This window comes from Streptomyces toyocaensis, assembly GCF_000725125.1.
GTDB classification, from domain to species: Bacteria; Actinomycetota; Actinomycetes; order Streptomycetales; family Streptomycetaceae; genus Streptomyces; species Streptomyces toyocaensis.
This window is the reverse complement of sequence record NZ_JFCB01000007.1, coordinates 1-57,053: the sequence shown is the minus strand read 5'-3', so window position 1 is coordinate 57,053 and position 57,053 is coordinate 1. Positions and strand designations below refer to the sequence as shown.

The following is a 57,053-nucleotide window of genomic DNA, read 5'->3' as shown; positions in this document are numbered from 1 at the left end:
CGCATCCGTCTTCCGGTGAACCGCCGGTGACAGCGGCTCAGTAGGTACCGATCTCCACCCGCGGCGGCCCGTCGTGCCAGGTGCAGAACACCGACACACGGTCGGCGCCCGCGGCGAACTCCACCCGGATCCACGTCTCCGTCTTCCACACCCGCATCGACCAGCCGGCGCCCGGCGACGCCGACACCAGCGACGCGGACGTCTCGCCGAGGTCGAAGACCGCCCGGCCGCCCTTGGTGTCGTAGCTCTTGACGTCGCCGGAAGCGGCCGGCGGGGGCGGGGCGGAGGACGTCGCGGGCGCACCGGTCAGTGAGGGTTCCGGTTCCGGTTCCCGGGAGGCCGTGCCGTGCCCGTCCGTCGGTTTCCGCGACTCGGCGGCGTCCTTCGAGGGTCCCGCGGACGGCCGCCGGGTCGACGACGACACCGCCCGCGACTCCTCCTCGGCCACCGCGATGGGCAGGGCGCGGGGCGGGTCGTAGGCGGTGCCCTCCATCACGGTGCTGACGCCCCACCACGACAGCGTGACCGCCGCGCCCGTGGCGAGCAGCCAGGCCAGTACGTGTACGAGTCCACTGCGCATCGTCGGCCCATACTGCCCCACGAGCCCCACGGGTGTCGCGCCCGAGGAGGTGTCAGGAGTTGTCCACAGGCCCCGGCCGACCCCGTCCGGCATGGCGTACGGTGCCGCCCATGGCAAGTGTTCTCGTGGTCGAGGACGACCAGTTCGTACGCTCGGCGCTGATCCGGCAGCTGACCGACGCCTCGCACACCGTGCGCAGCGTGGGCACGGCGCTGGAGGCGCTGCGCGAGGTCGCCCATGTCCGCTTCGACGTGGTCGTCCTGGACCTCGGGCTCCCCGATCTCGACGGCTCAGAGGCCCTGAAGATGCTGCGCGGCATCACCGACGTCCCCGTGATCGTCGCCACCGCCCGGGACGACGAGACGGAGATCGTGCGGCTGCTCAACGCCGGCGCGGACGACTATCTGACCAAGCCCTTCTCGGTGGAGCACCTCTTGGCCCGGATGGCGGCCGTGCTGCGCCGGGCGCGCTCCGGCGGCGGGGCGGCACCCTCTCCCGTGATCCGGGTCGGCGGTCTCACCGTCGAACCGCTGCGCCGCCAGGCCGAACTGGACGGGCAGCGCCTGGATCTGACGCGACGTGAGTTCGACCTGCTCGCCTTCCTCGCCGGGCGGCCCGGCGTGGTCGTGCCCCGCAAGGAACTGCTCGCCGAGGTGTGGCAGCAGTCCTACGGCGACGACCAGACCATCGACGTCCACCTGTCCTGGCTGCGCCGGAAGCTGGGGGAGACCGCAGCCCGGCCGCGCTACCTGCACACCCTGCGGGGTGTCGGCGTGAAGCTGGAGCCGCCCGCGCACCCGCCCGGAGCGGAGCCGCCGCGATGAGATGGGCCCTGGTGAAGGTGTCGCTGGCGGTGACCGCGATGGTCGTGGTCGCCTTCGCGGTGCCGCTCGGCCTGGTGATCCGGGAGATGGCCCGCGACCGCGCCTTCGCGGGCGCCGAACGGGAGGCGGCGGCCGTCGCCCCCGCGCTGTCCATCACCACCGACCGCGACCAGCTCGAACGCGTCGTCGCGTCCGCCGGTTCCGGCTCCGCGATGGCCGTGCACATCCCTGCGGGCGCCGGCAGCGAGGCACTCGAGCTGGGTCGGCGGCGGGCCTCCGGCGAGGACATCGCGGCGGTGCGGGAGCTGGGCCGCGCCTCCACCTCCACCGTGTCCGGCGGTTCGGCGCTGCTCCAGCCGGTGGCGCTGAGCACCGGCGAGATCGCGGTGGTCGAGGTGTTCGTCCCCGAGTCCGCCGTCACCAACGGCGTCGGTACGGCCTGGGCGGTGCTCGCCGGGGTCGGGGTCGCGCTGATCCTCGGCTCGGTCGCGGTCGCCGACCGGCTGGGCGTACGGATGGTGCGGCCCGCCCAGCGGCTGGTCGAGGGGGCGCGCGAGCTGGGGGAGGGCAAGCTGGGCGCCCGGGTCCGGGAGGAGGGGCCGACCGAACTGCGGCTGGCGGCCGTGGCCTTCAACTCCATGGCCGACCAGGTCGTCCACCTGCTCGCCAACGAGAGGGAACTGGCCGCCGACCTGTCGCACCGGCTGCGCACGCCGCTGACCGTGCTGCGGCTCAACGCCGCGTCCCTCGGCGACGGACCGGCCGCCGAGCAGACCCGGGCGGCGGTCGAGCAGTTGGAGCGCGAGGTGGACACCATCATCCGCACCGCCCGGGACGCCAAGCCGCAGACGGCCGCGGCGGGTCCCGGAGCCGGCTGCGACGCGGCCGAAGTCGTGCGGGAGCGGATGGCGTTCTGGTCGGCGCTCGCCGAGGACGAGGGCCGCAGGTGGCGGGTGGCCGGGGCGGACCGGCCGGTGCGCATACCCGTGGCCCGCGCCGACCTGGCCGCCGCCCTCGACGCGCTGCTCGGCAACGTCTTCCGGCACACCCCCGAGGGCACCGCGTTCGCGGTCGACGTGCACAACGGCGAGGACGCGGTGATCGTCCTCGTCTCCGACGCGGGTCCCGGCATACCCGACCCCGAGTCCGCGATGGCCCGCGGCAAGGGCTCCGGCAGCGACGGCTCGACCGGGCTCGGCCTGGACATCGTGCGCCGGCTCGCGGAGGCCACCGGCGGGGACGTACGGATCGGCTCGTCGGTGCTCGGCGGGACCGAGGTGCGGGTCTGGATCCAGCTCGACGGACGCGAGCGCGCACCCAGGGGACGGGGGCACCGGGGGAGCGTGCGCCGGCGCCGCGTGCCGGGCCGTCCGGCCGGGGTCTTCAAGCGGTCCCGATCCCTCCCTTGAGCGCACGCCGAAGGCCTCCGCCACCAGCGGCCCGCTTCCCCTCGGCCTTCCGGCACACGAACGGGGCGCGGCGCTCCCTCAGGGCGCCGCGCCCCGCCCCCCGTACCCCGCGTCCCCCGTTCCCCGGGGCCTTCGAGCAGGTCAGATGCCCTCGGGCTCCGGGAGCACTCCCGACTTGGCCGCGCGCGCGTACCACAGGGCGCTGGACTTCGGGGTGCGCTGCTGGGTGACGTAGTCGACGTACACCGCGCCGAAGCGCTTGTCGTAGCCGTACGCCCACTCGAAGTTGTCCAGCAGCGACCACAGGAAGTAGCCGCGCACGTCCGCGCCGTCGGTGATGGCCCGGCGCACCGCCGAGAGGTGGCCGTGCAGGTAGGCGACGCGCTCCGGGTCGTGCACCTTGCCGTCGGCGTCCGGCTTGTCGTCGTAGGCGGCGCCGTTCTCGGTGATGTAGAGCGGCAGCCCGGGCGCCTCACGGGTGTAGCGCATGATCAGCTCGTGCAGGCCGGTCGGGTCGACGGACCAGCCCATCTCGGTCAGGTCGCCCGGCGACTGGTGGAAGGCGACGTCGTCCGCGGCGGGCCACGGCGAGTGCGCGCTGGCCCCGTGCCCGTCGGCCCGCGGGCCCTTGGCGTCCGGGTCGGCCGCCGACACCAGGGTCGGGGTGTAGTAGTTGAGGCCGAGGGCGTCCAGCGGCTGGTGGATCAGGTCCAGGTCGCCGTCCTCGATGCACGACCAGTCGGTGAGCGACGAGGTCGCCTCCAGCAGCGTCTCCGGATAGGCGCCGTGCAGGATCGGGCCGTGGAAGATGCCGCTGGACAGGTCGTCGATCTTGCGGGCCGCCGCCCGGTCCGCCGGGTCGCCGGGCGAGAGCGGGCGCACGACCGAGGAGTTGAGGCTGAGCGCGACCTGGTTGCGGGCCGGCATCACCGAACGCAGCGCCTTGGTGCCCAGGCCGTGCGCCAGGTTCAGGTGGTGGGCCGCCCGCAGCGCGGCCGCCGGGTCGGTGCGGCCGGGCGCGTGCACGCCGGACGCGTAGCCCAGGAAGGCGCTGCACCACGGCTCGTTGAGCGTGATCCACTGCTCCACGCGGTCGCCGAGCGCCTCGCCGACGAGCTGCGCGTACTCCGCGAAGCGGTAGGCGGTCTCCCGCTCGGGCCAGCCGCCCGCGTCCTCCAGCTCCTGCGGCAGGTCCCAGTGGTAGAGGGTGACGGCCGGCTTGATGCCCTTCGCCAGCAGCTCGTCGACCAGCCGGCGGTAGAAGTCCAGGCCGCGCTGCACGGCCGGGCCGCGGCCGGTGGGCTGCACCCGTGACCAGGAGACGGAGAAGCGGTAGGCGCTCAGCCCCAGGTCCGCCATCAGCGCCACGTCGTCGCGGTAGCGGTGGTAGTGGTCGACAGCGATGTCACCGGTCTCGCCGCCGGCGGTCTTGCCCGGCGTGTGGCTGAAGGTGTCCCAGATGGAAGGGGTACGCCCGTCCTCCCGCACCGCCCCCTCGATCTGGTACGCGGAGGTCGCGGCGCCCCAGAGGAAGGCGGCAGGAAAGGTCGCCGGGGTCGCCGGCGTTGCGGAGTCAGACATGGAAGCGCTCCCATAGGAGGTCGTGGAAGACCGACGAGTACGGAAAGGGGGGAGGGGCCGAGGCGGCGGTGACCCGGCCCCCAGGGATACGGAGGCGAGGTGTGTCAGCCCTTGACGGCGCCCTGCATGATGCCGCCCACGATCTGCTTGCCGAAGACGGCGAAGACCAGCAGCAGGGGCACCGTACCCAGCAGCGCACCCGCCATGATCAAGGACTGGTCGGGGGTGTATCCGCGGCCGAGGCCCGCGACCGCCACCTGCACGGTCGGGTTGCCGGTCTGGGTCAGCACCAGGAACGGCCACAGGAAGTCGTTCCACGCCTGCACGAACATCAGCATGCCGAGCACGGCCATCGCCGGCCGCGCGGCCGGGAACACCACGTGCCACACCACACGCCAGCTGCTCGCGCCGTCGACCCGGGCGGCCTCGATGACCTCGTCGGGCAGCGCCTGCAGCAGGTACTGCCGCATGAAGAACACACCGAACGCGCTCACCAGCGACGGGAAGATGACCGCCTGCAGCTGGTCGGTCCAGTCGAGCTTGGCCACCATCATGTACAGCGGGATGATGCTGAGCTGCGGCGGAACCATCATCGTGCCGATGACCAGCAGCATCAGCGTGTTGCGGCCCTTGAAGCGCAGCTTGGCGAAGGCGAACCCGGCGACCGTCGACAGCACGACGATGGTCACCGCGGAGATACCCGCCACGATCGTGGTGTTGAGGAACGCCTCGCCGAGATTGGCGTCCTTCCAGGCGATCTCCAGGTTCTTGAACAGGTTCGAGCCGAACCAGAGCGGCGGCGGGGTCTGCGCCAGGCGCTGGTTGTCCCGGGAGGCGGCGATCGCGGTCCACACCAGCGGGAACAGCGACACGAGCGTGAACACGATCAGGATCACGTACGCGATCGGACCGCCGTGCAGCGTGCCGCCCGCCCGCGCGGACTTGGGCAGACGCGAGCGCTTGTGCTGCTTGGCGGGTGAGGTCTCGGGGGGCGTCACAGTCGTCGTCACGGCCACACTCCTTAACTGCTGGCGCGCAGCCGGCGCGAGATGAGCTGGTTGATGATGCCGATGACGATCAGGATCGCGAACATCGTCCAGGCGATCGCCGAGGCACGGCCCAGGTGCTGGTTGACCCAGCCCTGCTCGTACAGGTACAGGCCGAGCGTCTGGAACTGGTGCTCCGCGCCGCCCGAGGCGCCCTTGTTGGGGTCGAACAGCAGCGGTTCGCCGAAGACCTGGCTGGCGCCGATCGTCGAGACGACCACGGTGAACAGGATCGTCGGGCGCAGCGAGGGCAGCGTCACATGGAGGAACTGTTTCCAGCGGCTGGCGCCGTCCAGCGCCGCCGACTCGTACAGGTCCTGCGGGATCGCCTGCATCGCGGCCAGGTAGATCAGCGCGTTGTAGCCGGTCCATCGCCAGATGATGATGGTCGACACGGCTATCTGACCGGGCCACTTGTCGTCCTGCCAGGCGATCGGGTCGATCCCGACCGCGCCCAGCGCCCAGTTGATCATGCCGTAGTCCCGTCCGAAGAGCAGGACGAACACCAGGGTGGCGGCGGCGATCGAGGTGGCGTACGGCGCGAGCATCGCGACCCGCCAGAAGGTCGAGGCGCGGAGCTTGTAGTTGAGGATGTGGGCGATGCCCATGGCGATCATCAGCTGCGGGACGGTCGAGATGATGCCGATGGTCAGGGTGTTCCGCGCCGCGTTCCAGAAGAAGTCGTCGTCGAAGATCCGGGTGTAGTTCTTCAGTCCGACCCAGTTCATGTCGGTCGGCGCGGTCAGCTCGACCTGGTGCAGCGAGGCCCAGCCGGTGTAGATCAGCGGGAACAGCCCGAAGGCCGCGAACAGCAGGAAGAACGGCGAGACGAACGCGTACGGGCTCCATCGCGCGTCGCGCTGCCAGCGGCGGGACAGCTTGGTCCGGCGCCGGTCTTCCTTGTCCATGGAGAGGCCGCCGGGCGCACGGCCCGGGGCCGCGCCCCCCTTGACGGGAGACGCGGCGGTGTCGGAACGGGTGGCCATGCGGGTCACTTGTCCAGGTTGTTGTCGATGGTCTTGGTGGCCGTCTCCCAGGCTTCCGCGGCGGACTTGCCCTTCGTCACCAGGATCACGCCGTTGTCCGTCAGACCCTGCTGGATGATCTGGTCCTTCGGGCCGATGACCTGGACCGGGATCTGCTTGGCGGCCTCGGAGAAGATCGTGCCGATGGGGGCGTCACCGGTCATGTCGTTCTTCGCGCCGGTCACCTCCGGGCTGTCGAACGCGGCCTGGGCGCTCGGGAAGCTGCCCTGCACCTTGAACAGCTTCGCCTGCTGCTCGGGCGCGGTCAGCCAGGCCACCAGCTTCTTGGCCTCTTCGACGTTCTTGCCGTTCTTCGGCACGCTCAGGAAGGAGCCACCCCAGTTGCCGGACTTCGGGGGCACGGCCACGTCCCACTTGCCGGCCGCGTCGGGCTGCGACTTGCCCTTGATGTAGCCGAGCATCCACGGCGGGCAGGCCATCGCGGCGAACTTGTTGTTGGCGATCGTCTGGTCCCAGGCCGGCTGGAACTGCGTCTGGGCGCCGACCAGGCCCTTCTCGGCGGCCTCGGCGGTCAGGTCGAAGGCGTTCTTGACGGCCGGGTTGGACTTGTAGACGACCTCGCCGGAGGCGTCGTAGAACTTCTTCTCCTCACTGCTGAGGATCGCGTTGATCAGACCGCCGGGGGAGTCCAGGAAGGTGGTGCCCTTGGGGCCCTTCTTCTTGTAGTCCTCGCCGACCTGGACGAAGTTCTTCCAGTCGCCGGCCCACAGCTTCGCGACCTCTTCGCGGTCGCTGGGCAGCCCGGCCTTCTCGAACAGGTCCTTGCGGTAACAGATCGCCATCGGGCCGACGTCGGTGCCCAGACCGACGGTCTGGCCGTCCTTGGTGGTGGCCTGCTCCCACTTCCAGTCCAGCCAGTTCTCCTTCTTCACCCCCGGGGCCTTGGAGAGGTCCTCGAGCTTGGCCGCCTGGGTGCTCACGATCTCGGCGATGTTGCCCACTTCGACGGCCTGGACGTCCTGCAGGCCGCTGTTGGTGGTCAGGTGGTTGAGGAGCGCCGGGTAGTAGTTCTCGTTCCGCTCGACGACGTTCTCTTCGATGTTGATGTCGGGGTTGAGCTTCTCGTACTCGTCGTAGAGTCCGGCTTCCTTGAAGCCCATGGTGCCGAAGAGACCCAGGGTGATCGTCGTCTTGCCCTCGCCACCGCCGGACGAGGAGTCGGAGTCGTCTCCGCCGTCGTCGGCACAGCCGGCCAGCAGCCCGGTGCCCAGCGACACCACGGCGGCGATGGCCAGCGCCTTGCGGGCGATGGGCTTCCCCCCGCCCGACCGCTGCCGGGAGAGGGGGAGGGTACGTGCTCGCATTGCGTCCTCCTGTTGCCCTGACGTACCGACCCCCCGGCCGACGGCTCTGTCGGACCCGTATCGTGCGTTGCGGCTCGGGTGGGGAACGTGCGGGTTGTGTATGTGTCAGGTACCGTGGGAGCGCTCCCACAAGTGATGTGTTGAAGAGTCGCGGGTCCGGGCGGGGGTGTCAAGGGAGCAGACGCGGCAAAGTGCGTTCAGTTATCTGCCCGTTAACTTGACGCCGGGGGACCCGCCTTCGGAATCCCGGAGTCCGCACGCTGTCCTCCCGGCGGTGGCCGACGCCGCCCCAGGGGCTGTTACATTCCAGGCCAGCGTGACATACGAAGGAAGGCGGAGCCGATGGCAAGCCACGGAGCGCGGGGCCGGAGCGGCGGCCGGCCCACCCTCGAAGAGGTGGCCGCGCGCGCCGGCGTCGGCCGCGGCACGGTCTCCCGGGTGATCAACGGCTCGCCCCGGGTGAGCGATGCCACACGCGCCGCCGTGGAGGCGGCGGTCGCGGAGCTCGGTTACGTTCCGAACACGGCCGCCCGCGCCCTGGCCGCCAACCGCACGGACGCCATCGCCCTGGTCGTGCCCGAGCCGGAGACCCGGTTCTTCGCCGAGCCGTACTTCTCCGACATCCTCCGGGGCGTCGGCGCGGCGCTGTCCGACACCGAGATGCAGCTCCTGCTGATCTTCGCGGGCAGCGACCGGGAGCGGCAGCGGCTCGCCCAGTACCTGGCCGCCCACCGGGTGGACGGCGTCCTGCTGGTCTCGGTGCACGCCGACGACCCGCTGCCGGACATGCTGTCCCAGCTGGAGATCCCCGCGGTGATCAGCGGCCCCCGCTCGGCCGCGGAGACGCTCACCTCGGTCGACTCCGACAACTACGGCGGCGCCCGGCAGGCCGTCGAGCACCTGATCGGGCGGGGTCGGCGGACCATCGCCCACATCACCGGCCGCCTCGACGTGTACGGCGCCCAGCGGCGTGTCGACGGCTACCGCGACGCCCTGCGCGACGCGGGACACGCGGTGGACGACCTGCTGATCGAGTCCGGCGACTTCTCCGAGGAGGGGGGCCGGCGCGCGATGGCGGCCCTGCTGGAGCGCCGTCCCGACCTGGACGCCGTCTTCGCCGCCTCCGACGTCACCGCGGCCGGTGCCCGCCAGGCCCTGCGCGAGGCGGGCCGACGCATCCCCGACGACGTGGCGCTGGTCGGCTACGACGACTCCGCGATCGCCCGCCACATGGACCCGCCGCTGACCAGCGTGCGCCAGCCGATCCAGGAGATGGGCCGCGCGATGATCGACCTCCTCCTCGCCGAGGTCGCCGACCGCCGCCCGCCCGCCTCGCGGGGCCTGGAACGCCGCCAGATGGTGCTGGCCACGGAACTGGTCGGCCGCGCCTCCTCCTGAGCCCCGGGCGTCGGCGCGCCGGCGTGCCCCGGGTCACCGCCGCGGCGCGCGCGAGCCCGGTGCCCGGGGACGTGCCGTCACCCGGCGCGGCTCCGCAGCGCGGCGAGGGTCTCCCCGACCAGCGCCCGCGCCCCGGCCACCGTCGCCGTCAGCGACTCCGCGGTCCCGCCGGGTGCCCCCAGCACGCCGCGCACCCGCGGGCCGAAGCCGGCCGGCGCGGCCGGCAGTGTCTCGGCGACGGCCAGCGCGCCCTTCTCGTTGAGGCACCAGCGCCGGTCGTCGGCGAACAGCGCCTGCACCAGCACCCCGACGGCCCGGGACAGACACAGCGCGACGTGGAGGGTGTCCGCCCGCGCCGCGCCCTTGGCCGCCGCGCCCGCCAGGAACTCCGCCTCCCAGGCCGCCGCGGTGAGCGCCTCACGCAGCGGCTCGGGGTAGACCGCCGTCCGGCACCGGAGGTCCGTCAGCTCGCCGGACGGGTCGGCCAGCACCTGACCGAGCGCCACCTCGCCCGCGTAGCACGGCGACCAGAACCCGAGCGGATGCCCCGCCTGCACGCCGACCTCGTACCGGCCCTCGCGGCAGTCCGCCCACACCCGCTCGACCCGGTCCAGGTCCCGCAGGATCCAGTCCACCGCGACGCCGTCGGCCCGCAGCCACGCACCGCCGTTCACCCACGGTCCCCAGCCGCCCGGACCGGCCACCTCCGCACCGGGGCCGGCCAGCGCGCGCAGAGCCGCGAGATCGAGCGCGCCGCGGTAGTAGACGCCGAGGTCCCAGTCCGATTCGGGTCCGTGCTCCCCGCGGGCCCGGCTGCCGCCGAGCATGACTCCGACCACGCCCGGAACCGCCGCCAGGCGGTGGGCCATGTCCTCGATGATCATCCGCACGGAGGGAGTCTGGCATCCGCCCACCGGGCGGGCCGGTCGTTTCCGCCCGTGGCCGCCGGTGCGGCCCGGACGACGAAAGAGGCCGACGACCCGCGTACGGGTCGTCGGCCTCTTCTACGAGGGTGAGTGACGGGACTCGAACCCGCGGCATCCTGGACCACAACCAGGTGCTCTACCAGCTGAGCTACACCCACCATGGCCTTGTCGGTTGAGGTCAGTGACTTTCCCCGACCGGCCGAGAAAAAGTGTACAGGGTCCGCAGGGGTGCTCGCGCACGGCTTTTCCCGAGGGGTCCCGAGGATCCCTCGGCGCCTCTACTGAGCGGGCAGGACGTGCTTGGCCGCGATCTTCCTCGCGGTGTCCGAGTCGGGTCCCGGCTGCGGTACGAAGACGGCCTCGCGGTAGTAGCGCAGTTCCGCGATGGACTCGCGGATGTCGGCGAGGGCGCGGTGGTTGCCGTTCTTCTCGGGGCTGTTGAAGTACGCCCTCGGGTACCAGCGGCGGGCCAGCTCCTTGATGCTGGACACGTCCACGATGCGGTAGTGGAGGTAGTCCTCCAGGGTCGGCATGTCCCGCAGCAGGAAGCCGCGGTCGGTGCCGACGGAGTTGCCGCACAGGGGTGCCTTGCCCGGCTCCTTGACGTGTTCCCTCACGTAGTCGAGGACCTGCCGCTCGGCGTCCTCGAGTGTCGTGCCGCCGGGCAGCTCGGCGAGCAGCCCGGACGCGGTGTGCATCTCCCGCACCACCTCCGGCATCGTCTCCAGGGCCCGGTCCGGCGGGCGGATGACGATGTCCACGCCCTCGCCGAGCACGTTCAGCTCGGAGTCGGTGACGAGGGCGGCCACTTCGATGAGCGCGTCGTCCGACAGCGAGAGGCCGGTCATCTCGCAGTCGATCCACACCATGCGATCGTTCATGTGTCTAACCTTACGGCTCGGTGCGCCGTGTGGACCCCGGTGGTCGTCCCCTTGGTGCCGGTGTGAACGTCACAGGAGTGCCGGTGCGGACGGGCCGGAGGCGTCATGCCTCCGGCCCGCCCGTCCGGTCACGTCACGGTGCGCTGCGCTGGCCCGGTACGCCCGAGGCCGTCAGGGACGGACCCAGGGCGCCGGCCGCCGCGGTACGGCGGGACTGGTGCGGCAGCGGACTGTCCGGGTGCAGCGTGGGCGGCACCGGGTGCCCGGCGTGGCCCTGGTGGTGGGAGGGGGCGGACCCCTGGGTGTTCGGGGTGCCCTCGCCCTCCTGGTTCCGGTCGGGCTGCGGGCGCCGCGCGCGGTACGCGGCCCGGTAGGCGGCCGGGGACGAGCCGAGCTGGCGCCGGAAGTGGCCGCGCAGCGCGACCGGTGAGCGGAAGCCGCACCGGCCGGCGACCTCGTCCACCGAGTAGTCCGACGTCTCCAGCAGGCGCTGCGCCTGGAGCACCCGCTGCGTGATCAGCCACTGCAGCGGCGCGCTGCCGGTCAGCGAGCGGAAGCGGCGGTCGAACGTACGGCGGCTCATGTACGCGCGTGCCGCCAGCGTCTCCACGTCGAACTGTTCGTGGAGGTGCTCCAGCGCCCAGGCGACGACCTCCGCGAGCGGGTCGGCGCCGATCTCCTCGGGTAAAGACCTGTCGAGGTAGCGCTCCTGGCCGCCGCTGCGGCGCGGCGGGACCACCAGGCGCCGGGCGAGTGCCCCGGCCGCCTCGTTGCCGTGGTCCGTGCGCACGATGTGCAGACACAGGTCGATCCCGGCCGCGGTGCCCGCCGAGGTCAGCACGTCGCCGTCGTCCACGAAGAGTTCCCGCGGATCGACGTGCACCGACGGATAGCGCTTCGCCAGTGTCGGCGCGTACATCCAGTGCGTGGTCGCGGGCCGGCCGTCCAGCAGTCCCGCCGCCGCGAGGACGAAGGCGCCGGTGCACAGTCCGACGATGCGGGCGCCCTCCTCATGGGCCCGGCGCAGTGCGTCGAGCGCCTCCTCCGGGGGCGGCGAGGTGATGGAACGCCAGGCCGGCACCACGACGGTGCCCGCCCGGGATATCGCCTCCAGCCCATGTGGCGCGGTGAGTTCAAGGCCCCCCGTGGTCCGCAGCGGGCCTTCCTCGCCGCCGCACACCAGCAGGCGGTAGCGCGGCACGCCGGCGTCCTGGCGGTCAACCCCGAACACCGACAGCGGTATGGAACTCTCGAAAATGGGGCCGCCGCTGAACAGCAGCACCGCGACGATCTCCTTGCGGCGGCGCCCGGAGAGTTTCCGGGCCGCGGCTTCCGGCGCGGCAGTGGAGTCGTGGCTCATACTGCTAAGCCCCCCTCGGTGGTCGCGGCTCCTCGGTTGTGTCGCTCCTGCACGTTTCCCCTCGGTCCTGCACGAGTCCCCCGCCGTACGACAGTCAAGATCGAATCTACTGCGTCCTGTTGCGGCCAGGTGGCCAGTTGGTCACCCGGCGCATTGTCGACTTGGCAACTTGGCGTGAAGCATTCGATCACGAAGGGTTGCACTCGCGGGGCGTGCAGGGAAGTGCGCCTTGTCGCAGTGGCCAATCCCCGTAGGGTGCGCAGGGTCCGCAGGACCCTTTCCGTGCAGGTCGAACGGGGGTTGGGGGGTGGTCGGGGCCGGGCATGCACACCAGCCGGAAGTTGGCTGAAAAGATACGGGCGCGGGCGCGGAAACCGGTCAGTCGACCGGTGTATCCCCGCCGCCGCGCGGCCGGCGGCCGAACGCCGCCCGGCGGACCGCGTCGCTCGCCGGATGCCGGGCGGGCGTCACACGGTCCCGCTCGGGGTGGGACCGGCTCCGGACGCCGTGTACCCCCTGTGGCATGGCTCACGCGGCTCAACGCGCGGCCGGCCCGTCGGTCACCGCGCCCTCCGGTGCGGACGACCCGGAGGGCCCCACTCTTGCCGCCAAGTGAATCCCGCGCAAACCACCTGTACAGGGCAGCAACCATTGCGTGACGGGCGGCCCCTCGTGCATGCTCCGGGGAACCCGCCTGCCGGTATGCGCGGGGTCCGGGCTCAGGAGGCGTGCCGCCGTACCCTTGGGGGTATGGGGTTGGGAAGACCTTTCCCGGACACAGCTCCGCCGCACACTGTCGTCCCCCACAGAAGGATCACACCCCCGAGACAGCCATGGCCGGTCACGAATTCTTCGAACCCGCGGACCGCAAGCGGCCGGTCGCCGATCCCACGGCGGCCGAACCCCTGTCGGCGGAGGAATCACGTCACCCCTGCGACCCCGCCTTCCGGCACGGGGTGGTCGTCGGCTTCGACGGCTCCACCTCCAGTGAGCGGGCCCTCGCGTACGCCATCGGCATGGCGCGGCGCTTCGGCTCGGGCCTGATCATCGTCCATGTGGCCAACCGGCTGCCCACCACGGTGTGGGCGGGGTGCGAGCCCCCTGTCTTCGTGGACGTCCCGGACCACCGCACGGAGGTGCTCGGACTCGAGCTCGCCTGTGCGGACCATCTCGCCGAGGTGCCCTGGATCCTGGTCGAGCGCGGCGGTGACATCTGCCACGAACTCGAAGAGGTGGGGCGGGAGTACGAGGCGGATGCGATCGTCGTGGGTTCCACCCACGGTCTCGTGGGGCGGATCTTCGGTTCGGTTGCCGGGAGGCTGGCGAAGCGGGCGCAGCGGCCGGTTGTCGTCATTCCGTGAGCCGGGGACGGGCCCCCGCGTGTGGGGTGGCCACACGTGAGGGCCCGTTCTGATGCGGCCTGTGCAGGCGCGTGGGGGTTGATCGCGCAGCTCCCCGCGCCCCCGGGTGCGTTGGTCGCGTCGTGCGCGGCGATCCGGCCCCCGGGGGCTACTCGACCGTGACCGACTTGGCCAGGTTGCGGGGCTTGTCGATGTCCCGGCCGAGGGCCAGGGCCGTGTGGTAGGCGAGGAGCTGGAGGGGGATGCCCATCAGGATCGGGTCCAGCTCGTCCTCGTTCTTAGGGACGAGGAGCGTGTGGTCGGCCTTCTCCTGCTCCTGGTGGGCCACGGCGACGATCCGGCCGCTGCGGGCCTTGATCTCCTCCATGGCCGCGCGGTTCTTCTCCAGCAGGTCGTCGTCCGGGACGATCGCGACCGTGGGGAGCGCCGGCTCGATCAGGGCCAGCGGGCCGTGCTTCAGCTCGGAGGCCGGGTAGGCCTCGGCGTGGATGTAGGAGACCTCCTTGAGCTTCAGGGAGGCCTCGCGGGCCACCGGGTAGCCCCGGACGCGGCCGATGAAGAGCATCGAGCGGGCGTCGGCGTACTCCAGGGCCAGCTTCTTGATCTCCTCCTCCTGCTCCATGATCTCGGCGATCTGGCCCGGGAGCCGGCGCAGGCCCTCGATGATCCGCTTGCCGTCGCGCACCGACAGGTCACGGGTGCGGCCCAGGTGCAGGGCGAGCAGGGCGAAGGCGACCGTGGTGTTGGTGAAGCACTTGGTGGACACCACGCACACCTCGGGGCCGGCGTGCACGTAGACGCCGCCGTCCGCCTCGCGGGCGATCGCGGAGCCGACGACGTTGACCACGCCCAGCACCCGGGCGCCCTTGCGCTTCAGCTCCTGCACGGCGGCCAGCACGTCGTACGTCTCACCGGACTGGGAGACCGCGATGTACAGGGTGTCGGGATCCACGACCGCGTTGCGGTAGCGGAACTCCGAGGCCGGCTCGGCGTCGGCGGGGATGCGGGCCAGCTCCTCGATCATCTGCGCGCCGATCATGCCGGCGTGGTACGAGGTGCCGCAGCCGAGGATCTTCACACGGCGGATCCGGCGCGCCTCGCGGGCGTCGAGGTTGAGGCCGCCGAGGTGCACGGTGGAGAAGCGGTCGTCGATCCGTCCGCGCAGCACCCGGTCCACGGCCTCGGCCTGCTCGTGGATCTCCTTGTGCATGTAGGTGTCGTGGCCGCCCATGTCGTACGAGGCCGCCTCCCACTCCACGGTGGTCGGCTCGGCGGTCGTCCGGGTGCCCTCGGTGGTGTAGGTGCGGAAGTCGTCGGCCTTGAGGGTGGCCATCTCGCCGTCGTCCAGCGTGACGATCTGCCGGGTGTGGGCGACCAGCGCGGCGATGTCGGAGGCGACGAACATCTCCTTCTCGCCGATGCCGAGGACGACCGGGGAGCCGTTGCGGGCCACGACGATGCGGTCCGGGAAGTCGGCGTGCAGCACGGCGATGCCGTAGGTGCCCTCGACGAGGCGCACGGTCTCGCGGACCTTGTCCTCCAGCTTCTCGGCCGTCGAGCGGGCGATGAGGTGGACGAGGACCTCGGTGTCCGTCTCGGAGAGGAACTCGACGCCGTCCGCCTCCAGCTTGCGGCGCAGGTCGGCGGCGTTGTCGATGATGCCGTTGTGGACGACGGCGACCTTGCCCTCGGCGTCCAGGTGCGGGTGGGCGTTGACGTCGGACGGGGCGCCGTGGGTGGCCCAGCGGGTGTGGGCTATGCCCGTGGTGCCCTTGAAGCGCGCCGGGACCTTCGCCTCCAGGTCGCGCACCCGGCCCTTGGCCTTGACCATCTTCAGGCCGGCCGCCTTCGGGGACGTGACGACGATGCCCGCCGAGTCGTAGCCGCGGTACTCCAGGCGCTGCAGGCCCTCGAGCAGCAGGGGAGCGACCTCACGCCTGCCGATGTATCCGACGATTCCGCACATATGCGTAGTTCCTAGCCGTAGACGATGCGGCGCAGCTGCCGGAGCGAGAGCTCGGGCGGCGCCACCGCTCGGTATCTGAGGTCCGCCTCGATCCGTTCGAAGATCGCCGCGTTCACCAGGCCCTGGGCCTGGAGTTCGCGGTGGCGGCGACGGACGTACTCCTCGGTCGTCTCGTCGAAGTAGGCGAGCACGTCCTGGATCACACGCAGCGCCTCGCCCCGGCTGAGGGGCGTGGACCGCGTCAGGTGATCAACAAGTTCGTCGTGCACCCGATGATCCTGGGGTACCGGAGGCTGTTTCGCAAGAATCGTGCCCGATTTCGGGCAGGCGGTGCTGGGCGGGGGCTACATGCGCTTGAGGATCGCCTGTTTGGCGAGGGTGAACTCCTCGTCCGTGAGCACCCCGGACCGGTGCAGCTCGCCCAGTTCCCGCAGCCGGCGCAGCAGGGCGTCGTGGTCGTCCTCGCCGGGGGAGGGCGCCGGCTGCCGGCCGGCCTCCGGTTCCGGGGCGTGCTCGCCCGCGGGGGCGGCGGGGTGCGGCAGACGGGCCTGGACGGCGGCGGCGACGAGCGCCATCAGGGGGTCCTTCTTGAAACCCCACAGCTCCACCGAGTGGGGGTCGTACTTGGCCGGGGCCTTGGTGGGGGAGTTCCGCACGAAGAAGCGCAGGTGCCCGTTCTCCAGGCCGGCCGCCGGCTGCCACTCCACGCCGGCCAGGTCCGTCACGGCGAGGGTGCGGGGGCCGGCGGCGGCCTTGGCGTCCTCCGTCTTCCAGTTCCACTCGAGCCGGACGCGCTCGCCGTCGAAGCTCGCCGTGCCGTCCCCGGCGGACACCGACAGCGGCACGGACGGGCCGGGCAGGAGGTACTCGGTCACCGGGTCGGAGGGGACCTGGTCCAGCAGCAGCGCGGTGCGGACCTCCTCCGTGAAGTACTCGGCGACGCCGTAGCGGTCGGATTCGACGACGAGCCGGTAGGGGTCGTGCGGCTCGGTGAGCCGGCCCCCGGCCGCGTGCAGCAGTGGATCGGCGCCGTCCCGCAGCCGCAGCCTGAGCTGCCCCGCCCTCTTGCCCTGTTCGAACGAGATCCCCGCCAACGCGCCCAGGGGCAGCGTCAGTTCACCCAGGGTCCTGCGGAGCAGGCCGACGTTCTTGTCCCGTCCGGGAGTCAGTCGCAGGGCCTCCCCGTCGAACGTCCACGTACCGTCCTTCTGGATGATTTCCACCATGGGGTGATTGTTTCACCGGAACTGCGGGAGAGTGGTCCATACCCTGTCCGGTTTCCCTTGCGGAGCCACGGAGTTGAGAAGGGAGCGCGTGTGAGACGGCAACGACGGCACCACGGAACGACTCCCCGTACCACCCGCCTGCTCGGATCCCTGCTGCTGGTCATGGCGGCCGGGAGCGTCATGGTGGGAGCGGCCCCCGCGCAGCGCGAGAGCGCGCGGGACACGACCCCCGTTCCCCTGGACCGGGTGATCCCGGCCCCCGCCTCGGTGGACCCGGGCGGATCCCCGTACCGCATCACCGAGGACACCCGGATCCGGGTCGACGGCTCCCGCGAGGCCCGCCGGGTCGGCGAGTACCTCGCGGACGTCCTGCGGCCCTCCACCGGCTACCGGCTGCCTGTCACCGACCACGGCAGGGGCGGCATCCGGCTCCGGATCGCCGAGGGCCCCTACGGCAGCGAGGGTTACCGCCTGCACAGCGGCCGCTCGGGCGTCACCCTCACCGCCGCCGGGCCCGCCGGGCTCTTCCACGGGGTGCAGACCCTGCGCCAGCTGCTCCCCGCGGCCGTCGAGGAGGACTCCGAGCAGCCCGGTCCCTGGCTGGTGGCGGGCGGCACCGTCACGGACACCCCGCGCTTCGGCTGGCGCGGCGCCATGCTCGACGTCTCCCGGCACTTCTTCTCCGTCGACGAGGTCAAGCGCTACATCGACCAGATCGCCCTGTACAAGATCAACAAACTGCACCTGCACCTCAGCGACGACCAGGGCTGGCGCATCGCCGTCGACTCCTGGCCGCGCCTGGCCACCTACGGGGGCTCCACCGAGGTCGGCGGCGGACCCGGCGGGTACTACACCAAGGCCGACTACAAGGAGATCGTCCGCTACGCCTCCTCCCGTCATCTCGAGGTCGTCCCCGAGATCGACATGCCGGGCCACACCAACGCCGCCCTCGCCTCCTACGCCGACCTGAACTGCGACGGCGTGGCACCCCCGCTCTACACGGGCACCAAGGTCGGCTTCAGCTCGCTGTGCGTCGGCAAGGAGATCACGTACGACTTCGTGGACGACGTGGTGCGGGAGACCGCCGCGCTCACGCCCGGCCGCTACCTCCACATCGGCGGTGACGAGGCGCACTCCACGCCGCACGAGGACTTCGTGACGTTCATGGACCGGGTGCAGCCGATCGTCGCGAAGTATGGCAAGACCGTGGTCGGCTGGCACCAGTTGACCGGCGCGGAACCGGCGGAGGGGGCGCTCGTCCAGTACTGGGGCCTGGACCGCACCAGTGACGCGGAGAAGGAGCGGGTGGCGGAGGCCGCCCGCAACGGCACCGGACTGATCCTCTCCCCGGCCGACCGGGCCTACCTCGACATGAAGTACGACAAGAACACGCCGCTCGGGCTGTCCTGGGCGGGGTACGTCGAGGTGCGGCGGTCCTACGACTGGGACCCGGGGACGTATCTGCCGGGCGTGCCGGCGTCCGCGGTGCGGGGCGTCGAGGCGCCGTTGTGGACGGAGACGCTGTCGGAGTCCGGGGAGCTGGAGTACATGGCCTTCCCCCGGCTGCCCGGGATCGCCGAGCTCGGGTGGTCGCCGGCGGCCGCGCGGGACTGGGAGGACTATCGCGTGCGGCTGGCTGCGCAGGCTCCGCGCTGGGATGCGCTGGGGATGGGTTATTACCGGTCGCCGCAGGTGCCGTGGTCTTGACGGCAGTGAGCCGGCTGCCGGCCGGTGGGGGCTGGTCGCGCCCACGCGGCGGAGCCGCATGTCGGCACAGCCCCGCGCCCCTGGGATGTTGAGGCTGGGGCGCTCATGGCCTCGGGGCGTTGCCCCTGAGGCATACGTGCTGACGGGTACCCCGGAGGACCGCACTCCGGGGTACCGGCCTGTTCGAAGGGTCAGAAGTCCGCGAGGGGGTTCCTCAGCGTGCCCACCAGCTGGAGGGCGCCGGACGGGTCTGTCAGGTCGACCATCTGCTTGTTGTCGCGCAGCTGGAGGCGATTCAGGCAGGACAGGGCGAACTCGGGGGCGAACATGTCGTACCGGGCGAACCGGTCGGCCAGTTCCGGCACCGACGCCTGGTACTCCCGGGTGACCTCCGCGACCGTGCGCCAGAAGCCGTCCTCGTCCAGGACGCCCTCCTCGGCGAGGTTCGCGGCGAGGAAGCGGAAGAAGCAGTCGAAGACGTCCGTGAAGACCGACAGGAGCTTGGTGTCGTCCGGGACCTCGACCCGGATGCGGGAGACCTCCGGCGGCAGCACCGCGTCCGGGTCCATCACCGCGATCTCCTCGGCGATGTCCTTGTAGACCGCCCGCCGCACCACCCCGTCCTCCAGCACCAGGATCACGTTCTCGCCGTGCGGCATGTACACCAGGTCGTAGGCGTAGAAGCTGTGCAGCAGCGGGACGTAGTACGCCCGCAGGTAGTGCCGCAGCCACTCGGCCGGGGCGAGCCCCGAGCGCTCGATCAGCGCGCCCGCGAAGGACCTCCCCTCGTGGTCGACGTGGACCAGGGAGGCCATGGTGGCGAGCGACTCGCCGTCGCGCAGGGACGGCACCGGGCTCTCCCGCCACAGTGCGGCCAGCATCTTGCGGTACGGCGAGGAGCGGTCCGTGGCCCGCTCGTACTCCAGGTGCCGGTAGCCCACGGCGGCCCGCTCCCGGATGATCGACAGTCCGGTGCCGCGCAGCACCGGGTCGTTCTCGATGAGCCGCGCCAGCCAGTCGTTGATGGCCGGGGTGGCCTCCATGTAGGCGGCGGACAGTCCCCGCATGAAGCCCATGTTGAGGACGGACAGCGCGGTCTTCACGTAGTGCTTCTCCGGGTGCGACCGGTTGAAGAACGTGCGGATGGACTGCTGGGCCAGGTACTCGTCGTCGCCCTCGCCCAGGCAGACCAGGTGCCGGCGGGCGACCTCGGCGGCGAAGGTGACGGACAGCTTGTTCCACCACTGCCAGGGGTGGACGGGGATCAGGAGGTACTCGGCGGGGTCGAGGCCCTGGTCGCGCAGCATGCCGTGGAAGCCCTCGACGGTCTCCCCGCCCAGCTCCTCCCGGATGAACGAGGCGTACTCGACCCCCGCGCCCGCCGTGAACGCGGCCCGCGAGCGGTGCGCCGCCAGCCACACCAGCCTCACCGGGTTGGCGGCCTCCGGCGCGTACGCCAGGTACTCGTGGATGCCGAAGCCGAGCCGCCCGTTGTTGGCGACGAAGCAGGGGTGGCCCTCGGTCATGCCGGTCTCGATGGCCTGGAAGCCGGCGTCGACCAGCTCGGCGGCTGTGACCTGCGGCTTGGTGAGCTTGTAGCAGGTGCCGGAGAGAGTGGAGGAGATCTCCTCCAGGTACACCGGCAGGACCTCGTCGCTCAGGCCCAGGGACTTCTGCAGCTCGATGAAGAAGTCGAGCGCGGCGAGCGGGAGTTCGGCGCCGTCGCGGTGACGGGCGATCGAGTCGGCGTCGATCTGCCAGTGGTCCAGGGCGCGCAGCCTCGCCGTGAAGGTGTACCGGGTCAGGCCGTCGTCGCTGCGGACGGCGTACCCGCCGTCGCCCGTGGGCTCCGGCGTGACGATCCGCTCGTGGGCGAACTCGGCCAGCGCCTTGCGGATCAGGAGGCGGTTGGCCCGCGCCCAGCGGTGGGGGGACAGGTGCGCCACGGCGTCGGACGGGGTCATGCGGTCACTCCTCGGGCGGTGGCGGCCTCGAACTGCTCGCGCGTGCAGAAGCTCAGCAGCGCGCGCTTCTCCGGCTTGTCGATCTCACGCTCGGGCACGAAGCCCACGGCCGCGTTCAGCGCGTGCACGGCCTTGTTGCCCACGTCCGGCTCGACCACCACGCGCCGGGTGGCCGGGTCGGCGAACAGCTCGCGCATCACGGCGGTGATGACGGCCCTGGTGAAGCCGTGGACCGGCCGGTCGGTCGGCGCGACCAGGAAGTGCATGCCGACGTCACCGGGCTCGGGGTCGTACAGGCCGGCGAGTTCGACGTACCGGGGGTCGTACTTCTCCATCAGGAATGCCGGTTCGCCGTCGTGCAGGCCCAGGTAGGCGTGGTGGTGCTCGTGGGCGGCGATCCGCAGGTACTCGCGCTCGACGTCCTGCAGATCCGCGTCCTGCATCATCCAGAACGCCGCCTTGGGATCGGTGACCCAGCGGTGCAGCAGCTCGGCGTCCTTCAGCGGGTCGAGGGGGCGGACGGTGAACGTGCCGATGCCGCTCATACGGCGAACTCCTGGAACGCGACGGCCTTCTCGACCGGGTAGTACTCGGTGCCCAGCAGCTCGCGGATGATGGACGCGTTCCGGTACGGGCCCATGCCCAGGTCGGGGCTGGTGATGCTGTGCGTGTGGACGCCGGCGTTCTGCAGGAAGACGCCGCGGCCGGTGACGTCGATGGCGTAGTTGCGGGCGACGTCGAAACGCCCGTGGCCGTCGAAGCGGAGCCGGTCGCGCACCGGGTCGAGGAAGGCCGGCGGCTCGTAGTGGTAGCCGGTGGCCAGCACCAGGCCCTCGGTGCGGATCCGGAAGTCCTTGCCCTGCTCGTCCTGGTGGAAGCCGAGCGTGTACCCGCCGTCCTCGTACCGGGCCGTGGTGAGCGTGGAGTTGGTGAGAAGCCGGGTGGGCAGCGGCCGGTCGCCGCGCTCGACGGTCTTCTGGTACAGCAGGTCGAAGATCGCGTCGATCAGCTCCGAGTTGATGCCCTTGAACAGGCCCTTCTGCTGCTTCTCCAGCCGGTAGCGGGTCTCCTCGGGCAGCGCGCGGAAGTAGTCGATGTAGTCCGGGGACGTCATCTCCAGGGTCAGCTTGGTGTACTCCAGCGGGAAGAACCGCGGGGAGCGGGTGACCCAGTTGAGCTCGTAGCCGTGGACGTCGATCTCGGAGAGCAGCTCGTAGTAGATCTCGGCGGCGCTCTGTCCGCTGCCGACGACCGTGACCGACTCCTTCGTCAGGAGCTCCGCCTTGCGGTGCACGTACCGCGCGGTGTGGAAGAGGCCGCCCTCCAGTCCGCGGCACGGCTCCGGGACGAACGGCACGGTCCCGGTGCCGAGCACCAGGTGCCGGGCACGGTACGTCCGCCCGGCCGCCGTCGCCACCGTGTACAGCCCGTCCCCCTCGTCGTACGTCACCTCGGTGACCGTCGTGCCGAAGCGGATGCTGCCGAGCTTGCCGGCGGCCCAGCGGCAGTAGTCGTCGTACTCGACCCGCAGCGGGTAGAAGTTCTCCCGTATGTAGAACGAGTACAGCCGGCCCTTCTCCTTCAGGTAGTTGAGGAAGGAGTACGGGGACGTCGGGTCGGCCAGGGTGACCAGGTCCGACATGAACGGCGTCTGGAGGTGGGCGCCGTCGAGGAACATCCCGGCGTGCCACTCGAAGTCCGGCTTGGACTCCAGGAAGACGCCGTTCAGCTCGTCGATGGGCTCGGTGAGGCAGGCGAGGCCGAGGTTGAAGGGGCCCAGGCCGATCCCCACGAAGTCGTAGGTGGCGTCCGGGGCTTCAGCAAGCGCGGTCAAGGGACTCTCCCAGGTACTGCTCGGCGTGGCCGGCGATCAGATCGAGGACGGCGGTGATGTCGGCCGTCGTGGTCTCGGGGTTCAGCAGGGTGAACTTCAGGTAGTGGCGGCCCGCCACCTTGGTGCCCGCGACCACCGCGTCACCGGAGGCGAACAGGGCCTTGCGAGCGTGGAGGTTGGCGTGGTCGATCTCGGCGGGGTCGGTGACGGCCGCCGGGACGTAGCGGAAGACCAGGGTGGAGAGGGCCGGCTCCACCACGACGTCGAAGCGGGGGTCGGCGGCCAGCAGTCTCCAGCCCTCCGCCGCCAGGTCGCACACCTCGTCGAAGAGCCGGCCGATGCCGTCGGCGCCCATGACGCGCAGCGTCATCCACAGCTTGAGCGCGTCGAAGCGGCGGGTCGTCTGCAGGGACTTGTCCACCTGGTTGGGGATGCGCTCGGTCACCATGCGGCGCGGGTTGAGGTACTCGGCGTGGTAGGTGGCGTGTCGCAGCGTGGCCGCGTCGCGGACCAGCACGGCCGACGAACTAACCGGCTGGAAGAAGGACTTGTGGTAGTCGACGGTGACGGAGTCGGCGTGCTCGATGCCGTCGATGCGGCCGCGGTGCTTCAGCGAGGCGAGCAGTCCGCAGCCGTAGGCGGCGTCGACGTGCATCCAGGCGCCGTACCGCTCGCACAGCCCGGCGATCCCGGGCAGCGGGTCGATGGAGCCGAAGTCGGTGGTGCCGGCGGTGGCGACGACGGCCATGGGGACCAGGCCCGCTTCGGCGCAGCGCTCCAGTTCGCGGGCGAGGGCGACGGTCCGCATGCGCTTGTCGTGGTCGACGGGTACCGCCACCACGGCGTCCGGTCCGAGGCCCAGCAGTTTCGCGGACTTCTGCACGCTGAAGTGGCTGGCCTCGGAGGCGAAGACGCGCAGTCTCGCCAGGTCGTCGGTCTTCGCCTCCTCGCGGGCCAGCAGCAGTGCCTGGAGGTTGGACTGGGTGCCGCCGGAGGTGAACACACCGTCGGCGGCCGGGCCGAGGCCGATGCGTCCGGTCGTCCAGTCGATGATCTTCCGCTCGATCAGGGTGCCGCCGGCCGACTGGTCCCAGGTGTCGAGGGAGGAGTTGACGGCGGAGAGCACCGCCTCGCCGAGCACGGCCGGGATGACCACCGGGCAGTTGAGGTGGGCGAGGTAACGGGGGTGGTGGAAGTAGACCGCGTCCCGGAGGTAGACGTCCTCCAGCTCGTCCAGCACCGCGGCGGTGTCGTGCAGTGGCTGGTCGAGGTCGATCGCGTCGATGCGCGGGGCGAGGGCGTCGACGGTGATACCGGTGAACGGCCGTTCGGTGGTGGCGAGTTTGGCGGCCACCCGCTCGACTCCTTGGGTCACTGAGCGTCGGTAGTGCTCCGCGGTGGTGTCGTTGAGCAGGTGCGAGCGCATGGGGGGTCCTCCGGTGGGGACGGTCCGGTGCGAGGAGCGGATGCCGCTGGGCGATACTTAGGTTAGCCTAACCTAAATTTCAAGGGGAGGGCCGGTTTCAGCCGTGACCGTGATCACTCCGGTGGCGGAGTGATGGAGCCTCAACCGTCGTCTCTTTCAGCCCTGTTCGCGCAGCTGCTCCTCCGTCAGCCCCCGTCGCCAGTAGCCCACGAACGTCACCCGCCGGCGGTCGACGCCGCGTTCGCCGACGAAGTGGCGACGCACCTGCTTCACGCAGCCCGCCTCCCCGGCGATCCAGACGTACGGCTGTGCGGCGGGCGGGAGTTCGGCGGTGCGGAGGCTGTCCAGCGCCATGGGGGAGCCCTCGGACCGGCCAACCGGCCCCTCCCGGACGAACCAGGTGATCTCCGCCTCGGCGTCGGTCGCCAGGTCCTGGACGTCCCCGGGGTGCGGCACCTCCAGCCACACCTGGGCGCGGGTACCGGCCGGAAGGCTCTCCAGGGCGGCGGCGGTGGCCGGCAGGGCGGTCTCGTCGGCCCAGAGCAGCACCAGGTCGGTGTCCTCGGGCGGCCGGAAGCGGATCGCGCGGTTGTCGGCGACCGCGGGGCCGAGCAGCAGCACCCGGTCCCCGGCGGCGGCACGGGCGGCCCAGCGGGAGGCCGGGCCCGCGGCGGACGCGCCGGCCTCCCCGGTGACGCCGTGCAGCACGAAGTCGACGTCGATCTCGGTGGTGCGCCCCCAGGCGTCCGCGCGCAGCGCCCGGAGCGTGTACGAGCGCATCACCGCCCGTACGTCGTCGGGCAGTTCGCGCCAGCCCTGCCACCATCCGTCACCGAGTTCCAGCGGCACGGCGGGCTCGTTCTGCCCGGGGTGCGGCAGGAACAGCGACAGGGACTGGTCGCGTCCCGCGGAGCGGAAGTCGCGCAGTTCCGGGCCGGTGAAGGTGACCCGGACCAGGGACGGGCCGAGCCGCCTCGTCGCTGCGACCTGGAGGGCGAAGAAGCGGAACGGGGCGGCTACGGCGGTGGTCACGTGTGGCTCCCGGGGAGGAGGGCTCTGTCAGGGACGGTCAGGCGACCTTCTTGGCCTTCTCGATGGCCTCGGCGAGGCTGTCCACCAGCGGGGCGCACTTGTCGTAGGACAGGATGGGCTCGGCGGAACGCGCGATGACCTGGCCGGCCTTGACGGCGGGGAGCTTCTTCCAGGTCGCCTCGGTGATGTCGGCGGGCTGGATGGCCGAGGTGCGGTCGTCCATCATGATGAGGTCGGCGGGGTACTTGTCGACGTTCTCCCAGCTCAGGCTCTCGAACCAGCCGCCGCCCTCGGCCTTGGCCTTCTCCGGCGGCTCGACGAAGTTCACGCCGAGGGCCTTGAAGTACTCCAGGTCGACGGAGAGGTTGGTGCCGGAGACGTAGAAGAGCTCCGGGCTCGCGGAACCGGCCATCACCCTGATGCCGGGGTTGGCCTTGACGGCCTTGCGCAGCCGCTCCGAGGCCTCCTCGAACCGCTTCTTGGCCTCGGTGGCCTTCGCCGCCTTCATGTCGCCGCCCAGGGACTCGGCGAGCTCCCACATCCGCTGGAGCGGGCCGGTCAGCTGACGGTCGTACACGGAGATGCCGACGCTCGGGGCGAGCTTGGCGATCTTCTCCTTGGACGCCTCGGGGACGTACCAGAGGGTGCCGGCGTCGTCGAACATCGTGGAGATCAGGACGTCGGGGGCGAGCGTCGCGTACTTCTCGACGTTGAACTGGTCCCAGACGTTGCCGAGAACGGTCACCTTGCTGACGTCCATGTCGCCGGCCTGGACGTCGGCCTTGCCGTCCTTGGTCTTGGTCGGTCCGAAGACGCCCTTGACCTGCACGCCGTAGTCGTACAGCGCGGCGGCCACACCGGTGAACGCGACGATGCTCGCGGGTACCTTGTCGAGCTTCACCGTGGTGCCGCGGTCGTCCTTGAAGGACCAGGGGCCGGACTTGGCGTCGCCGCCCGCCGAGCCCGAGCCGCCGTCCTTCGCGTCGTCGTCACCGCAGGCGGTGAGCACGGCGCCGAGTCCGAGGGCGCCACCGGCGGCGAGCAGTCCCCGACGGGAGAAGCGGGCGGCGGTTCTGGCGTTCGACATGGGTGGATCTGCTTTCGTGCGTACGGAGCCTGCCTCGGCTGGGATCAGGATTAGGTTAGCCTAACCTCATGATCTGTCCAGAGGGCGCCCGGTGTCAGTCCCTGCCGTACCGGAGGAAGGCGGACGTGTCCACCGTCCAGGGACCGAACGGGACTCGGTCCCCGAAGATGTACCTCCAGGCTCCCTCCAGGCGCTCGGCGAGAGCCCCGAGCTCCTCGGCGAGCGCGCGCATCTTCGCGTAGGCCATGGCCTCAGCGTGCGAGGCGGAACGCCGGTCCGCGCCGCGACGGCGCGGACCGGCCCCGGGGCTCAGCCCGTCAGCCCCAACTCCCGTGCGATCAGCATCCGCTGGACCTCGCTCGTGCCCTCGCCGATCTCCAGGATCTTCGAGTCGCGCCACATGCGGGCCACCGGGTACTCGTTCATGAACCCGTAGCCCCCGTGGATCTGCGTGGCGTCCCGGGCGTTGTCCACGGCGACCGTGGAGGAGTACAGCTTGGCCAGCGCCGCCTCCTTCTTGAAGGGCTCGCCCGCCACCAGCCGGCTCGCCGCGTCCCGCCAGGCGAGGCGGGAGGTGTGGGCCTTCATCTCCATGTCGGCGATCTTGAACTGGATCGCCTGGTTGGCGCCGATCGGGCGGCCGAACGCGTGCCGCTCCCTGGCGTACTTCACCGACTCGTCCACACAGCCCTGCGCCAGCCCCGTGCCCAGCGCCGCTATGGCGATGCGGCCCTCGTCCAGGATGCGCAGGAACTGGGCGTAACCGCGGCCCTCCTCACCGAGCAGGTTGGCGGCCGGCACGCGCACGTCCTGGAAGGACAGTTCGCGCGTGTCCGAGGCGTTCCAGCCGACCTTCGAGTAGGGAGCCGCGACCGTGAAGCCCGGGGTCCCCGACGGGACGATGATCGCCGAGATCAGCGGCTTGCCGTCCGGCTTGCGGCCGGTGACCGCCGTGACCGTGACCAGGCCCGTGATGTCCGTGCCGGAGTTGGTGATGAAGCACTTCGTGCCGTTGATCACCCATTCGTTCGTCGACTCGTCCAGACGCGCCGTCGTGCGGGTCGCGCCGGCGTCGCTGCCGCCGTCGGGCTCCGTCAGGCCGAACGCGCCCAGGATCTCGCCCGAGCACAGCCGGGGGAGCCACTCGCGCTTCTGCTCCTCGGTGCCGAAGAGGTGCAGCGGCATCGCGCCGAGGGAGACCCCGGCCTCCAGGGTGATGGCCACCGAGGAGTCGACCCGGGCCAGTTCCTCCAGGGCCACGCCGAGGGCGAAGTAGTCGCCGCCCATGCCGCCGTACTCCTCCGGGAACGGCAGGCCGAACAGGCCCATGCGGCCCATCTCCCGCACGATCTCGTAGGGGAACTCGTGCCGCTCGTAGAAGTCACCGATCTTCGGCGCCACCACGTCGTGCGCGAACTCCTCGACGGTACGGCGGAGTTCTTCCAGTTCGGGGGAGAGCTTGTGGTCCATGGTCGTCACGACTCCTGGTGGGAGAGGGCTCGTACGGTGCGGGACGGGCTGGGTCGGCCCAGGTGGGCGGCCATCCAGACGCTCGTGGCGACCAGACGGCCGAGGTCGACCCCGGTGTCGATGCCGAGGCCCTGCAGCATCCACACGAGGTCTTCGGTGGCGAGGTTGCCGGTGGCGGACTTCGCGTAGGGGCAGCCGCCCAGTCCGCCGGCGGAGGCGTCGACCGTGGCGACGCCCTGCTGGAGCGCGGCCAGCGTGTTGGACAGGGCCTGGCCGTAGGTGTCGTGGAAGTGCACGGCCAGCGCCGCCACCGGGACGTCCGCCCCGGTGAGCGCGGAGAGCAGCGCCGTCACATGACCCGGGGTCGCCACCCCGATCGTGTCGCCCAGGCTCAGCTCGTCGCAGCCCATGTCCAGCAGGGCCCGGCACACCCGCACCACCTGGCCGACGGGGACCGCGCCCTGCCACGGGTCGCCGAAGCACATCGAGAGGTAGCCGCGGACGTGCACGTCCCGTGCCTTCGCCCGCGCCACCACCGGTTCGAACATGGCCAGCGCCTCGTCCACCGTGCGGTTGAGGTTGGCCTTGGCGAAGGACTCCGTGGCGCTGGCGAAGACCGCCACCCGCCGGACGCCCAGCGCGAGCGCGCGGTCCAGGCCGCGCTCGTTCGGCACCAGGACCGGCAGCTCCACCGGCAGATCGGACACCGCCGGGTACAGGTCCTCGGCGTCCGCGAGCTGGGGCACCCACGTGGGGTGGACGAAGCTCGTCGCCTCGATGGTGGTCAGACCGGTCCCGGCCAGCCGGCGGACGAACTCCGCCTTGACGGCCGTGGGGACGGTCGCCTTCTCGTTCTGCAGGCCGTCGCGCGCGCCCACCTCGTGGATGCGCACGCGCGCGGGCAGGCCCTCGGCCGGTACGGCCATGGGCAGGCCCAGTTCCGGGGCGTTCATGCCGTCTCCTCCGTCACGGGCGCGATCACGGCCAGCACCTGGTCCATGGCGACCGTCGTGCCCGGGGCCACGTCCAGTTCGGTGACCGTGCCGGCATGCGGGGCGGAGATGACGTGCTCCATCTTCATCGCCTCCACCACCAGCAGGCTCTGGCCCGCGCTCACCTCGTCGCCGACGGCGACCTTCACCACCGTCACCGTGCCCGGCATCGGCGCGGTCAGCGAGTCGGCGCCCGCCTGACCCGCCCGGGTGAGGGACGCGGCGACCGGGTCGTGATCGCGCACGTGCCAGACGTCGCCGTCACGGCCGAGCCAGGTGCCGTCCGCCGCGGTGGCGAAGCTGTGGACGACGCCGTCGAGCGCGAGGGTGAACCGGTCGCCGCCCACCGGTCCCGCGGACCCCCGCAGCGGGGTGCCGGACCCGGGAAGCAGCAGTTCCGTGCCGCCGTCCGGCGTGCTGCGCACGCGCACGGTCACCGGGTCCCGGCCCGCCGCCCGCAGGTGATGCGCGGTCCACGCCCGCGCGCCGCCCAGGCGCCAGCCGTCGGCCGTGTCGAAGGGATCGGCCCAGCCGGACCCGCCGGCGGGCGCGAGGCGGGCCTGCCGCAGCAGTGCCGCCGCCGCGTACGCCTCCGCCGGCACCTCGTCCGGTACGAGCCCGTCCACCGCACGCTCGACCAGCCCGGTGTCCATGTCGCCGCTGACCACCGCCGGGTGCGCGAGCAGCCGCCGCAGGAACCCGGCGTTGGTCTGCACGCCCAGCGTGACCGTCTCCGCGAGGGCGGCCCTCAGCTTGCGCAGCGCGGTCGCGCGGTCGGGGCCGTACGCGATCACCTTGGACAGCATCGGGTCGTAGAGGCTGCCGACCTCCGTGCCCTCGCTCAGCCCGGAGTCGGTGCGCACGCCGTCGCCCTGCGGCTCGTGCAGCTTCAGCACCGTGCCCCCGGACGGCAGGAATCCGCGGGCCGGGTCCTCCGCGCAGACACGCGCCTCGACGGCGTGGCCGGTGAGCCGGACGTCCTCCTGCCCGAACGGCAGCGGCTCGCCCGCCGCCACCCGCAGCTGCCACTCCACCAGGTCCAGGCCCGTGACCAGCTCGGTGACCGGGTGCTCCACCTGGAGGCGGGTGTTCATCTCCATGAAGTAGTACGACGAGGGGTCGTTGCCCGGGACGATGAACTCCACCGTGCCCGCGCCCCGGTAGCCGCAGGAGCGGGCCGCCTGGACCGCCGCCTCGCCCATCGCGGCCCGGGTCTCCTCGTCGAGGAGCACACTGGGCGCCTCCTCGATGATCTTCTGGTGGCGCCGCTGGAGCGAGCACTCGCGCTCGCCCAGGTGGACGACGCCCCCGTGCCCGTCGGCCAGCACCTGGATCTCGATGTGCCGGGGGCGGTCGATCCACCGCTCGACCAGCAGGGTGTCGTCACCGAAGGAGGCGCGGGCCTCGCGGCGGGCCGCGGCGATCTCCTCGGCCAGCTTCGCCGCGTCCCGCACCAGGCGCATGCCCTTGCCGCCGCCGCCCGCCGAGGGCTTCAGCAGCACCGGCATGCCGATCTCCCGGGCCGCGTCGGCGAGCTGCTCGTCGGTCAGCCCGCTGCCGCTGGAGCCCGGCACGACCGGGACCCCGGCCGCCCGCACCGTCTCCTTCGCGCGGATCTTGTCGCCCATCAGGGAGATCGCGTCGGCCGGGGGCCCGATGAACACCAGCCCCGCCTCGCCGCACGCCCGCGCGAATCCGGCGTTCTCGGCGAGGAAGCCGTACCCGGGGTGGACCGCCTGCGCGCCGGTGCGTGCGGCCGCCTCCAGCAGCCGCTCCACCGACAGATAGCTCTCCGACGCCGCCGCCGGGCCGATCCGCACCGCCGTGTCGGCCTCCCGGACGTGCCGGGCGTCGGCGTCCGCGTCGGAGTACACGGCCACCGAGCGCACGCCCATCGACCGCAGGGTGCGGATCACCCGGACGGCGATCTCGCCCCGGTTGGCCACCAGCACCGTCTCGAACATCTGCTCTGTCATCGTCAGGGGTCCCCTCACATCCGGAAGACGCCGAACTGAGGGTCACTCAGTGGCGCGTTGGCGCACGCGGTCAGGGCCAGGCCCAGGACCTGCCGGGTCTCCATCGGGTCGATCACGCCGTCGTCCCAGAGGCGGGCCGTCGCGTAGTAGGCGCTCCCCTGACGCTCGTACTGGGCGCGGATCGGGGCCTTGAAGGCGTCCTCGTCCTGGGCCGGCCACTCCTCGCCGCGCGCCTCCATCTGGTCGCGCTTCACGGTCGCGAGGACCGAGGCGGCCTGCTCACCGCCCATCACCGAGATCTTGGCGTTGGGCCACATCCACAGGAAGCGGGGGGAGTACGCCCTGCCGCACATCGAGTAGTTGCCCGCCCCGTACGACCCGCCGACCACCACCGTCAGCTTCGGCACGCGCGTGCAGGCGACCGCCGTGACCATCTTGGCGCCGTGCTTGGCGATGCCGCCCGCCTCGTAGTCCTTGCCCACCATGAAGCCCGAGATGTTCTGCAGGAACACCAGCGGGATGCCGCGCTGGTCGCACAGCTCGATGAAGTGGGCGCCCTTCTGGGCGGACTCGGCGAACAGGATGCCGTTGTTGGCGACGATGCCCACCGGGTGGCCGTGGATCCGCGCGAAGCCGGTGACCAGGGTCTGCCCGAACTCCGACTTGAACTCGGCGAAGCGGGAGCCGTCCACCACGCGCGCGATGATCTCCCGTACGTCGTAGGGGGTGCGGGAGTCGACCGGCACCACCCCGTACAGCCCGGCGGGGTCCACCTTGGGCTCGACGGCCCGCTCCACCTGCCAGGGCAGGGACCCGCGCGCCGGGAGCGTGGAGACGATGGTCCGCACGATCCTGAGCGCGTGCGCGTCGTCCTCCGCGAGGTGGTCGGTCACGCCGGACACCCGCGAGTGGACCTCGCCGCCGCCCAGCTCCTCCGCCGTGACCACCTCGCCGGTGGCCGCCTTCACCAGGGGCGGGCCGCCGAGGAAGATCGTGCCCTGGTTGCGCACGATCACCGCCTCGTCGCTCATCGCCGGGACGTACGCCCCGCCCGCCGTGCAGGAGCCGAGCACCGCCGCGATCTGCGGGATGCCGGCCCCGGACATCCGGGCCTGGTTGTAGAAGATCCGCCCGAAGTGGTCCCGGTCCGGGAACACCTCGTCCTGCATCGGCAGGAAGGCGCCGCCCGAGTCCACCAGGTAGACGCAGGGGAGCCGGTTGTCCAGGGCCACCTCCTGCGCGCGCAGGTGCTTCTTCACCGTCATCGGGTAGTACGTGCCGCCCTTGACGGTGGCGTCGTTGGCCACGACCACGCACTCGCGGCCGGCGACCCGGCCGATACCGGCGATCACACCGGCCGCCGGGGCCTGCCCCTCGTACATCCCGTCGGCCGCCAGCGGGGCCAGCTCCAGGAAGGGCGAGCCGGGGTCGAGGAGGGTGTCCACGCGGTCGCGCGGGAGCAGCTTCCCGCGCGCGGTGTGCCGTGCCCGCGCCCGCTCACCGCCGCCGAGTGCCGCCGCGGCCAGCTTGCCGCGCAGCTCCTCGACGAGGGCGTGGTGCGCCTCCTCGTTGGCCCGAAAGGCCTCCGACGCGGGATCGGCCGCGCTGTGAAGCTCCGGTGCCTCATGCATCCTGCGGGTCCCCTCACGTTGTTAATGAGCGTTAACGCATTTCCTCCAGGTTAACGAGCGCTAACCTCGCTGTCTAGAATCGTCTTCATGGCCACCAGAACCGACGCCCCCACCCGCCGTGAGCAGATCCTCAGGGAGGCCGCCCGGCTCTTCGCCGAGCGCGGGTTCCACGGCGTCGGGGTCGACGAGATAGGCGCCGCGGTCGGCATCAGCGGACCCGGGCTCTACCGGCACTTCGCGGGCAAGGACGCGATGCTCGCGGAGCTGCTCGTGGGCATCAGCGGCTCGCTGCTCACCGGAGCGAAGCGGCGCCTGACGGAGGCGGACGGGGTGGCCGGCCCCGGCGCGGTCCTCGACTCGCTGATCGAGGGGCACATCGACTTCGCGCTCGACGACCGCCCCCTCATCACCCTGCACGACCGTGAGCTGGACCGCCTGCGGGACAGCGACCGCAAGCTCGTGCGCCAGCTTCAGCGGCAGTACGTGGAGCTGTGGGTGGAGGTGGTCCGCGAGGTCTATCCGGGCCTGGCCGAGCCGGTGGCCCGCTCGGCGGTCCACTCGGTCTTCGGCCTGCTCAACTCCACCCCGCACCTGGGCCGCGCCGGCTCCCTGCCCGGCCGGGGGGCCACGGCGGCCCTGCTGCACCGCATGGCGAGGGGTGCCTTCGCGGCGGCGGCAGCGGACGGCGTGGGCTGACCCGTGCCCGGTCCCGCGCGCCTCGGTCCCGCGCGGGACCGAGGCTCTCACTTGCCCGGTGGGACGGCGTCCGGCGCGGGGGCGTCCGGGGTGGAAGCCTCCGTGCCGGGGGCGAACGGCTGGACGTCCTGATCGCAGACGGCGCCGCGGGGCGGCAGCGCTCCGGCGAGGAAGTAGCGGACCTCGTGGTCGCTGACGCACTGGCTGGGATTCAGCAGAGCGGTGTGCCCGTAGCCGCGGACGGTGATGAGGCGGGCATGGGCCAGGCGCCCGGTCAGGGACACCGCCTGCGGGTACGGGGTGGCGGGGTCGTAGGTGGTGTTGACGGTGAGCAGAGGAGGGGTGGGCCGGTTCCACGGCCCGGTGTAGGGCGCGGCCGCCCGGGCGGGCCAGGTGGCGCACGGCTCGGAGAGCCACGTCCAGTACCGGCCCACGTCGCCGGACCGGGCGTGGGCGTACTTCTCGAAGGCGGGGTACAGGCGGGTGTCGCGCGGGACCGGGCTCTCCGAGCACTGCACCGCGTACGGCGGCTCGATCTCCGGGTACACGGGCGGCTGGGCGGCGGGGGACCTCCCGGGGGTCACGGATTTCCCGGCGGCCGTGGAGGTCTCGGACGCCCCGGACGGGCCGTCGGGTGCCGAGGGTGAGGGGGCGCGTCCTTCCCAGAGGGCCTGGAGGAGTCCGGCCAGGTCGGTCCACCCGGGATCGACGAAGTAGAGTCCCTCGACGACCGCGGCGACGGTGGCCGCGTAGGTCCACTCGCCCTGCGGCTGCGCGGCCAGGCGGCGCAGCAGCCGTTCGAACTTGTCGCGGGTGGCCCGCGGGGTGCCCGCGGAGAAGGCGCAGCGGTCCGTCGTGGTGCGGCCGCACAGGTCGAGGAAGCGGGCGAGGGTCTGCGCGGACCCGACGTCGGCCCGCGCGCGCAGGTCCGTGGGCAGCGGTGGGGACGGTCTCGTCCAGGTGACGGGATCGACGCCGCCGTCCAGGACCATGGCCCGTACGGAGCCGGGGAAGAGGTTGGCGTAGGTGGCGCCGAGGAAGGTGCCGTAGGAGACGCCCAGGTAGTTGAGCCCCCGTTCGCCCACGGCCTGGCGCAGCAGGTCCAGGTCGCGGGCGGTGTCCGCGGTGGAGACGTGCCGGAGCAGGTCCGGCACGCGCTGCTGGCAGAGCCGGCCCAGTTCCGCGAAGGCGGAGATCCACGCCGCCCGTTCACGGGCGCCCACGGGGAAGCCGTCGGGCACCCGCGCGCTCCAGGCCGCGAACTCCTCGGCGCTGGTGAAGCACCTGACGGCCGTGGAGCGTCCGACCCCGCGCGGGTCCCAGCTCACGATGTCGAACCGCTCGCGCAGTTCCCGGGGGAAGGCCTCGTACGCGACGGGCAGCGCCGCCGTACCGGCCGTGGCGTTCCCGGGGCCGCCTGGGTTGAAGAACAGGGAGCCGGCGCGGTGGGCCGGATCGGTCGCGGGCCGTCTGATGACGGCGAGGTCGATCGTGCGCCCCCCGGGGTGCCGGTGATCGAGCGGCACCTCGGCGGTGGCGCACTGGAACCCGGGCGCGTAGGAGCAAGGGCTCCAGTCCAGACGGGGCACCGCCGCTGCCACCGTTCCCACCGCCGTGCGCCCGGCGGTGGCGGTGGCGGGGGCCGCGGTGGCCAGGACGCAGGCGGCGGCCGCGGCGGCGACCGCGCCCCGCCGCCGTGCTCTTCGCCGTGCTCGTGGGAGAGATGACATGCGGGTGACCTTCCTCGGCCCCGGTCGGCAGCCGGACCGTGAGCTGCGGTGTCCGCGAACCGGACTGTTCGCAGCCTGCGCCGACACCGCTCCCCTCGCCCGGTGGGTGAGCCGTCCGGGCGACCGGGGGAGAGAGTGACGAGGGTTACGGCGGAGGGTGTCTGGACGCACCTTCCTACTCGCCGGTACGGTTATCTCTGAGCAAGCGCTTAGCCATGGGCTGGAACCATCAACTGAGGGACCCGACGGCGAGCAACCAGGTACGCGAGAGCGGCGCCGGTCCAGGCGCGGAGAAGGGTGGGTGGCGGCGGTGCGCCGTACTGTTTTCAACGAGGACCACGAGGCGTTCCGGGAGACCATCCGCGCCTTCATCGAGGCCGAGGTCGTCCCCGTCTACGACGAGTGGTTCGCGGCGGGCCAGGCGCCCCGCGACTTCTACTACAAGCTCGGCGAGCTGGGCATCTTCGGCATCAGCGTGCCCGAGGAGTTCGGCGGCGCGGGCATGGACACCCACAAGTTCGAGGCCGTCCTCTACGAGGAGACCGCCCGCGCGGGCGTCCAGTTCGGCGGCTCCGGCGTGCACGTGCTGCTCGCCCTGCCCTACCTCAAGATGCTGGCCACCGACGAGCAGAAGAAGCGGTTCCTGCCGAAGTTCGTCTCCGGCGAGGAGATGTGGGCCATCGCGATGACCGAGCCGGGCACCGGCTCCGACCTCGCGGGCATGAAGACCACCGCCAAGCTCAGCGAGGACGGCACCCACTACGTCCTCAACGGCGCCAAGACCTTCATCACCGGCGGCGTCCACGCCGACAAGGTGATCGTCTGTGCCCGCACCGCCGCCCCGACGGCCGAGGACCGCCGCCACGGCATCTCCCTGTTCGCCGTCGACACCAAGTCCGAGGGCTACTCGGTCGGCCGCAAGCTCGACAAGCTCGGCCTGAAGACCTCCGACACCGCCGAGCTGGCGTTCGTCGACGTCAAGGTGCCCGTCGAGGACCTCCTCGGCGAGGAGAACAAGGGCTTCTACTACCTCGGCCACAACCTGGCCTCCGAGCGCTGGGGCATCGCCTTCGGCGCCTACGCGCAGGCCAAGGCCGCCGTCCGGTTCGCCAAGCAGTACGTGCAGGAGCGCACCGTCTTCGGCAAGCCGGTCGCCCACTTCCAGAACACCAAGTTCGAGCTGGCCGCCTGCCAGGCCGAGGTGGACGCAGCCGAGGCCGTCGCCGACCGTGCCACGGAGGCCCTCGACGCGGGCGAACTCACCCCCGCCGAGGCCGCCAGCGCCAAGCTGTTCTGCACCGAGGTCGCGCACCGCGTCATCGACCGCTGCCTCCAGCTGCACGGCGGGTACGGCTACATGAACGAGTACCCGATCGCCCGCCTGTACGCGGACAACCGTGTCAACCGCATCTACGGCGGCACCAGCGAGATCATGAAGTCGATCATCGCCAAGGACATGGGCCTGTAAGGTCCCGGAAATCCCTGCCGTATACAACTGACCTCATGAGTCAGGCACTTCAGGAGCTCCTCGATCTGCTCGACCTCGAGCAGATCGAGGAGAACATCTTCCGCGGCCACTCCCGCCCCGCCGTCGTCCCCCGCGTCTTCGGCGGGCAGGTCGCCGCGCAGGCGCTCGTCGCCGCGGGGCGGACCGTCCCCGAGGACCGGCCCGCCCACTCCCTGCACGCGTACTTCCTGCGCTCCGGCGACCCCGGCGCACCGATCGTCTACACCGTCGACCGGATCCGCGACGGCCGCTCCTTCACCACCCGGCGGGTGGTCGCGGTCCAGCACGGCAAGCCGATCTTCCACCTGTCGGCGTCCTTCCAGACCTACGAGGAGGGCCTGGACCACCAGGAGCCGATGCCGCCGTCCCCCGACCCGGACACGCTGCCCACCTCGGAGGACCGCCTGCGTGGCTACGCCCACCTCGCCCCCGAGGTCGTGGACCGCTTCCTGGAGGCACGCGCCGCCGTCGACCTGCGCTACGTGGACGAGCCGCCCTACGGCCGCTTCGGCGAGCCCCGCGCACCGCACTCCCAGGTGTGGTTCCGCACCAACGGCAAGCTCGCCGACGACCCCCTGCTGCACGTCGTCCTCGCCACGTACGTCTCCGACATGACGCTGCTGGACTCCGTCCTCCTCGCCCACGGGCGCGGCGGCTGGGCCGTCGGCGACGTGGTCGGCGCGTCCCTGGACCACGCCATGTGGTTCCACCGCCCGTTCCGCGCCGACGAGTGGCTGCTGTACGACCAGCAGTCCCCCTCGGCCCACGGCGGCCGGGGCCTCGGCCAGGCCCGCATCTACACCCAGGACGGCCGCCTCGCGGTCTCGGTCATCCAGGAGGGCGTGGTCCGCGTCCCGCGCGGGGCGCGGGAGCCGGTGCGCGGGGGCCGGGAGACGTAATGCCCGGTGCGGCTGGGCAGTGATTGTGTCGACGTTCCGCAATCAAGCCGAGGGGGGACCGTGCCCACCAGCGCGAAGGATCTGGTCGAGAAGGTCGTCAAGCAGCGAGCGGCTTACGAGCGCGACCAGAAGGCGAAGCCCCATCCCGACAACATCAGACTGCTCCAGATCGACGCCGACATCGCCCTGGCCCGGAGCAACCTCGAACTGGCCGAGGCCCTCAAGGCCTCGGCCGACGCCAGGAGCAGGAGCAGCGGCGCCCTCAAGGACGCCGTCGGCGCCCTGGCCACCAAGGTCACGGCCCTGACGGCCAAGATCGCCGAAACCGGCAAACGCTGAGCCGAGGGCTCGCGACCGTCCCGGGCCTGCGTCACACCCCGCGCCCGGGACGGGTCCTCAGCCGATCCCGATCCCCGCCTCCGCCAGCAGGTACGCCGTCATCGGGTCGTAGTGGCGGGGGCTGGTGACGTGGTCGTCGAGGGGGACCGTCACCTGGACGGTGCCCTCGGACTCGGCGAGGAAGAGGGCCGGGTCGTTGCAGTCGGCGTAGCCGACGGAGTCGACACCGTACTGCCCGGCCGCGCCCGCCCAGCCGTGGTCGGCGACGACCAGGTCGGGCAGCGGGCGGCCCCCGCGCTCCAGGGCGGTCAGGATCGCCTTCATGGGCTCCCCGGAGTGGGTGTGCCACAGCGTGGCGCCGTGCTCCAGCACCGCGACGTCCGCGAACTGCATCACATAGCCCTCGTCCGTCGTCAGCCCGTCCGGGATGACGACGATCTCGCAGCCGGCCGCCCGCAGCGCGGCCGCCGTCGCGCGGTGGACGTCGAGCAGCCCGCCCGGGTGGCCGGTGGCGAACAGCACCCGCTGCCGTCCCTCCGCCGCCTTGCGCAGCCGTCCCCCCATCCGCTCAAGGCCCGCGACGGTCAGCTCCGGGTCGATGGTGTCCTGCCCGTACCGGTGCTCGGGATCGTCGTTGACGCCGACCCGCTCCGCCATCACCGCGAGCACGTCCTGCTCGTCGCTCCAGCGGTCGCCGAGTTCCAGGCCGAGCCAGTAGTGACGGTCGCCGTTCGCCAGCTTGCGGTAGTGGGAGAGGTTGTTCTCGCGCGGCGTGGCGACGTCGCCCGCGATGCGCGTGGCGACCAGGTGCTCGACGAGTTCGACGCGGCTGGGTGTCCCGGATATCGGCATGCCCCCCATTGTGGAGCAGTGCCCCGGGGGCGTCCCTGGCGTATCGCGCGCTGGGACGTGCGTCACGTACTCAGCCGGCTGCGTACGGATACTCAGCGCTCGGGTGGCTCAGGTGCGGCGCAGCGCGAACCACAGCTCCATCCGGACGTCCGGGTCGTCCAGGTCCGCCTCCAGCAGCGCCGCGCACCGTGCGATGCGCTGCCGCACGGTGTTGCGGTGCACGGACAGGGCCACCGCCGTGCGGTCCCAGCTGCCGTGCAGCGAGAGCCAGGTGCGCAGGGTGTCGTTAAGGGCCGGGACGGCCGCTATCGGCGCGAGCAGCGCCCGGGCGTGGGCGTCCGCGTCCCGCGCCGGGACGAGGTCGGCGAGGGCGGGGCGGTCGCCGTGCCGGACCAGCGGAGCGCGGGTGGCGCGGGCCCGGGCCAGGGCACGGGCCGCCTGCGTGTCGGCGGCCGGCCAGTCGGGCGGGGCCGCCGCCGCGCTCACGCCGAGCGTCCAGCCCGGCACCCGCTCCACCGTCCGCCCGTCGGGCACCAGTACCCGCACCACCTCGCCCGCCACGTCCACCAGCGACGAACCGAGGGCGGCGCCCAGCGCGGAGGCGGCCACCGGGTCCGGCGCCGCCCGCCCGTCCGGCCTGCCGTGCACCACCCGCCACCGGTCCCCGCCGAGCAGCGGCGCCACCTCCGCGGGCGCCGCGCCCAGCAGCAGCCGTACCAGCGCGGAGGAGCGGCCGGCGCCGGAGCCGCTGTGCCGTTCGCCGGTGAGCAGGGAGAGCAGCACGGCGGCGACGGACGCGATGGTGTGGTCGCCCGCGTCCCGCTGCGGGGCGGCCGTCCCCAGCACGAACCCCTCGCCGTTGCCCAGCGCGTGGGCGACCAGCCGCACCCCGGCCACCGTGTCGGACGCCGAGGAGGGACGGGCGTCCGACGGCTCCTGTCCCGACGGCCGCACCACCTCCGCGAGTTTCGCCAGCGCGGTCCGCGCCTCCGCGCCGGGGTCGGGTCCCGCGTCCGCGATCGGCGTGCCCTCGGGGCCGTACAGCACCGCGCGTCCGCCCAGACGGCGGGCGAGCTGCTGGAGGACGGCGGGGACCGGGTCGGGGCGGGCGGCAGCCGTGGCGAGGCTCTGCTGCGCCTCCGTGACCCGCCGCAGCTCGGCCGTGCGGGCCTGCGCCATCAGCTGCCACAGCGCCCGCGCCACCGCCGAGAAGGTGGTCCGCGGCGGCACCTCCAGCAGCGGCAGCCCGTGCATCTCGCACGCCTCCACCAGCGCCCCGGGCACCGTGTCGTGCACCGGCGCGACGCCGAAGCCGAGCGCCGCCCCACCCGCCGCGACGATCCGCGAGACGTACGCGTCGAAGTAGCCCGCGCCCGCGCCGTCCGGGATGTGTACGCCCGCCGACAGCAGCAGTTCGCCGCCCAGCAGGTACGGGTAGGGGTCGGCCATCTCCGAGGTGTGCGCCCAGTGCACGACGACCGCCGGGTCCGCGGGGCCGGCGATCCGGCGCAGGCCCAGGTCCGCACGGGCCAGCAGCGCGTCCAGGGGGACGGGAGGGGTGGGCGGAACAGTGGGGTCCGGCATGGTGGACGTTTCCTCCATCCCAAGCGGCCGATCTGGATGAAACGTATACTTCGCAGTCGCTTTTCGGCCACCTAAGGTCGGGTCACCGGCAACCCGCGGGTACGGGCGGATGTCCCCGCGCGGCGCCGGTGAGCGCGATCCGTCTGCACGACACGCCACCGACAGTGCGCGAAGGAGGCCCCCGCATGGCCGTGGACTACCTGGTCATCGTCGTCTATCTGGCCGGCATGCTGGCCATGGGCTGGTGGGGCATGCGCCGCGCCAAGTCCAAGAGCGAGTTCCTGGTGGCGGGCCGCCGCCTGGGCCCCGCCATGTACTCCGGCACCATGGCCGCCATCGTCCTCGGCGGCGCGTCCACCATCGGCGGCGTGGGCCTCGGCTACCAGTACGGACTGTCCGGCGCCTGGATGGTGTTCACCATCGGCCTCGGACTGCTCGCCCTGAGCGTCTTCTTCTCCGCCCGCATCGCCCGGCTGAGGGTCTACACCGTCTCCGAGATGCTCGACCTGCGCTACGGCGGCCGGGCCGGCGTCATCTCCGGCCTCGTCATGTGGGCGTACACCCTCATGCTCGCGGTGACCTCGACGATCGCCTACGCCACGATCTTCGACGTCCTCTTCGACATCAACCGCACCCTCGCGATCGTCCTCGGCGGCTCGATCGTCGTCGCGTACTCCACGCTCGGCGGCATGTGGTCGATCACGCTCACCGACATGGTGCAGTTCGTCGTGAAGACGATCGGCGTGCTGCTCCTGCTGCTGCCCATCGCCGTGGTCAAGGCGGGCGGGTTCGCCGAGATGAAGGCGCAGCTGCCCACCGAGTACTTCGACCCGCTGGGCATCGGCGGCGAGACCATCTTCACGTACGTGCTGATCTACACCTTCGGCATGCTCATCGGGCAGGACATCTGGCAGCGGGTGTTCACCGCCCGCAGCGACCGCACGGCCCGCTGGGGCGGCACCGTCGCCGGCACCTACTGCCTCGCCTACGCCGTCGCCGGCGCCGTCATCGGCACGGCCGCCAAGGTGCTCTACCCCAAGCTCGCCAGCCCCGACGACGCGTTCGCCACCATCGTCAAGGACGAGCTGCCGATGGGCGTGCGCGGCCTCGTGCTGGCCGCAGCCCTCGCCGCCGTGATGTCGACGTCGTCGGGCGCGCTGATCGCCTGCGCCACCGTCGCCAACAACGACATCTGGGCACGGCTGCGCGGCATCGTCCGCCCGGAGGGCGAGCAGCAGGACGAGGTCAAGGGCAACCGCGCCTTCATCCTGCTCATGGGCCTCGCCGTGATCGCCACCGCCATCGCCCTCAACGACGTCGTCCAGGCGCTGACCGTCGCGTACAACCTGCTGGTCGGCGGGCTGCTCGTGCCCATCCTGGGCGGGCTGCTGTGGAAGCGCGGCACCGCGCAGGGCGCCCTCGCCTCCGTCGCCGTCGGCGGCCTCGCCGTGATCGGTCTGATGGCCACGTACGGCATCCTCGCCAACGAGCCCGTCTACTACGGCCTCCTCGCCTCCCTCGCGGCCTACCTGGTCGTCTCCCTCGCCACCCGTCCGACCGACGCGGCCGTCCTCACCGCCTGGCGCGAACGCCTCGCCGGACGCGCCCCCGCGCCGGAGAACGCGTCCGAAACCGTGTCCGAACAGGTCCCGGCCGCCCAGTAGCATCGTGGGCAGTCAGCACATACGCGACGAAGCGTAGGAAAGAGAGCAGTCCTCCATGAGCAGCAACGAGACGCCCCGCGGCCCCGTCGACTCGTCCCGCGTACCGCGCTACGCGGGCCCCGCGACCTTCGCCCGGCTTCCCCGCCTCGACGAGGTCGGCCGCGCCGACGTCGCCGTCGTGGGCGTGCCGTTCGACTCCGGCGTCTCGTACCGGCCGGGCGCCCGCTTCGGCGGCAACGCCATCCGCGAGGCGTCCCGGCTGCTGCGCCCCTACAACCCCGCGCAGGACGCCTCGCCGTTCGCCCTCGCGCAGGTCGCGGACGGCGGCGACATCGCCGTCAACCCGTTCAACATCAACGAGGCCGTCGAGACGATAGAGGCCGCCGCCGACGACCTTCTCGGCACCGGCGCCCGCCTCATGACCCTCGGCGGCGACCACACCATCGCCCTGCCGCTGCTCCGGAGCGTCGCCAAGAAGCACGGCCCGGTCGCGCTGCTCCACTTCGACGCGCACCTCGACACCTGGGACACGTACTTCGGCGCCGAGTACACCCACGGCACGCCGTTCCGCCGGGCCGTCGAGGAGGGCATCCTCGACACCGAGGCGCTCTCCCACGTCGGCACCCGCGGCCCGCTCTACGGCAAGCAGGACCTCACCGACGACGAGAAGATGGGCTTCGGCATCGTCACCTCCGCGGACGTCTACCGCCGCGGCGCCGACGAGGTCGCCGACCAGCTCCGGCAGCGCATCGGCGACCGGCCGCTGTACATCTCCATCGACATCGACTGCCTCGACCCGGCCCACGCGCCCGGCACCGGCACGCCCGAGGCGGGCGGCATGACCTCCCGGGAGCTGCTGGAGATCCTGCGCGGCCTCGCCTCCTGCAACCTGGTCTCGGCCGACGTCGTCGAGGTGGCGCCCGCGTACGACCACGCCGAGATCACCTCGGTCGCCGCCTCCCACACGGCGTACGAACTGACCACCATCATGTCCCGCCAGATCGCGGAGGCCCGCGCCAAGTGACGCACGACCACGACCTGGAACTCCGCCCGACCCCGGCCCAGACGGAGGCCGCGCTCAACCCGCCCCCCGGCCGTACCGGCGGAGACCTGGTCGTGGAGACCCTGGCCGGGCTCGGCGCGACCACCGTCTTCGGCCTGCCCGGCCAGCACGCCCTCGGCATGTTCGACGCCCTGCGCCGCTCCGACCTGCGCTACATCGGACTGCGCGTGGAGAACAACGCGGGCTTCGCGGCCGACGCGTACGGCCGGATCACCGGAGAGGCGGCGCCCCTGTTGCTGTCCACCGGCCCGGGCGCCCTCACCTCGCTGGCCGCGCTGCAGGAGGCGGCGGCCGCGTCCGCCCCCGTACTGGCGATCAGCAGCCAGGTGCCGACCGCCGGTCTCGGCGGCGGACGCCACGGCTATCTGCACGAACTGCCCGACCAGTCGGCCTCGTTCCGGGGCGTCGTCAAGTCCGTGCACACGGTCCGTACGGCCTCCCAGATCCCGTCGGCGGTCGCGGCGGCCTGGAAGTCGGCGCTCACCGTCCCGCACGGGCCGGTGTGGGTGGAGATCCCGCAGGACGTGCTGCTCGCCGAGACGATGCTGCCGGTGGTGACGGCGATGGACGCCACCCCGGACGAGCTGCCCCCGCGCCCCGAACTGACCGCGCTGGCCGCACATCTGCTGTCCCGCGCCGAACGCCCCGCGATCATCGCGGGCGGCGGTGTCGTCCGCTCCGACGCCTCCGGCAAGCTGCGGCAGCTCGCCGAGCGGATCCAGGCGCCCGTGGTGACCACTCCCGGCGGCAAGGGCGCCTTCCCGTGGACCCACCCGCTGTCCCTCCAGTCCTGGATCGAGGACCGCCACACCACCGACTTCCTCGAGGACGCGGACGTCCTGCTCGTCGTCGGCTCCGGACTCGGCGAACTCTCCTCGAACTACCACACGTTCAAGCCGCGCGGCCGGGTCGTCCAGATCGAGGCCGACCTCGGCAAGCTGGAGTCCAACCACCCCGGCATCGGCATCCACGCGGACGCCCGCCTGGCCCTCCAGGCGCTCCTGGAGACGGTCGGGCCCCGCGAGGACGACACCGCCCCCGCGCGGGTGCGGGAGCTGCTGGACCGGGTCCGGGCCCGTATCGACGGGCAGGACCTGGCGCTGGAGCAGCAGGTGCTGACCGCCGTGCGGCGCGCCCTGCCGACCGGCTCGCCGTCCTTCTGGGACATGACGATCCTCGCCTACTGGGCGTGGTCCGCGTTCGACGCGATGGGTCCCAACCACCTGCACTCGGCGCAGGGCGCCGGCGGCCTCGGCTACGGCTTCCCCGCCGCCCTCGGCGCGGCGGCCGCCGACCCCACCCGCCCGGTGCTGGCGGTCTCCGGCGACGGCGGCGCGCTGTACTCGATCGCCGAGCTGGCCACGGCCCGCCAGTACGACCTGGACGTCACCTGGCTGATCGTCGACGACGGCGGCTACGGCATCCTGCGCGAGTACATGACGGACGCCTTCGGCGAGCCCACGGCGACCGAGCTGACCCGCCCGGACTACGTGGCCCTGGCCGAGTCCTTCGGCGTCCCGGGCCGGCGCACGACCCCGGAGACCCTGGAGCGGGACCTCGCGGAGGCCCTGTCCACCCCCGGCCCGTCGGTCGTCGTCCTCCCCGCGGTCCTGCGCATGTTCGCCCCGACGCACCTGGACTGAGGGCCGCCCTGCGAGACGGCCGCCCTCGTCGGCCACGGCGGCGCGGCGGGTCGCCGGTGCGCCGGCCGGCGCCCGGTCTTACCAGATCGCCTCGACCCACTCCGGGTGGTCGATGAACGGGTTGCGGTTGTGCTGGTACGACGCGTAGATGACCTCGTTGCGGTTCTGCTCGAACGCGCTCGGCGGGTCCTCCTGGTGCCACTGCTTCAGGACGGAGAGGCGGCCGTGGTACGGGTTGGTGCCGTTGGTGACGGAGTCGTTGGGCTCCAGGTCGGGCCAGCCGTCGGTGCCCTCGTAGCGGACCGCCATGTAGAGGATCATGCGGGCCACGTCGCCCTTGACGGCGTCGCGGGGCTCGAAGGAGTTCGAGTCGGTGAGGCTGCCGCCGCTGTTGGTGAACGAGCTGCCGCCGTTGTCGAAGTCCTTGTTGCTGCGGATGGAGTTGACCTGCACGTCTTCGGGGCGCAGGTGGTGCAGGTCGGTGCCGGGGCCGATGGAGGTGCCGAAGTCGCCGTGCGACTTGGCCCAGACGTGCTCGCGGTTCCAGTCGCCCACGTCACCGCCGTTGAGCGACTTGCTGCGGGAGATGCCCGAGTACAGCAGGATCACGTTGTTGCTGTTGTTCGGGTCCTGGTCGGTGACCTTCAGCGCCTCCCAGACCGCCGAGTACGACAGCTTCGTCTGGTCGCTGATGATCGTGTTCAGGGCGGACTTGAGGGCTGTGCCGGTCTTGCCGGCCGCGTCGTCGTAGTACGCCGGGTCGTAGGACGTCGCCGCCGTCGTGGCCGTCTCCGTCGCCGTGGCCGGGGTGGCGGTCACGGCGGGGGCGGCGAGGCCGGCGAGCACGGCGGCCGTGGCGAGTGCCACCGCCTTGCGGTGCGGTATGCGTATGGCGAGCATGTGGGGTGTCCGATCTACGCGGGTTGCACGAAGGTGATACCCGTGAGAGTGACATGCACATGCAGGCAGGTGGGTGTAGGGAACGTGGCGATTGCGTGACGAGAGTCCACTTCTACGCTCTGCGCGTACGCTCCCGATCACCGCGGAGGGATGAAATCCGCCGCCGGCCGCGTTGGTGCATTCCGGCAGAGCAGGACGATCGGAGGGCACCCGCGTGACACCGCAACGGGGATGGGCACGGCGACTGGCCGCATACGCGTGGCGTCATCCCAAGGACGTCGTCCTCGCGCTGGGCTCGTCCCTGGGCGGCATGGCCGTCATGGCGCTGGTCCCCCTGATCACCAAGGTGATCATCGACGACGTCATCGGCGACAGGACCAGGGACATGGCCACCTGGGCGGGCGCCCTGATCGGCGCCGCGCTCCTCGTCTACGTCCTCACCTACGTACGCCGCTACTACGGCGGCCGGCTCGCCCTCGACGTCCAGCACGACCTGCGGACCGAGATGTACGGGACGATCACCCGGCTCGACGGCAGACGTCAGGACGAGCTGTCCACCGGGCAGGTCGTCGGGCGCGCCACCAGCGACCTCCAGCTCATCCAGGGCCTGCTCTTCATGCTGCCGATGACCATCGGCAACCTCCTGCTCTTCCTGATCTCCCTGGTGATCATGGCGTGGCTGTCCCTGCCGCTCACCGCCGTCGCCCTCGCCGTCGCCCCCGCCCTGTGGTGGATCGCCACGCGCAGCCGCACCCGGCTGCACCCCTCCACCTGGTACGCGCAGGCGCAGGCGGGTGCGGTCGCCGGAGTGGTCGACGGAGCGGTCAGCGGGGTCCGCGTGGTGAAGGGCTTCGGGCAGGAGGAGCAGGAGACCGGCAAGCTACGGGAGGTCGGACGGCGGCTGTACGCCGGACGGCTGCGCACCGTCCGGCTGAACTCCCGGTACACCCCGGCGCTCCAGGCCGTCCCCGCCCTCGGCCAGGTGGCGATGCTGGCGCTCGGCGGCTGGCTCGCGGTGGGCGGGCACATCACGCTGGGCACCTTCGTCGCCTTCTCCACCTACCTCGCCCAGCTCGTCGGCCCGGTCCGGATGCTCGCCGTGGTCCTCACGGTCGGCCAGCAGGCCCGCGCCGGCACCGAGCGCGTCCTGGAGCTGATCGACACCGAGCCGTCCCTGACCGACGGCACCAGGGACCTGCCCGCCGACGCCCCGGCGACCGTCGAGTTCGACGACGTCTCCTTCGGCTACGACCCCGACCGGCCGGTCCTCGACGGGCTCTCCTTCGAGATCCGCCCCGGGGAGACCCTCGCCGTCGTCGGCACCTCCGGCTCCGGCAAGTCCACCGTGTCCCTGCTCCTGCCGCGCTTCTACGACGTCACCCACGGTGCCGTCCTCGTCGGCGGCCACGACGTGCGGGAGCTGACCACCGAGTCCCTGCGCGCCGCGATCGGGCTGGTCCCGGAGGACTCCTTCCTCTTCTCCGACACCGTGCGCGCCAACATCGCGTACGGCCGCCCGGACGCCACCGACGAGCAGATCGCCGCCGCCGCCCGCGCCGCCCAGGCGGACCGGTTCATCAGCGAGCTGCCCGACGGCTACGACACCACCGTCGGCGAGCACGGCCTGACCCTCTCCGGCGGCCAGCGCCAGCGCGTCGCCCTGGCCCGCGCGATCCTCACCGACCCACGCCTGCTGGTCCTGGACGACGCCACCTCCGCCGTGGACGCCCGCGTCGAGCACGAGATCCACGAGGCGCTCAGGAGCGTCATGCGGGGCCGCACGACGCTGCTGATCGCCCACCGCCGCTCCACCCTCAACCTCGCCGACCGCATCGCCGTCCTCGACGGCGGCCGGCTCGCCGACATCGGCACCCACGACGAGCTCCAGCGGCGCTCCGCCCTCTACCGGCGGCTGCTCACCGACCCCGACGAGCTGGGCGCCGTCTCCCCGGGCCACACCCCGCCCGCCGCGCCGCAGGAGGCGGACACCTCCGTCCGGGAGGAACTGGACGCCGAGTTCGACGCCGAGCGCGGGGTCACCCCCCGGCTGTGGACCGGCGACCGCGAACCCAGGGACGCCGCCCTGGCCGGCACCCCGGCCACCCCGGAACTCCTCGCCCAGGTCGAGGCGCTGCCCCCGGCGGACGACGTCCCCGACGTCGACGAGGCCCGGGCCGTCCGCCCGGAGGACTCCTACGGCCTGCGGCGTCTCCTGCGCGGCTTCGGGGCGCCCCTCCTCATCAGCCTCGGCCTGGTCGCGGTGGACGCCGGCATGGGCCTGCTGCTGCCGGTGCTGATCCGGCACGGCATCGACCGGGGCGTCACCCAGGCCGCGCTCGGCGCGGTCTGGGCGGCCGCCCTGCTGGGCCTGCTCACCGTGATCGTCCAGTGGGCGGCGCAGACCGGCGCGTTCCGGATGACCGGACGCACCGGCGAACGGGTCCTCTACGCGCTGCGGCTGAAGATCTTCGCCCAGCTCCAGCGGCTGGGCCTCGACTACTACGAGCGCGAGCTGACCGGCCGGATCACGACCAGGATGACGACCGACGTCGACGCGTTGTCGACGTTCCTGCAGACGGGCCTGGTCACGGCGTTCGTCTCGGTGGTCACCTTCTTCGGCATCATGGTCGCCCTGCTGGTGATCGACCCCGGGCTCGCCCTCGTCGTCTTCGCCACCCTGCCCCCGCTGATCCTCGCCACGTACTTCTTCCGCCGGGCCAGCGTGAAGGCGTACGAACTGGCGCGGGAGCGGGTCTCGGGCGTCAACGCCGACCTGCAGGAGTCGATGTCCGGGCTGCGGATCGTGCAGGCGTTCCGCCGTGAGGGGGACGGCAGGCGCCGGTTCGCCGAGCGCAGCGCGAGCTACCGCAGCGCACGCATCCGGGGCCAGTGGCTGATCTCGGTGTACTTCCCGTTCGTGCAGTTCCTGTCCTCGATCGCGGCCGTGGCGGTGCTGGTCGTGGGCGGCGGCCGGGTCGACGACGGGACCCTGGCGATCGGCTCGCTGGTGGCGTACCTCCTCTACATCGACCTGTTCTTCGCACCCGTGCAGCAGCTTTCCCAGGTCTTCGACGGCTACCAGCAGGCGTCCGTCTCGCTCGGCCGCATCCAGGAGCTGCTGCGGGAGCCGGCATCCACCCGGGTCCCGGCGAAGCCCCTCCCCGTCACCTCCCTGCGCGGCGAGATCGCCTTCGAGGACGTCCACTTCGCGTACGGCGACGGCGAGGAGGCCCTGGAGGGCATCGACCTCACCGTCCCCGCCGGTCAGACCGTCGCCTTCGTCGGCGAGACAGGCGCGGGGAAGTCCACCCTCGTCAAGCTGGTCGCCCGGTTCTACGACCCGACGGGCGGGCGGGTCACCGTCGACGGCACGGACCTGCGGGACCTGGACCTCACCGCCTACCGGCACCGGCTCGGTGTCGTACCGCAGGAGGCATACCTGTTCCCGGGCACGGTCCGCGACGCCATCGCCTACGGCCGCCCCGACGCCACCGACGCCGAGGTGGAGGCGGCGGCCCGCGCGGTCGGCGCGCACGAGATGATCGCCACGCTGGACGGCGGCTACCTCCACGAGGTCGCCGAGCGCGGCCGCAACCTCTCCGCCGGCCAGCGCCAGCTGATCGCGCTGGCCCGCGCCGAACTCGTCGACCCCGACGTGCTGTTGCTCGACGAGGCCACGGCCGCGCTGGACCTGGCCACCGAGGCGCAGGTCAACCAGGCGACGGACCGTCTGGCGGGGCGCCGTACCACCCTGGTGGTGGCCCACCGCCTGACCACCGCCGCCCGCGCGGACCGGGTGATCGTCATGGACGACGGCAGGGTCGCGGAGGACGGCACGCACGAGGAACTGCTGCGGCGCGGCGGCCGGTACGCCGCTCTGTGGCGGACGTTCGTCGGCGAGGACGTGCCGGCACCGGCGTGAGCGGGCTGCCCCGGCCGGGGGGCCGTCAGGGGCCCCGCGCAACCATCCGGCCTACGTCATGCGTCCGTACACGCGTACGCCGCCTGACGCGGCAGGTGCGGTACGGGAGGACGACTGTGGGCAGTGGAGCGATACGCCGGCGACTCGCGCTGGGCCTTGCGGTGCTGACCGCCTCGGGACTGCTCGCCGTCGCCGCGCCGGCCGAGGCGCAGGCGGCCGCGCACTGCCCGGGGCGCAAGGTGCGCACCCTGCCGTTCACCACGGGCTCCGTGGTCGTCTACAAGCGCGGCGGCTACGTCTGTGCCGTCACCCTCGCCAAGAAGCCGGGTGCCAAGCGGAAGATGTCGGTGAGCGTGCGGGCACGCGGCGGCCGGCCGGTGGTCGACGAGGGGCGTTACCAGCACCACGCGGGGCCGGTGACCGTGCACGCCGGCCGCCGCTGCGTGTGGGTGAAGGGCAGGGTCGCCTCAGGGTCCGTCAGCTCCGGATGGATCCTGTGCTGAGCCTGCGGTGACCGAGGGTTTTCCCTAGGTCCCCTGGTGCTGGGGGGAGTTGGTCGAGTAGCTTCCGGCGCACATCTGTCTCACAGGGGAGTGCGCATGCGCAAGGCGCTCAGATGGCTGCTGGCGCTCACGGTGCTCATAGGCACACTGAGTACGGCCGGGGCGGCCACCGCCGCCGAGCCGGAGGCCACCGGCACCACTGACATCAAGGAGAGGCTGCTCTCCGTTCCGGGCATGAGCCTGATCGAGGAGAAGCCGTACACCGGGTACCGGTTCTTCGTCCTCAACTACACCCAGCCGGTCGACCACCGCAGGCCCTCCCAGGGCACGTTCCAGCAGCGGATCACCGTGCTGCACAAGGACACCGCGCGGCCGACCGTCTTCTACACCGGCGGCTACAGCGTCTCCACGACGCCCCGCCGCGCCGAGCCGACCCGGATCGTGGACGGCAACCAGGTCTCCATGGAGTACCGCTTCTTCACCCCGTCGCGGCCCGAGCCCGCCGACTGGTCGAAGCTGGACATCTGGCAGGCCGCCAGCGACCAGCACCGCATCTTCAAGGCGCTGAAGGGGATCTACTCCGAGAACTGGATCTCCACGGGCGGTTCCAAGGGCGGCATGACCGCCACCTACTACGAGCGCTTCTACCCGCGTGACATGGACGGTGTGGTCGCCTACGTCGCCCCCAACGACGTGGTGAACAAGGAGGACTCGGCCTACGACCGCTTCTTCGCCGGCGTCGGCACCAAGGAGTGCCGCGACCGGCTGAACGCCGTCCAGCGCGAGGCGCTGGTGCGCCGGGAGCCGCTGAAGGAGAAGTACGAGGCGCTCGCCGCCGAGAACGGCTACACCTTCACCACCATCGGCGGCCTGGACCGGGCCTACGAGGCCGTCGTCCTCGACTACGTGTGGGGCTTCTGGCAGTACAGCACCCTCGCCGACTGCGCGGACATCCCGGCGGACGCCGAGAACGCCACCGACGACGAGATCTGGACCTCGATCGACACGATCTCCGGCTTCGGGTTCTACACGGACCAGGGCCTCAGCCCCTACACGCCGTACTACTACCAGGCCGGCACGCAGCTGGGCGCGCCCACCATCCAGTTCCCGCACATCGAGAAGAAGTACATCCGCTACGGCTACCAGCCGCCACGCAACTTCGTGCCCCGTTCGATCGACATGGAGTTCGAGCCCTGGGTGATGCGCAGCGTCGACAACTGGGTCCGTGACAACGCCCGCCACATGCTGTTCGTGTACGGCGAGAACGACCCGTGGGGTGCCGAGCCGTTCCGTCTGGGACGCGGCGCGCGTGACTCCTACGTCTTCACCGCGCCCGGCATGAACCACGGCGCGAACGTGGCCGGACTGGTCGCGGAGCAGAAGGCGTTCGCCACGGCCCGCATCCTCGACTGGGCGGACGTCGCCCCGAGCGCGGTCCAGGAGAACCCGGCGGCGGCGAAGCCGCTGGCGAAGTTCGACGCGAAGCTCGACAAGCGGGACGTCGAGAGGCAGCACACGCTGCGGCCGTAAGGCGCGGGCGGGACTACACCGGGCGGGCGCAGCCCACCGGTGCGGTCCCGCCGAGCCGGACGTAGAGGGCCGTGGACGCCGGGCAGTCGGACCGGGTGTCCACGGCCTTCGTCACCTTGAACTCGGGCTCGTGTTCGCCGCTGCCGTCGCAGGCCGTCTCGCGGACCTTGCCGTCGCCGAGGGAGTGCACGCAGTCGCCGACGATGGTGCGCGGCCCGCCCCCGCCGCCCGGGTCCCCCGGGTGCGGCGGCTGGAGGTGGCGCATGCAGGCGTAGCCCCGCGGCACCACCCCGTCGCCGTCCTCGTCGAAAGCGGGGCGCCGCTCGCTGATGTGCAGCACGAAGTCCGTGGTCGCCGGGCAGCGCGGCCCGTCGCGCGCCGTCCCGTCGTGGCGGGCGACCACCCGGGCCGCGGCCCGCTCACCGGCGCAGGACACCTCGGTGAAGCTGGTACGGCCGAAGGAGCTGCACTCGTCGACCGCGAGGAACACCGCCCCGTACCCGGACGGCCGGGCCGCACCCGGCGGCACCGTGGCCGCCCGTCCGCCCGGCCGGTCCCCTCCGGCGCCGCCGCCCGGCGCACCCTGGCAGCCGGTGAGCAGCACGGCGCACACCGCCGCGTACGCGGCCGGCGACCGCCACCTGTTTCCCACGTGCATCGTCATCCCCCGGACACCCCCGTCCAGCGTGACCCGGCCCGCAGGGGGCACGCCAGACATCCGGGGGGCTTTCACCCCATTGGGGAGGGTGCGCCGGGCGTGTGACGTACGGGCGCTACGTCCGGCGGGGGAGGGGGTCCGACCGGCGGCTAGTACCTCAGCCCGTGCCCGACGGGGTACAGCACCGTCGTCGGGTCGTCGGCCCGCTGCACCGGGACCGGCAGCGTCCCGCGCGGGTTCACCCTGCCCGCGATCACCCGGGCCGCCGCCCGCAGTTCGACGTCGGTCCAGGAGTACGACGCCAGATACGCCCGCACGCCGGGGAGGTGGGCCACGTCGTAGGGGTTGCGGACGGCGACCGCCACCACCGGCTTCCCGGTGGCCAGCAACTGCTCCACGAGCGTCTTCTGGCTGCTGGAGGCGCTGACGTTGTACGTCCCGACGACCACCGCGTCCGCCTCCTGGGCCGCCGCCACCGCCTTGGCGACGGTCGCCGGGGACGGTGCCGTGCCGGTGGACAGGGCGGTGGCCGTGAAGCCCAGCTCGGTCAGGGCGGCGGCGAGGACCCCGGTCGGCGGTCCCGTCGTGCCGGACGGGGAGGCCGGGTCGGCGCCGACCACCAGCAGTCTCGGCCGGCTGCGCCGGGACAGCGGCAGCAGTCCGCCCTCGTTGACCAGCAGGGTGGTGGTGCGCTCGGCGATCCGGTCGGCGCCGGCCAGGTGCGCGCGGGTGCCGACGGTCCGGTCGACGCCGGCGTGGGAGACGTACGGGTCCGTGAACAGGCCCAGTCGCGCCTTCAGGCGCAGCACCCGCAGGATCGACTCGTCGAGCCGGTCCTCGGTCAGCTCGCCGTCCCGCACCGCCCGCAGGACGGCGTTCCACGCGACGTCCAGGGACGGCGGGTTGAGCAGCTGGTCCACGCCCGCCTTGAGGGCCAGCACCGGCACCCGGTCGTCGCCGTACTTGGTACGGACGCCCTCCATGCCGAGGGAGTCGGTGACGACCACGCCGTCGTAGCCGAGTTCCTCCCGGAGGATGCCGGTGAGGATGGGGCGGGACAGGGTGGCGGGGTCCTCGGAGCCGTCGAGGGCCGGCACGACGATGTGCGCGGTCATGATCGAGTCGATGCCCGCGGCGATCGCCGCACGGAACGGCGGCGCGTCGAGCCGCTCCCACTGCTCGCGGGTGTGGTGGATGTACGGCAGCTTGGCGTGGCTGTCGTCGACCGTGTCGCCGTGTCCGGGGAAGTGCTTGGCCGTCGACGCGACGTGCGACGACTCGTAGCCCCTGACCTCCGCGGCGACGAGAGAGGCGACGGCCTCGGGGTCGGAGCCGAAGGAGCGGACGCCGATGACGGGGTTGGCCGGGTTGACGTTGACGTCGGCCACGGGGGAGTAGTTCTGGCGGATGCCCAGGGCCCGCAGTTCGCGGCCCGCGATCCGGCCGAGGCTGCGGGCGTCGGAGAGGGAGCCGCCCGCGCCGATGGCCATCGCCCCCGGGAACAGTGTCGCGGGCTCGCCCACGCGGGCCACGATGCCGTGCTCCTGGTCGGTGGAGATGAGCACGGGCAGCCCGCGCGGCAGGCCGAGGGAGGCCTTCTGGATGCCGTTGGACAGGTCCGCGATCTGGTGCGGGGCACGGGTGTTGTGCGCCCAGGCGAAGTAGATGATGCCGCCGACCCGGTACCTGGCGAGCAGCTCGGCGGCCGTGCGGACGCCGATCTCCTTGAGGTTGGCGTCGATGTCGGCCTGGTCCGGGTCGGTGGCGGAGTGGCCGTAGACCCGCATCACGAACAGCTGGCCGACCTTCTCCTCCAGGGTCATGCGGGAGATGAGGGCGCGCAGCCTCCTGTCGTCGGGGGTCGCCGGGCCGGCGGCCGCGTGGACGGTCGCGCCGGCCGCCAGCGCGGTGGTGACGCCCGCCGTCGCGGCGATGACGGCGCGTCTGGACGGACGTGCGGTGCTTCCCGTGCTTCCGGTGCTGCTGTCGGGCACGTGCGCTCCTTTGGAAGGTGAATCCGCGGGGGGCCGGGGATCCGCTGAAGGACATCCTTGAAGGAAACTGCCAGGGGGTCACCAATATCCGGGAAGTTTCTGCCAGTCAAGGGAATGCGCAGCGGCCGGGGTGGGGCCGTCACCGGCGCGACGGGAGGGGGCGCGCACCGGTGACGGCATGCTGCCGGCCGCGGTACGGCGGAGAGGGTGGGCCGGCGACCGCTGCCGGCAGCGGTCGCCGACACCGCACCACGGAGGACTCGTCCGGCAGCCTGCCCCTGGGACGGACCGGGGCGGCGACCGGTTCCCCGCACGGTCCGGACTCCCCTGAGCCGGGACCGCCGGGTGCCGACGTCGGTCAGCGGGGCGTGTGCGCCGACACCTCGGGCCAGTGCCCGCGCAGCGTGCGGACGGTCTCCGCGATCGCCGGGCGGCGGGCCGCGCCGGTGCGCCACAGCGCGTACAGCCGCCGTACGGGCATGGGGTCGAGCGGTACCTCCACGACGCCCGCGGGCAGCGGACCGCGCCCCAGCCGGGGGATCAGCGCGATGCCGAGCCCGGCCGCGACCAGGGCGACCAGGGTCGGGTTCTCGTCGGCCTGGTGGACGATCTCCGGCTCGTGCCCGGCCGCGCGCAGGGTGCGCACCAGCCACTCGTGGCAGACCCGCCCCGGCGGCTGGCAGATCCACCGCTCACCGCCGAGCTCCTCCCGCCGCACCGCCGTACGTCCCGCGAACGGATGCCCCTCGGGCACCAGCAGGTCGCACAGGTCGTCCCCGATGACCGCCTGCTCCACGCCCGCCGGGGCGGGCAGCGGCGCGATGTCCCAGTCGTGCGCGACCACGAGGTCGACGGCGCCCTTGGCGACCAGGTCCACGGAGAGATGGGGGTCGATCTCGGTGAGCCGGGTGTCGAGCGCGGGATGCCGGCGGGCCAGGTCGGCCAGCACGGGCGGCATCAGACCGCGTGCCGCCGAGGCGAACGCGGCGATGGCCAGCCGCCCGGCCGGCACCCCGCGCCGCTCCTCCAGCTCCGTCTCCGCCCGCTCCACGATGGCGATCAGCTCCCGGGCGGCACGCACCAGCTGGTGCGCCTCGTCGGTCAGCCGGACGCCCCGGCCCTCCCGCTCCAGCAGCACGGTCCGGGTCTCCCGCTCCAGCTTGGCGATCTGCTGGGACACGGCGGACGAGGTGTACCCGAGCGCCACGGCGGCGGCACCGACGGTGCCGTGCACCGAGACGGCGTGCAGGGCGCGCAGACGCTGCAGGTCGAGCATGACGGCGGCTCCCCGTCGGTCGGTGGTGCTTCATCGGTCGGTGGTGCTTCACCGGTTAGCGATGCTTCACCGGTTAGCGATGCTTCATCCAACCATGCAGGAATCGTCGCTGGTGCTGAAGTGTGACGGGCGGTGATCCTCGACGTATGCGACCTTCCCACGTGCTCCTCGCCGTCCTCGTCACCGCCGTGTGGGGAGTGAACTTCACCGTCATCGAGGTCGGACTCGACCACTTCCCGCCGCTGCTCTTCTCCGCCCTGCGCTTCCTCGTGGCGGCGCTGCCCGCGGTGTTCCTCGTGGGGCGGCCCAAGGTCGCGTGGAAGTGGATCGTGGGCGTGGGGCTGGCGCTGGGAGTGGCCAAGTTCGGGCTGCTGTTCGTCGGCATGGACGCCGGGATGCCGGGCGGGCTGTCGTCGCTGGTGCTGCAGATCCAGGCGGTGTTCACGGCCCTGTTCGCCTTCGCGCTCCTCGGTGAACGCCCCACCCGCGTCCGCCTGCTGGGCATGGCGGTGGCACTGGCCGGCATCGGCGTCGCGGCGGTCGACGAGGGCACCTCGGGCCCGCTGGCCGGCTTCGCCCTGGTCGTCGCGGCGGCGGCCTGCTGGGGCGTCTCCAACATCCTCACCCGCAAGGCGGCACCCCCGGACGCCCTGAACTTCATGATCTGGGTGAGCACCGTGCCGGTGCTCCCGCTGCTCGCCCTCTCCCTGCTGCTGGAGGGCCCCTCGGCCGGCCTCGACGCGCTGCGCGGCCTGGACTGGCCGGGCGTGGGCACGGTGCTCTTCGTCGCCTGGGGCGCCACGGTGTTCGGCTTCGGCGCCTGGGGCTGGCTGCTGCGCCGTCACCCCGCCTCCACGGTCGCTCCGTTCTCCCTGCTCGTCCCGGTCTTCGGCATGTCGTCGGCCGCCCTGTTCCTGGGCGAGTCGGTGACTCCGCTGCGGTGGTGCGCGGCGGCCCTGCTGGTGGGCGGGGTGGCACTGGCGTCGGTGACGTTCCGCCGTCCGGCGGCGGTTCCGGCCCACCGGGCGGAGACGCCCGCGGAGCCCTCCCCGGCCGCCCGGTGAGGAGGATGGATCACCCCGGGAAGCGAAACACCTCAGCGGCGCGGGGAACCGCGCGACCAGCCACGGCGTGGCCGCGCCCGCACACGCGCGGACCGCTCCCGGGGTTCTCCTCCGCGTCCCCTGAGGGTCAGGCTGACTCGTTCAGCAGCCGTGCCAGGTGTTCGCGACCCGGCGTGAGCAGCCCCGGCAGCGGCGCGGCACCGTCGTACCAGCGCTTCTCGTACTCCCAGCAGAGCCAGCCGTCCCAGCTGTGCCGGGACAGGACCTCCACGACGTCGGTCAGCGGCAGGACACCGGCGCCGAGCGCGAGCGGGGTCCTGTCGTCGGCGGAGGCGACGTCCTTGACCTGGACGTAGCCGAGGTGGGGGGAGAGCGCCGCGAAGCTCTCCAGGGGCTGCTCACCGCCGAGCCAGGTGTGCATCACGTCCCACAGGGCGCCCACCTGGCGGTGGCCCACCAGCCCGAGGACCCGCATCGCGTCGGCACCGGTGCGGTGCGAGTCGTGGGTCTCCAGCAGGATGCGTACGTCGACGTCGGCGGCGTGCTCGGCGGCCGTGCCCAGCCGCCGTGCGGCCGTCGCGTCCGCCTCCTCCGGGCTCTGCCCGGCGTCGCCGCCCGGGAGGACCCGGACGAAGGGCGCGCCGACGTCCCGGGCGAGGTCGAGGAGGTCGCGCAGCTCGGTGAGGACGGGTTCGTCCTCACCGGGCGCGGCGACCCGGGTGTACCCGGCGAGGCCCAGGATCTCGACGCCGGCCGTCCTGAACCCGGCTGCGACATCGGCACGCTGCCCGGGGGTGAGCCCCGGGTGGACGGGTTCCTCGGGGTGGGCGCGCAACTCGACGCCGTGGTAGCCGTGCGTGGTCGCGAGGGCCGTCACCTCGGAGAGGGGCAGACCGGGAACGCCGAGGGTGGAGAACGCCAGCTTCATGAAAACGGACCCTACCCGCGACGTCCGCCCCGACTCCTCCTAGCCACTCCGTTGTCGCCTCCCCCACCCGCCGACGACGAGCAGGCCCCGCACCCCGAACCGCCGGGCCGTGCCCGATCACCCCCGCGGCCCCGCCGCGCCCTGAACTCTCCGCGCACAAGCGGTCCCGCTCACCCGGACACCCTCAGGGGCGCGGGGAACTGCGCGCCCAGCCCCCACGACCCGCACCCGCCGACGACGAGCAGGCCCCGCACCCGGAACCGCCGGGCCGTGC

47 protein-coding genes and 1 tRNA gene (1 of these 48 running past the window's edge) are annotated in these 57,053 nt (G+C 72.1%); 17 read left to right on the top strand and 31 right to left on the bottom strand.

Features of this window, described 5'->3' with window-relative positions; all coding sequences use genetic code 11:
• Nucleotides 1–19: the end of a spermidine synthase gene (locus tag BU52_RS10405; protein ID WP_037931738.1), read on the top strand. 854 nt of this gene lie to the left of the window's left edge; only the last 19 of its 873 coding nucleotides appear in the window; its start codon lies off the left edge, out of view; the stop codon is at nt 17–19.
• An 18-nt stretch (nt 20–37) separates the two neighbouring features.
• Here the strand turns inward: BU52_RS10405 and BU52_RS10400 are convergent, their stop codons facing one another.
• Nucleotides 38–580, bottom strand: coding sequence for a hypothetical protein (locus BU52_RS10400; RefSeq protein ID WP_037931735.1), 543 nt, complete (start codon nt 578–580; stop codon nt 38–40).
• A 110-nt stretch (nt 581–690) separates the two neighbouring features.
• On the opposite strand from BU52_RS10400, the gene BU52_RS10395 reads away from it, so the two are divergent.
• Nucleotides 691–1,404 carry a response regulator transcription factor gene (locus BU52_RS10395; protein ID WP_200881173.1) on the top strand — a complete coding sequence of 238 codons (714 nt, stop codon included), beginning with the start codon at nt 691–693 and terminating at the stop codon, nt 1,402–1,404.
• Nucleotides 1,401–2,813, top strand: coding sequence for a sensor histidine kinase (locus BU52_RS10390; RefSeq protein ID WP_037931729.1), 1,413 nt, complete (start codon nt 1,401–1,403; stop codon nt 2,811–2,813). Before BU52_RS10395 ends, BU52_RS10390 begins: the two co-directional genes overlap by 4 nt.
• Nucleotides 2,814–2,954: 141 nt before the next feature.
• Here the strand turns inward: BU52_RS10390 and BU52_RS10385 are convergent, their stop codons facing one another.
• From BU52_RS10385 to BU52_RS10370, 4 genes are all read right to left on the bottom strand, one after another.
• Nucleotides 2,955–4,394, bottom strand: a complete 1,440-nt coding sequence (locus tag BU52_RS10385) for a GH1 family beta-glucosidase (protein ID WP_037931726.1) — start codon at nt 4,392–4,394, stop codon at nt 2,955–2,957.
• A 104-nt stretch (nt 4,395–4,498) separates the two neighbouring features.
• Nucleotides 4,499–5,404, bottom strand: a complete 906-nt coding sequence (locus BU52_RS10380; protein ID WP_037931723.1) for a carbohydrate ABC transporter permease — start codon at nt 5,402–5,404, stop codon at nt 4,499–4,501.
• Between the two features lie 11 nt (nt 5,405–5,415).
• Nucleotides 5,416–6,426 (bottom strand): carbohydrate ABC transporter permease, encoded by a 1,011-nt coding sequence (locus BU52_RS10375; RefSeq protein ID WP_037931720.1) that lies wholly within the window; start codon nt 6,424–6,426, stop codon nt 5,416–5,418.
• 5 nt (nt 6,427–6,431) lie between these two features.
• On the bottom strand, nt 6,432–7,790 hold the full coding sequence (locus BU52_RS10370; protein ID WP_037931716.1) for an ABC transporter substrate-binding protein: 1,359 nt from the start codon (nt 7,788–7,790) through the stop codon (nt 6,432–6,434).
• A gap of 342 nt (nt 7,791–8,132) precedes the next feature.
• Between BU52_RS10370 and BU52_RS10365 the strand changes: the two genes are divergently transcribed.
• Complete coding sequence (locus BU52_RS10365; protein ID WP_037931713.1) at nt 8,133–9,188, top strand: LacI family DNA-binding transcriptional regulator; 1,056 nt, start codon at nt 8,133–8,135, stop codon at nt 9,186–9,188.
• 77 nt (nt 9,189–9,265) lie between these two features.
• On the opposite strand, the gene BU52_RS10360 is transcribed toward BU52_RS10365, so the two are convergent.
• The 4 genes from BU52_RS10360 to BU52_RS10345 form a co-directional block, all read right to left on the bottom strand.
• Nucleotides 9,266–10,072: a nucleotidyltransferase domain-containing protein gene (locus tag BU52_RS10360; RefSeq protein ID WP_235216309.1), complete on the bottom strand. Its 807-nt coding sequence runs from the start codon at nt 10,070–10,072 to the stop codon at nt 9,266–9,268.
• Nucleotides 10,073–10,199: 127 nt separating this feature from the next.
• Nucleotides 10,200–10,272, bottom strand: a tRNA-His gene (locus BU52_RS10355).
• 120 nt (nt 10,273–10,392) lie between these two features.
• Entirely contained in the window at nt 10,393–10,995 is a 603-nt protein-coding gene (orn, locus tag BU52_RS10350) for an oligoribonuclease (RefSeq protein ID WP_037931711.1), read from the bottom strand.
• 133 nt (nt 10,996–11,128) lie between these two features.
• Complete coding sequence (locus tag BU52_RS10345) at nt 11,129–12,355, bottom strand: helix-turn-helix domain-containing protein (RefSeq protein ID WP_037931709.1); 1,227 nt, start codon at nt 12,353–12,355, stop codon at nt 11,129–11,131.
• 833 nt (nt 12,356–13,188) lie between these two features.
• Here BU52_RS10345 and BU52_RS10340 point away from each other — a divergent pair.
• A complete protein-coding gene (locus tag BU52_RS10340) occupies nt 13,189–13,716 on the top strand; it encodes a universal stress protein (RefSeq protein WP_037931707.1) in 528 nt (175 codons plus the stop codon).
• A gap of 148 nt (nt 13,717–13,864) precedes the next feature.
• Here BU52_RS10340 and glmS read toward each other — a convergent pair whose 3' ends face one another.
• The 3 genes from glmS to BU52_RS10325 all read right to left on the bottom strand — a co-directional run bounded on the left by glmS (nt 13,865) and on the right by BU52_RS10325 (nt 16,908).
• Nucleotides 13,865–15,682, bottom strand: coding sequence for a glutamine--fructose-6-phosphate transaminase (isomerizing) (glmS, locus tag BU52_RS10335; RefSeq protein ID WP_037931705.1), 1,818 nt, complete (start codon nt 15,680–15,682; stop codon nt 13,865–13,867).
• 11 nt (nt 15,683–15,693) lie between these two features.
• Nucleotides 15,694–15,951, bottom strand: coding sequence for a hypothetical protein (locus BU52_RS10330; protein ID WP_037931703.1), 258 nt, complete (start codon nt 15,949–15,951; stop codon nt 15,694–15,696).
• Between the two features lie 75 nt (nt 15,952–16,026).
• Nucleotides 16,027–16,908 carry a DUF4429 domain-containing protein gene (locus BU52_RS10325; RefSeq protein WP_037931701.1) on the bottom strand — a complete coding sequence of 294 codons (882 nt, stop codon included), beginning with the start codon at nt 16,906–16,908 and terminating at the stop codon, nt 16,027–16,029.
• Between the two features lie 162 nt (nt 16,909–17,070).
• On the opposite strand from BU52_RS10325, the gene BU52_RS10320 reads away from it, so the two are divergent.
• Complete coding sequence (locus BU52_RS10320) at nt 17,071–18,615, top strand: beta-N-acetylhexosaminidase (RefSeq protein WP_407702034.1); 1,545 nt, start codon at nt 17,071–17,073, stop codon at nt 18,613–18,615.
• Between the two features lie 191 nt (nt 18,616–18,806).
• Here the strand turns inward: BU52_RS10320 and BU52_RS10315 are convergent, their stop codons facing one another.
• The 11 genes from BU52_RS10315 to BU52_RS10270 form a co-directional block, all read right to left on the bottom strand.
• Nucleotides 18,807–20,579 carry an IucA/IucC family protein gene (locus tag BU52_RS10315; protein WP_037931697.1) on the bottom strand — a complete coding sequence of 591 codons (1,773 nt, stop codon included), beginning with the start codon at nt 20,577–20,579 and terminating at the stop codon, nt 18,807–18,809.
• Nucleotides 20,576–21,124: a GNAT family N-acetyltransferase gene (locus BU52_RS10310; RefSeq protein WP_037931694.1), complete on the bottom strand. Its 549-nt coding sequence runs from the start codon at nt 21,122–21,124 to the stop codon at nt 20,576–20,578. The genes BU52_RS10315 and BU52_RS10310 overlap by 4 nt, the downstream gene beginning before the upstream one ends.
• Nucleotides 21,121–22,413: a lysine N(6)-hydroxylase/L-ornithine N(5)-oxygenase family protein gene (locus BU52_RS10305; protein ID WP_037931691.1), complete on the bottom strand. Its 1,293-nt coding sequence runs from the start codon at nt 22,411–22,413 to the stop codon at nt 21,121–21,123. The genes BU52_RS10310 and BU52_RS10305 overlap by 4 nt, the downstream gene beginning before the upstream one ends.
• On the bottom strand, nt 22,397–23,839 hold the full coding sequence (gene desA / locus BU52_RS10300) for a lysine decarboxylase DesA (protein ID WP_037931689.1): 1,443 nt from the start codon (nt 23,837–23,839) through the stop codon (nt 22,397–22,399). The genes BU52_RS10305 and desA overlap by 17 nt, the downstream gene beginning before the upstream one ends.
• Nucleotides 23,840–23,995: 156 nt before the next feature.
• Nucleotides 23,996–24,871 (bottom strand): siderophore-interacting protein, encoded by an 876-nt coding sequence (locus tag BU52_RS10295; protein ID WP_037931686.1) that lies wholly within the window; start codon nt 24,869–24,871, stop codon nt 23,996–23,998.
• Nucleotides 24,872–24,908: 37 nt separating this feature from the next.
• Nucleotides 24,909–25,958, bottom strand: a complete 1,050-nt coding sequence (locus BU52_RS10290) for an ABC transporter substrate-binding protein (protein ID WP_037931683.1) — start codon at nt 25,956–25,958, stop codon at nt 24,909–24,911.
• A 94-nt stretch (nt 25,959–26,052) separates the two neighbouring features.
• Entirely contained in the window at nt 26,053–26,205 is a 153-nt protein-coding gene (locus BU52_RS36240) for a hypothetical protein (RefSeq protein ID WP_235216305.1), read from the bottom strand.
• Nucleotides 26,206–26,267: 62 nt separating this feature from the next.
• Nucleotides 26,268–27,428 (bottom strand): acyl-CoA dehydrogenase family protein, encoded by a 1,161-nt coding sequence (locus BU52_RS10285; RefSeq protein WP_037932130.1) that lies wholly within the window; start codon nt 27,426–27,428, stop codon nt 26,268–26,270.
• A 5-nt stretch (nt 27,429–27,433) separates the two neighbouring features.
• Entirely contained in the window at nt 27,434–28,381 is a 948-nt protein-coding gene (locus BU52_RS10280) for a hydroxymethylglutaryl-CoA lyase (protein WP_037931680.1), read from the bottom strand.
• Nucleotides 28,378–30,384, bottom strand: coding sequence for an acetyl/propionyl/methylcrotonyl-CoA carboxylase subunit alpha (locus BU52_RS10275; protein ID WP_037931677.1), 2,007 nt, complete (start codon nt 30,382–30,384; stop codon nt 28,378–28,380). Before BU52_RS10275 ends, BU52_RS10280 begins: the two co-directional genes overlap by 4 nt.
• A 26-nt stretch (nt 30,385–30,410) precedes the next feature.
• On the bottom strand, nt 30,411–32,027 hold the full coding sequence (locus BU52_RS10270; protein ID WP_037931674.1) for a carboxyl transferase domain-containing protein: 1,617 nt from the start codon (nt 32,025–32,027) through the stop codon (nt 30,411–30,413).
• Nucleotides 32,028–32,114: 87 nt separating this feature from the next.
• On the opposite strand from BU52_RS10270, the gene BU52_RS10265 reads away from it, so the two are divergent.
• Nucleotides 32,115–32,723, top strand: coding sequence for an SACE_7040 family transcriptional regulator (locus BU52_RS10265; protein ID WP_037931671.1), 609 nt, complete (start codon nt 32,115–32,117; stop codon nt 32,721–32,723).
• A 47-nt stretch (nt 32,724–32,770) separates the two neighbouring features.
• Here the strand turns inward: BU52_RS10265 and BU52_RS10260 are convergent, their stop codons facing one another.
• On the bottom strand, nt 32,771–34,453 hold the full coding sequence (locus tag BU52_RS10260) for an alpha/beta hydrolase (protein ID WP_078903190.1): 1,683 nt from the start codon (nt 34,451–34,453) through the stop codon (nt 32,771–32,773).
• A 310-nt stretch (nt 34,454–34,763) separates the two neighbouring features.
• On the opposite strand from BU52_RS10260, the gene BU52_RS10255 reads away from it, so the two are divergent.
• The 3 genes from BU52_RS10255 to BU52_RS10245 are packed head-to-tail and all read left to right on the top strand — an operon-like array spanning nt 34,764 to nt 37,198.
• Nucleotides 34,764–35,921 carry an acyl-CoA dehydrogenase family protein gene (locus tag BU52_RS10255; RefSeq protein WP_004931138.1) on the top strand — a complete coding sequence of 386 codons (1,158 nt, stop codon included), beginning with the start codon at nt 34,764–34,766 and terminating at the stop codon, nt 35,919–35,921.
• A gap of 35 nt (nt 35,922–35,956) precedes the next feature.
• Nucleotides 35,957–36,859 carry an acyl-CoA thioesterase II gene (gene tesB / locus BU52_RS10250; protein ID WP_037931668.1) on the top strand — a complete coding sequence of 301 codons (903 nt, stop codon included), beginning with the start codon at nt 35,957–35,959 and terminating at the stop codon, nt 36,857–36,859.
• A 60-nt stretch (nt 36,860–36,919) separates the two neighbouring features.
• A complete protein-coding gene (locus BU52_RS10245) occupies nt 36,920–37,198 on the top strand; it encodes a hypothetical protein (protein ID WP_037931665.1) in 279 nt (92 codons plus the stop codon).
• A gap of 57 nt (nt 37,199–37,255) precedes the next feature.
• Here BU52_RS10245 and BU52_RS10240 read toward each other — a convergent pair whose 3' ends face one another.
• The gene (locus BU52_RS10240) at nt 37,256–38,050 is read right to left on the bottom strand and encodes a phosphatase (RefSeq protein WP_037931662.1); all 795 of its coding nucleotides are present in this window, start codon (nt 38,048–38,050) and stop codon (nt 37,256–37,258) included.
• 108 nt (nt 38,051–38,158) lie between these two features.
• On the bottom strand, nt 38,159–39,634 hold the full coding sequence (locus BU52_RS10235) for a PucR family transcriptional regulator (RefSeq protein ID WP_200881172.1): 1,476 nt from the start codon (nt 39,632–39,634) through the stop codon (nt 38,159–38,161).
• Between the two features lie 185 nt (nt 39,635–39,819).
• Between BU52_RS10235 and BU52_RS10230 the strand changes: the two genes are divergently transcribed.
• Genes BU52_RS10230 through BU52_RS10220 form a run of 3 tightly spaced genes read left to right on the top strand, consistent with a single transcriptional unit; the run spans nt 39,820 to nt 44,004 of the window.
• The gene (locus tag BU52_RS10230) at nt 39,820–41,298 is read left to right on the top strand and encodes a sodium:solute symporter (protein ID WP_037931656.1); all 1,479 of its coding nucleotides are present in this window, start codon (nt 39,820–39,822) and stop codon (nt 41,296–41,298) included.
• 55 nt (nt 41,299–41,353) lie between these two features.
• Nucleotides 41,354–42,322, top strand: coding sequence for an agmatinase (gene speB, locus BU52_RS10225; protein ID WP_033274697.1), 969 nt, complete (start codon nt 41,354–41,356; stop codon nt 42,320–42,322).
• The gene (locus BU52_RS10220; protein WP_037931653.1) at nt 42,319–44,004 is read left to right on the top strand and encodes a thiamine pyrophosphate-binding protein; all 1,686 of its coding nucleotides are present in this window, start codon (nt 42,319–42,321) and stop codon (nt 44,002–44,004) included. The genes speB and BU52_RS10220 overlap by 4 nt, the downstream gene beginning before the upstream one ends.
• A 78-nt stretch (nt 44,005–44,082) precedes the next feature.
• Here BU52_RS10220 and BU52_RS10215 read toward each other — a convergent pair whose 3' ends face one another.
• Nucleotides 44,083–44,904, bottom strand: coding sequence for an endonuclease I family protein (locus BU52_RS10215; RefSeq protein WP_037931650.1), 822 nt, complete (start codon nt 44,902–44,904; stop codon nt 44,083–44,085).
• Nucleotides 44,905–45,118: 214 nt separating this feature from the next.
• On the opposite strand from BU52_RS10215, the gene BU52_RS10210 reads away from it, so the two are divergent.
• From BU52_RS10210 to BU52_RS10200, 3 genes are all read left to right on the top strand, one after another.
• A complete protein-coding gene (locus BU52_RS10210) occupies nt 45,119–48,826 on the top strand; it encodes an ABC transporter ATP-binding protein (protein ID WP_037931647.1) in 3,708 nt (1,235 codons plus the stop codon).
• A 116-nt stretch (nt 48,827–48,942) separates the two neighbouring features.
• Nucleotides 48,943–49,329 (top strand): hypothetical protein, encoded by a 387-nt coding sequence (locus BU52_RS10205; protein ID WP_037931644.1) that lies wholly within the window; start codon nt 48,943–48,945, stop codon nt 49,327–49,329.
• 96 nt (nt 49,330–49,425) lie between these two features.
• Nucleotides 49,426–50,859 (top strand): S28 family serine protease, encoded by a 1,434-nt coding sequence (locus BU52_RS10200; RefSeq protein ID WP_037931642.1) that lies wholly within the window; start codon nt 49,426–49,428, stop codon nt 50,857–50,859.
• A 13-nt stretch (nt 50,860–50,872) separates the two neighbouring features.
• Here the strand turns inward: BU52_RS10200 and BU52_RS10195 are convergent, their stop codons facing one another.
• The 3 genes from BU52_RS10195 to BU52_RS10185 form a co-directional block, all read right to left on the bottom strand.
• Nucleotides 50,873–51,523, bottom strand: a complete 651-nt coding sequence (locus BU52_RS10195; RefSeq protein WP_235216304.1) for a hypothetical protein — start codon at nt 51,521–51,523, stop codon at nt 50,873–50,875.
• Nucleotides 51,524–51,666: 143 nt separating this feature from the next.
• Nucleotides 51,667–53,511 (bottom strand): glycoside hydrolase family 3 protein, encoded by a 1,845-nt coding sequence (locus BU52_RS10190; protein WP_037931639.1) that lies wholly within the window; start codon nt 53,509–53,511, stop codon nt 51,667–51,669.
• 358 nt (nt 53,512–53,869) lie between these two features.
• A complete protein-coding gene (locus BU52_RS10185) occupies nt 53,870–54,787 on the bottom strand; it encodes a LysR family transcriptional regulator (protein ID WP_037931636.1) in 918 nt (305 codons plus the stop codon).
• A gap of 146 nt (nt 54,788–54,933) precedes the next feature.
• Between BU52_RS10185 and BU52_RS10180 the strand changes: the two genes are divergently transcribed.
• Nucleotides 54,934–55,851: an EamA family transporter gene (locus tag BU52_RS10180; RefSeq protein WP_037931633.1), complete on the top strand. Its 918-nt coding sequence runs from the start codon at nt 54,934–54,936 to the stop codon at nt 55,849–55,851.
• Nucleotides 55,852–55,978: 127 nt separating this feature from the next.
• Here BU52_RS10180 and BU52_RS10175 read toward each other — a convergent pair whose 3' ends face one another.
• Nucleotides 55,979–56,779 (bottom strand): sugar phosphate isomerase/epimerase family protein, encoded by an 801-nt coding sequence (locus BU52_RS10175; RefSeq protein WP_037931630.1) that lies wholly within the window; start codon nt 56,777–56,779, stop codon nt 55,979–55,981.
• Between the last annotated feature and the right edge of the window lie 274 nt (nt 56,780–57,053).

Excerpts from the sequence above, each read along its gene's own strand:
- BU52_RS10235 (WP_200881172.1), bottom strand. The coding sequence starts at position 39,634 with ATGCCGGACCCCACTGTTCCGCCCACCCCTCCCGTCCCCCTGGACGCG.
- BU52_RS10385 (WP_037931726.1), bottom strand. The coding sequence starts at position 4,394 with ATGTCTGACTCCGCAACGCCGGCGACCCCGGCGACCTTTCCTGCCGCC.
- BU52_RS10215 (WP_037931650.1), bottom strand. The coding sequence starts at position 44,904 with ATGCTCGCCATACGCATACCGCACCGCAAGGCGGTGGCACTCGCCACG.
- BU52_RS10360 (WP_235216309.1), bottom strand. The coding sequence starts at position 10,072 with ATGATCATCGAGGACATGGCCCACCGCCTGGCGGCGGTTCCGGGCGTG.
- desA (WP_037931689.1), bottom strand. The coding sequence starts at position 23,839 with ATGCGCTCGCACCTGCTCAACGACACCACCGCGGAGCACTACCGACGC.
- tesB (WP_037931668.1), top strand. The coding sequence starts at position 35,957 with ATGAGTCAGGCACTTCAGGAGCTCCTCGATCTGCTCGACCTCGAGCAG.
- speB (WP_033274697.1), top strand. The coding sequence starts at position 41,354 with ATGAGCAGCAACGAGACGCCCCGCGGCCCCGTCGACTCGTCCCGCGTA.
- BU52_RS10230 (WP_037931656.1), top strand. The coding sequence starts at position 39,820 with ATGGCCGTGGACTACCTGGTCATCGTCGTCTATCTGGCCGGCATGCTG.
- BU52_RS10280 (WP_037931680.1), bottom strand. The coding sequence starts at position 28,381 with ATGAACGCCCCGGAACTGGGCCTGCCCATGGCCGTACCGGCCGAGGGC.
- BU52_RS10285 (WP_037932130.1), bottom strand. The coding sequence starts at position 27,428 with ATGGACCACAAGCTCTCCCCCGAACTGGAAGAACTCCGCCGTACCGTC.
- BU52_RS10325 (WP_037931701.1), bottom strand. The coding sequence starts at position 16,908 with ATGGTGGAAATCATCCAGAAGGACGGTACGTGGACGTTCGACGGGGAG.
- BU52_RS10365 (WP_037931713.1), top strand. The coding sequence starts at position 8,133 with ATGGCAAGCCACGGAGCGCGGGGCCGGAGCGGCGGCCGGCCCACCCTC.
- BU52_RS10180 (WP_037931633.1), top strand. The coding sequence starts at position 54,934 with ATGCGACCTTCCCACGTGCTCCTCGCCGTCCTCGTCACCGCCGTGTGG.
- BU52_RS10320 (WP_407702034.1), top strand. The coding sequence starts at position 17,071 with ATGGCGGCCGGGAGCGTCATGGTGGGAGCGGCCCCCGCGCAGCGCGAG.
- BU52_RS10265 (WP_037931671.1), top strand. The coding sequence starts at position 32,115 with ATGGCCACCAGAACCGACGCCCCCACCCGCCGTGAGCAGATCCTCAGG.
- BU52_RS10370 (WP_037931716.1), bottom strand. The coding sequence starts at position 7,790 with ATGCGAGCACGTACCCTCCCCCTCTCCCGGCAGCGGTCGGGCGGGGGG.
- BU52_RS10315 (WP_037931697.1), bottom strand. The coding sequence starts at position 20,579 with ATGACCCCGTCCGACGCCGTGGCGCACCTGTCCCCCCACCGCTGGGCG.
- BU52_RS10400 (WP_037931735.1), bottom strand. The coding sequence starts at position 580 with ATGCGCAGTGGACTCGTACACGTACTGGCCTGGCTGCTCGCCACGGGC.
- glmS (WP_037931705.1), bottom strand. The coding sequence starts at position 15,682 with ATGTGCGGAATCGTCGGATACATCGGCAGGCGTGAGGTCGCTCCCCTG.
- BU52_RS36240 (WP_235216305.1), bottom strand. The coding sequence starts at position 26,205 with ATGGCCTACGCGAAGATGCGCGCGCTCGCCGAGGAGCTCGGGGCTCTC.
- BU52_RS10260 (WP_078903190.1), bottom strand. The coding sequence starts at position 34,453 with ATGTCATCTCTCCCACGAGCACGGCGAAGAGCACGGCGGCGGGGCGCG.
- BU52_RS10200 (WP_037931642.1), top strand. The coding sequence starts at position 49,426 with ATGCGCAAGGCGCTCAGATGGCTGCTGGCGCTCACGGTGCTCATAGGC.
- BU52_RS10290 (WP_037931683.1), bottom strand. The coding sequence starts at position 25,958 with ATGTCGAACGCCAGAACCGCCGCCCGCTTCTCCCGTCGGGGACTGCTC.
- BU52_RS10270 (WP_037931674.1), bottom strand. The coding sequence starts at position 32,027 with ATGCATGAGGCACCGGAGCTTCACAGCGCGGCCGATCCCGCGTCGGAG.
- BU52_RS10340 (WP_037931707.1), top strand. The coding sequence starts at position 13,189 with ATGGCCGGTCACGAATTCTTCGAACCCGCGGACCGCAAGCGGCCGGTC.
- BU52_RS10195 (WP_235216304.1), bottom strand. The coding sequence starts at position 51,523 with ATGACGATGCACGTGGGAAACAGGTGGCGGTCGCCGGCCGCGTACGCG.
- BU52_RS10345 (WP_037931709.1), bottom strand. The coding sequence starts at position 12,355 with ATGAGCCACGACTCCACTGCCGCGCCGGAAGCCGCGGCCCGGAAACTC.
- BU52_RS10375 (WP_037931720.1), bottom strand. The coding sequence starts at position 6,426 with ATGGCCACCCGTTCCGACACCGCCGCGTCTCCCGTCAAGGGGGGCGCG.
- BU52_RS10310 (WP_037931694.1), bottom strand. The coding sequence starts at position 21,124 with ATGAGCGGCATCGGCACGTTCACCGTCCGCCCCCTCGACCCGCTGAAG.
- BU52_RS10275 (WP_037931677.1), bottom strand. The coding sequence starts at position 30,384 with ATGTTCGAGACGGTGCTGGTGGCCAACCGGGGCGAGATCGCCGTCCGG.
- BU52_RS10240 (WP_037931662.1), bottom strand. The coding sequence starts at position 38,050 with ATGCCGATATCCGGGACACCCAGCCGCGTCGAACTCGTCGAGCACCTG.
- BU52_RS10175 (WP_037931630.1), bottom strand. The coding sequence starts at position 56,779 with ATGAAGCTGGCGTTCTCCACCCTCGGCGTTCCCGGTCTGCCCCTCTCC.
- BU52_RS10185 (WP_037931636.1), bottom strand. The coding sequence starts at position 54,787 with ATGCTCGACCTGCAGCGTCTGCGCGCCCTGCACGCCGTCTCGGTGCAC.
- BU52_RS10390 (WP_037931729.1), top strand. The coding sequence starts at position 1,401 with ATGAGATGGGCCCTGGTGAAGGTGTCGCTGGCGGTGACCGCGATGGTC.
- orn (WP_037931711.1), bottom strand. The coding sequence starts at position 10,995 with ATGAACGATCGCATGGTGTGGATCGACTGCGAGATGACCGGCCTCTCG.
- BU52_RS10395 (WP_200881173.1), top strand. The coding sequence starts at position 691 with ATGGCAAGTGTTCTCGTGGTCGAGGACGACCAGTTCGTACGCTCGGCG.